The 56,540-nt window shown below is 63.8% G+C and carries 55 protein-coding genes, 1 tRNA gene and 1 riboswitch (1 of these 57 running past the window's edge); of the genes, 40 read left to right on the top strand and 16 right to left on the bottom strand.

Annotation, left to right across the window (positions count from 1 at the left end; all coding sequences use genetic code 11):
* The 4 genes from cobN to YU3_RS0126310 form a co-directional block, all read right to left on the bottom strand.
* Positions 1-1,643 carry the beginning of a cobaltochelatase subunit CobN gene (cobN, locus tag YU3_RS0126325; protein ID WP_027169006.1) on the bottom strand. Its footprint begins 1,810 nt before the window's first position, so only the first 1,643 of its 3,453 coding nucleotides appear in the window; it begins with the start codon at positions 1,641-1,643; its stop codon lies off the left edge, out of view.
* A gap of 17 nt (positions 1,644-1,660) precedes the next feature.
* On the bottom strand, positions 1,661-2,707 hold the full coding sequence (gene cobW / locus YU3_RS0126320) for a cobalamin biosynthesis protein CobW (RefSeq protein WP_027169005.1): 1,047 nt from the start codon (positions 2,705-2,707) through the stop codon (positions 1,661-1,663).
* A gap of 2 nt (positions 2,708-2,709) precedes the next feature.
* Positions 2,710-3,138 (bottom strand): DUF1636 family protein, encoded by a 429-nt coding sequence (locus YU3_RS0126315; RefSeq protein ID WP_027169004.1) that lies wholly within the window; start codon positions 3,136-3,138, stop codon positions 2,710-2,712.
* 39 nt (positions 3,139-3,177) lie between these two features.
* Positions 3,178-3,383, bottom strand: a riboswitch (cobalamin riboswitch).
* Positions 3,384-3,412: 29 nt separating this feature from the next.
* On the bottom strand, positions 3,413-4,612 hold the full coding sequence (locus tag YU3_RS0126310) for a winged helix-turn-helix domain-containing protein (RefSeq protein ID WP_027169003.1): 1,200 nt from the start codon (positions 4,610-4,612) through the stop codon (positions 3,413-3,415).
* Between YU3_RS0126310 and YU3_RS40825 the strand changes: the two genes are divergently transcribed.
* The 24 genes from YU3_RS40825 (at position 4,587) to YU3_RS0126190 (ending at position 30,099) form a co-directional block, all read left to right on the top strand.
* Positions 4,587-4,799, top strand: coding sequence for a hypothetical protein (locus YU3_RS40825; RefSeq protein WP_156913609.1), 213 nt, complete (start codon positions 4,587-4,589; stop codon positions 4,797-4,799). The two genes, YU3_RS0126310 and YU3_RS40825, sit on opposite strands and share 26 nt — an antisense overlap.
* A gap of 147 nt (positions 4,800-4,946) precedes the next feature.
* A complete protein-coding gene (locus YU3_RS0126305) occupies positions 4,947-5,312 on the top strand; it encodes an NADH-quinone oxidoreductase subunit A (protein WP_027169002.1) in 366 nt (121 codons plus the stop codon).
* Positions 5,303-5,884 (top strand): NADH-quinone oxidoreductase subunit B, encoded by a 582-nt coding sequence (locus YU3_RS0126300; protein ID WP_015317338.1) that lies wholly within the window; start codon positions 5,303-5,305, stop codon positions 5,882-5,884. Before YU3_RS0126305 ends, YU3_RS0126300 begins: the two co-directional genes overlap by 10 nt.
* A gap of 4 nt (positions 5,885-5,888) precedes the next feature.
* The gene (locus tag YU3_RS0126295) at positions 5,889-6,491 is read left to right on the top strand and encodes an NADH-quinone oxidoreductase subunit C (protein WP_027169001.1); all 603 of its coding nucleotides are present in this window, start codon (positions 5,889-5,891) and stop codon (positions 6,489-6,491) included.
* Positions 6,492-7,682 carry an NADH-quinone oxidoreductase subunit D gene (locus YU3_RS0126290; protein WP_027169000.1) on the top strand — a complete coding sequence of 397 codons (1,191 nt, stop codon included), beginning with the start codon at positions 6,492-6,494 and terminating at the stop codon, positions 7,680-7,682. It abuts the gene before it with no gap.
* Positions 7,682-9,007, top strand: a complete 1,326-nt coding sequence (locus YU3_RS0126285; protein ID WP_027168999.1) for an NADH-quinone oxidoreductase subunit E — start codon at positions 7,682-7,684, stop codon at positions 9,005-9,007. Before YU3_RS0126290 ends, YU3_RS0126285 begins: the two co-directional genes overlap by 1 nt.
* Before the next feature lie 10 nt (positions 9,008-9,017).
* Positions 9,018-10,322: an NADH-quinone oxidoreductase subunit NuoF gene (gene nuoF / locus YU3_RS0126280; RefSeq protein ID WP_027168998.1), complete on the top strand. Its 1,305-nt coding sequence runs from the start codon at positions 9,018-9,020 to the stop codon at positions 10,320-10,322.
* Positions 10,323-10,396: 74 nt separating this feature from the next.
* On the top strand, positions 10,397-11,071 hold the full coding sequence (locus YU3_RS0126275; RefSeq protein WP_027168997.1) for an NADH-ubiquinone dehydrogenase: 675 nt from the start codon (positions 10,397-10,399) through the stop codon (positions 11,069-11,071).
* Positions 11,072-11,144: 73 nt separating this feature from the next.
* Complete coding sequence (gene nuoG / locus YU3_RS0126270; RefSeq protein ID WP_027168996.1) at positions 11,145-13,226, top strand: NADH-quinone oxidoreductase subunit NuoG; 2,082 nt, start codon at positions 11,145-11,147, stop codon at positions 13,224-13,226.
* 2 nt (positions 13,227-13,228) lie between these two features.
* Positions 13,229-14,272 carry an NADH-quinone oxidoreductase subunit NuoH gene (gene nuoH / locus YU3_RS0126265; RefSeq protein WP_027168995.1) on the top strand — a complete coding sequence of 348 codons (1,044 nt, stop codon included), beginning with the start codon at positions 13,229-13,231 and terminating at the stop codon, positions 14,270-14,272.
* Complete coding sequence (nuoI, locus tag YU3_RS0126260) at positions 14,272-14,763, top strand: NADH-quinone oxidoreductase subunit NuoI (RefSeq protein WP_027168994.1); 492 nt, start codon at positions 14,272-14,274, stop codon at positions 14,761-14,763. Before nuoH ends, nuoI begins: the two co-directional genes overlap by 1 nt.
* Before the next feature lie 237 nt (positions 14,764-15,000).
* A complete protein-coding gene (locus YU3_RS0126255) occupies positions 15,001-15,621 on the top strand; it encodes an NADH-quinone oxidoreductase subunit J (RefSeq protein WP_027168993.1) in 621 nt (206 codons plus the stop codon).
* Between the two features lies 1 nt (position 15,622).
* Entirely contained in the window at positions 15,623-15,931 is a 309-nt protein-coding gene (gene nuoK / locus YU3_RS0126250; RefSeq protein WP_027168992.1) for an NADH-quinone oxidoreductase subunit NuoK, read from the top strand.
* Between the two features lie 11 nt (positions 15,932-15,942).
* On the top strand, positions 15,943-17,916 hold the full coding sequence (gene nuoL, locus YU3_RS0126245) for an NADH-quinone oxidoreductase subunit L (protein ID WP_027168991.1): 1,974 nt from the start codon (positions 15,943-15,945) through the stop codon (positions 17,914-17,916).
* Entirely contained in the window at positions 17,916-19,421 is a 1,506-nt protein-coding gene (locus tag YU3_RS0126240; protein ID WP_027168990.1) for an NADH-quinone oxidoreductase subunit M, read from the top strand. Before nuoL ends, YU3_RS0126240 begins: the two co-directional genes overlap by 1 nt.
* A 13-nt stretch (positions 19,422-19,434) precedes the next feature.
* Positions 19,435-20,871, top strand: coding sequence for an NADH-quinone oxidoreductase subunit NuoN (nuoN, locus tag YU3_RS0126235; protein WP_027168989.1), 1,437 nt, complete (start codon positions 19,435-19,437; stop codon positions 20,869-20,871).
* Between the two features lie 4 nt (positions 20,872-20,875).
* A complete protein-coding gene (locus YU3_RS0126230) occupies positions 20,876-21,697 on the top strand; it encodes a biotin--[acetyl-CoA-carboxylase] ligase (protein ID WP_027168988.1) in 822 nt (273 codons plus the stop codon).
* 36 nt (positions 21,698-21,733) lie between these two features.
* Positions 21,734-23,404: a ribonuclease J gene (locus YU3_RS0126225; RefSeq protein ID WP_027168987.1), complete on the top strand. Its 1,671-nt coding sequence runs from the start codon at positions 21,734-21,736 to the stop codon at positions 23,402-23,404.
* Between the two features lie 126 nt (positions 23,405-23,530).
* Positions 23,531-23,935 carry a methylmalonyl-CoA epimerase gene (gene mce, locus YU3_RS0126220; protein WP_027168986.1) on the top strand — a complete coding sequence of 135 codons (405 nt, stop codon included), beginning with the start codon at positions 23,531-23,533 and terminating at the stop codon, positions 23,933-23,935.
* Positions 23,932-24,216 (top strand): DUF1467 family protein, encoded by a 285-nt coding sequence (locus YU3_RS0126215; protein ID WP_027168985.1) that lies wholly within the window; start codon positions 23,932-23,934, stop codon positions 24,214-24,216. The genes mce and YU3_RS0126215 overlap by 4 nt, the downstream gene beginning before the upstream one ends.
* 696 nt (positions 24,217-24,912) lie before the next feature.
* Positions 24,913-26,241 carry a proline--tRNA ligase gene (gene proS, locus YU3_RS0126210; protein WP_027168984.1) on the top strand — a complete coding sequence of 443 codons (1,329 nt, stop codon included), beginning with the start codon at positions 24,913-24,915 and terminating at the stop codon, positions 26,239-26,241.
* Complete coding sequence (locus YU3_RS0126205; protein ID WP_027168983.1) at positions 26,238-27,524, top strand: lipoprotein-releasing ABC transporter permease subunit; 1,287 nt, start codon at positions 26,238-26,240, stop codon at positions 27,522-27,524. Before proS ends, YU3_RS0126205 begins: the two co-directional genes overlap by 4 nt.
* Entirely contained in the window at positions 27,524-28,204 is a 681-nt protein-coding gene (locus tag YU3_RS0126200; RefSeq protein WP_036259641.1) for an ABC transporter ATP-binding protein, read from the top strand. Before YU3_RS0126205 ends, YU3_RS0126200 begins: the two co-directional genes overlap by 1 nt.
* Positions 28,205-28,848: 644 nt before the next feature.
* Positions 28,849-30,099: a peptidase M50 gene (locus YU3_RS0126190; RefSeq protein ID WP_027168981.1), complete on the top strand. Its 1,251-nt coding sequence runs from the start codon at positions 28,849-28,851 to the stop codon at positions 30,097-30,099.
* A gap of 223 nt (positions 30,100-30,322) precedes the next feature.
* On the opposite strand, the gene lipB is transcribed toward YU3_RS0126190, so the two are convergent.
* Positions 30,323-31,066, bottom strand: a complete 744-nt coding sequence (gene lipB / locus YU3_RS0126185; RefSeq protein WP_027168980.1) for a lipoyl(octanoyl) transferase LipB — start codon at positions 31,064-31,066, stop codon at positions 30,323-30,325.
* 239 nt (positions 31,067-31,305) lie between these two features.
* Between lipB and YU3_RS0126180 the strand changes: the two genes are divergently transcribed.
* Positions 31,306-31,390: transfer RNA gene (locus tag YU3_RS0126180), tRNA-Leu, on the top strand.
* A gap of 158 nt (positions 31,391-31,548) precedes the next feature.
* On the opposite strand, the gene sucD is transcribed toward YU3_RS0126180, so the two are convergent.
* The 5 genes from sucD to YU3_RS0126155 all read right to left on the bottom strand — a co-directional run bounded on the left by sucD (position 31,549) and on the right by YU3_RS0126155 (position 36,615).
* On the bottom strand, positions 31,549-32,448 hold the full coding sequence (sucD, locus tag YU3_RS0126175; protein ID WP_027168979.1) for a succinate--CoA ligase subunit alpha: 900 nt from the start codon (positions 32,446-32,448) through the stop codon (positions 31,549-31,551).
* Positions 32,449-32,460: 12 nt separating this feature from the next.
* The gene (locus YU3_RS0126170; RefSeq protein WP_027168978.1) at positions 32,461-33,645 is read right to left on the bottom strand and encodes a malate--CoA ligase subunit beta; all 1,185 of its coding nucleotides are present in this window, start codon (positions 33,643-33,645) and stop codon (positions 32,461-32,463) included.
* 19 nt (positions 33,646-33,664) lie between these two features.
* Positions 33,665-34,621 carry a CoA ester lyase gene (locus YU3_RS0126165; RefSeq protein WP_027168977.1) on the bottom strand — a complete coding sequence of 319 codons (957 nt, stop codon included), beginning with the start codon at positions 34,619-34,621 and terminating at the stop codon, positions 33,665-33,667.
* A gap of 10 nt (positions 34,622-34,631) precedes the next feature.
* Entirely contained in the window at positions 34,632-35,822 is a 1,191-nt protein-coding gene (locus tag YU3_RS0126160) for an aminotransferase class V-fold PLP-dependent enzyme (protein ID WP_027168976.1), read from the bottom strand.
* Between the two features lie 121 nt (positions 35,823-35,943).
* Positions 35,944-36,615, bottom strand: a complete 672-nt coding sequence (locus YU3_RS0126155) for a response regulator transcription factor (RefSeq protein WP_027168975.1) — start codon at positions 36,613-36,615, stop codon at positions 35,944-35,946.
* Between the two features lie 461 nt (positions 36,616-37,076).
* Between YU3_RS0126155 and mgtE the strand changes: the two genes are divergently transcribed.
* Complete coding sequence (gene mgtE / locus YU3_RS0126150; protein WP_027168974.1) at positions 37,077-38,495, top strand: magnesium transporter; 1,419 nt, start codon at positions 37,077-37,079, stop codon at positions 38,493-38,495.
* Positions 38,496-38,633: 138 nt separating this feature from the next.
* Complete coding sequence (locus tag YU3_RS0126145; RefSeq protein ID WP_027168973.1) at positions 38,634-39,020, top strand: MerR family DNA-binding transcriptional regulator; 387 nt, start codon at positions 38,634-38,636, stop codon at positions 39,018-39,020.
* A 12-nt stretch (positions 39,021-39,032) separates the two neighbouring features.
* Here YU3_RS0126145 and YU3_RS0126140 read toward each other — a convergent pair whose 3' ends face one another.
* A complete protein-coding gene (locus YU3_RS0126140) occupies positions 39,033-39,512 on the bottom strand; it encodes an isoprenylcysteine carboxylmethyltransferase family protein (RefSeq protein ID WP_027168972.1) in 480 nt (159 codons plus the stop codon).
* The gene (locus YU3_RS0126135) at positions 39,509-40,510 is read right to left on the bottom strand and encodes a DUF1624 domain-containing protein (RefSeq protein ID WP_027168971.1); all 1,002 of its coding nucleotides are present in this window, start codon (positions 40,508-40,510) and stop codon (positions 39,509-39,511) included. The genes YU3_RS0126140 and YU3_RS0126135 overlap by 4 nt, the downstream gene beginning before the upstream one ends.
* Before the next feature lie 229 nt (positions 40,511-40,739).
* Between YU3_RS0126135 and YU3_RS0126125 the strand changes: the two genes are divergently transcribed.
* The gene (locus YU3_RS0126125; RefSeq protein WP_027168970.1) at positions 40,740-41,939 is read left to right on the top strand and encodes an MFS transporter; all 1,200 of its coding nucleotides are present in this window, start codon (positions 40,740-40,742) and stop codon (positions 41,937-41,939) included.
* Here YU3_RS0126125 and YU3_RS0126120 read toward each other — a convergent pair.
* Positions 41,931-43,109: an aromatic ring-hydroxylating dioxygenase subunit alpha gene (locus tag YU3_RS0126120; RefSeq protein ID WP_027168969.1), complete on the bottom strand. Its 1,179-nt coding sequence runs from the start codon at positions 43,107-43,109 to the stop codon at positions 41,931-41,933. The genes YU3_RS0126125 and YU3_RS0126120 overlap by 9 nt on opposite strands.
* 103 nt (positions 43,110-43,212) lie before the next feature.
* On the opposite strand from YU3_RS0126120, the gene YU3_RS0126115 reads away from it, so the two are divergent.
* The 3 genes from YU3_RS0126115 (at position 43,213) to cobO (ending at position 45,185) form a co-directional block, all read left to right on the top strand.
* A complete protein-coding gene (locus YU3_RS0126115) occupies positions 43,213-43,899 on the top strand; it encodes a gamma-glutamylcyclotransferase (protein WP_027168968.1) in 687 nt (228 codons plus the stop codon).
* A gap of 124 nt (positions 43,900-44,023) precedes the next feature.
* Positions 44,024-44,569, top strand: a complete 546-nt coding sequence (cobU, locus tag YU3_RS0126110; protein WP_051334097.1) for a bifunctional adenosylcobinamide kinase/adenosylcobinamide-phosphate guanylyltransferase — start codon at positions 44,024-44,026, stop codon at positions 44,567-44,569.
* 1 nt (position 44,570) lies between these two features.
* On the top strand, positions 44,571-45,185 hold the full coding sequence (gene cobO, locus YU3_RS0126105) for a cob(I)yrinic acid a,c-diamide adenosyltransferase (RefSeq protein ID WP_027168966.1): 615 nt from the start codon (positions 44,571-44,573) through the stop codon (positions 45,183-45,185).
* Positions 45,186-45,191: 6 nt separating this feature from the next.
* Here cobO and cbiB read toward each other — a convergent pair whose 3' ends face one another.
* The gene (gene cbiB, locus YU3_RS0126100) at positions 45,192-46,181 is read right to left on the bottom strand and encodes an adenosylcobinamide-phosphate synthase CbiB (RefSeq protein WP_027168965.1); all 990 of its coding nucleotides are present in this window, start codon (positions 46,179-46,181) and stop codon (positions 45,192-45,194) included.
* Between cbiB and cobD the strand changes: the two genes are divergently transcribed.
* The gene (cobD, locus tag YU3_RS0126095; RefSeq protein WP_027168964.1) at positions 46,180-47,235 is read left to right on the top strand and encodes a threonine-phosphate decarboxylase CobD; all 1,056 of its coding nucleotides are present in this window, start codon (positions 46,180-46,182) and stop codon (positions 47,233-47,235) included. The two genes, cbiB and cobD, sit on opposite strands and share 2 nt — an antisense overlap.
* Entirely contained in the window at positions 47,232-47,741 is a 510-nt protein-coding gene (locus YU3_RS0126090) for a tyrosine phosphatase family protein (protein WP_027168963.1), read from the top strand. Before cobD ends, YU3_RS0126090 begins: the two co-directional genes overlap by 4 nt.
* A gap of 7 nt (positions 47,742-47,748) precedes the next feature.
* Here the strand turns inward: YU3_RS0126090 and YU3_RS0126085 are convergent, their stop codons facing one another.
* Together YU3_RS0126085 and YU3_RS0126080 are read right to left on the bottom strand one after the other, a co-directional pair.
* Positions 47,749-48,546: a creatininase family protein gene (locus YU3_RS0126085; RefSeq protein WP_027168962.1), complete on the bottom strand. Its 798-nt coding sequence runs from the start codon at positions 48,544-48,546 to the stop codon at positions 47,749-47,751.
* Between the two features lie 67 nt (positions 48,547-48,613).
* Positions 48,614-48,997, bottom strand: coding sequence for a RidA family protein (locus tag YU3_RS0126080; protein ID WP_027168961.1), 384 nt, complete (start codon positions 48,995-48,997; stop codon positions 48,614-48,616).
* A 253-nt stretch (positions 48,998-49,250) separates the two neighbouring features.
* Between YU3_RS0126080 and YU3_RS0126075 the strand changes: the two genes are divergently transcribed.
* The 7 genes from YU3_RS0126075 (at position 49,251) to YU3_RS0126045 (ending at position 56,293) form a co-directional block, all read left to right on the top strand.
* Complete coding sequence (locus YU3_RS0126075) at positions 49,251-50,255, top strand: ABC transporter substrate-binding protein (protein ID WP_027168960.1); 1,005 nt, start codon at positions 49,251-49,253, stop codon at positions 50,253-50,255.
* A gap of 15 nt (positions 50,256-50,270) precedes the next feature.
* On the top strand, positions 50,271-51,092 hold the full coding sequence (locus YU3_RS0126070) for an ABC transporter ATP-binding protein (RefSeq protein ID WP_027168959.1): 822 nt from the start codon (positions 50,271-50,273) through the stop codon (positions 51,090-51,092).
* Entirely contained in the window at positions 51,079-51,930 is an 852-nt protein-coding gene (locus tag YU3_RS0126065; protein WP_027168958.1) for an ABC transporter permease, read from the top strand. Before YU3_RS0126070 ends, YU3_RS0126065 begins: the two co-directional genes overlap by 14 nt.
* Before the next feature lie 450 nt (positions 51,931-52,380).
* On the top strand, positions 52,381-53,679 hold the full coding sequence (locus YU3_RS0126060) for a cytosine deaminase (RefSeq protein WP_027168957.1): 1,299 nt from the start codon (positions 52,381-52,383) through the stop codon (positions 53,677-53,679).
* Between the two features lie 2 nt (positions 53,680-53,681).
* Complete coding sequence (locus YU3_RS0126055) at positions 53,682-55,079, top strand: FAD-binding oxidoreductase (protein WP_027168956.1); 1,398 nt, start codon at positions 53,682-53,684, stop codon at positions 55,077-55,079.
* Between the two features lie 45 nt (positions 55,080-55,124).
* Complete coding sequence (locus YU3_RS0126050) at positions 55,125-55,706, top strand: NAD(P)H-dependent oxidoreductase (protein ID WP_027168955.1); 582 nt, start codon at positions 55,125-55,127, stop codon at positions 55,704-55,706.
* Complete coding sequence (locus YU3_RS0126045; RefSeq protein ID WP_027168954.1) at positions 55,706-56,293, top strand: NAD(P)H-dependent oxidoreductase; 588 nt, start codon at positions 55,706-55,708, stop codon at positions 56,291-56,293. The genes YU3_RS0126050 and YU3_RS0126045 overlap by 1 nt, the downstream gene beginning before the upstream one ends.
* Positions 56,294-56,540 lie beyond the last annotated feature (247 nt).

Raw genomic sequence — 56,540 nt, 5'->3', positions numbered from 1 at the left:
AGTTCGTGGCGCGGGGGGAGGGTCGGGTCGTGATAATCGGCGCGGCGATCGGCGGAGCGGCCACGGTCGGGGGCGAGCGCCACGGTGACATTGCCGAAGGTTGCGGCGCGGAAGGGGAAGCTAGCGGGGTTCGTTTGTGAAGGTTGGCGCGAGGCCTCGCGCAGACCTGTCCCTTCTGCCTTTCCCCACGCTGCTTCGATGGCAGCCATCGCCTCAACCGGCAGACCCTTGGAGAAGTCGAGATAATCCTCCAGCCCCATCCCGCCGCCGCTGCGCTCCAGCACATCCAGCAACGCGCGCGGCGATTGCGGAATCCCGTCAACCGCATAGCCCTGTTCTTTCAGGTCCTGCAGCATGGCGAGCACGCTCGACGGCACATCAAGCCCGACAGCGTAGCCGGTCCGTCCGGGCGCGCTCGGATAGTCGGGGATCAGGATTGCCAGCTTGCGCTTTGCCCGCTCCGTCCGCTGCAGGCGAACGAACGCCGCGATGCGCCGGGCAACTTGCGCAACCCGGTCTGCTTCCGGCCGATTGGCGAAGGCGCGGAAGGCCAGCGCCGGATCGGTCTCGACCTCGCCCTTGAAGGAGATCGCACCGGCAAGGATGCGGCCGTCGAGCTCGGGCAGGACGACATGCATGGCGAGATCGGCGGGCGCCAGGCCGCGCTGGTTCTTTTCCCAGACCTCGCGCCTTGTCGTGGCGACGATCACCTGGAAGACCGGCACGCCGGCGCGGTCGAACAGGGTTTCGGCGCCGGGTTCCGCTCCGGAGGCGAAGGCGGTGGCGGCGATGATGGCGGATGGGTTCAGTGAGGCGAGGGCGTTTTCGACGAAGGCCAGGGATGCCGGGTCTTTGAGGCTCGAAACGAAGATCGGGACCGGGGCCAGGCCTTCCGAGCGCAGCGCCTCCACCAGCGCGTCGATGGGCGCGACGTCGGCAGCAAGCAGCATCGAGCGATAGAAGAGGATGGGGATGACCGGGGTGCTGAGGTTGCCAGCGTCGAGTTCCGTCGCCCCCCTCTTTGTCCGGCAGGACAGAGAGGGGGGCGACGGATCGCCAACGCTCGATAGGACTGGTTTTTCCACAACTCCCAGACCCGGCTCATAAAACCCGGCTTTCGGCACACCGACCGGCTCGGCCACGGCCGCATCCGACCCCGCAAGCCTCGCCAATCTCCATACCAGCGCGCTCATATTGGCCGGGCCGCCTTCGCGGAAATAGCCAAGCAGGGCGTCCAACTCGGCGCGCGGCAGGGTCGAGCCTTCGATCAGCCGCTGGTCCTCGTCATGGCTTTCGCCGGGCAGCAGCGCGAGCTTGATGCCGCGCTCGCGCGCCACTGCCGAGAGTTGGTCACAGCCATAGCGCCACCAATCATAGCCACCGAGGATGCGGACCAGGATGACCCTGGCGCGGCGGGCGACGCTGTCGATCCACAGGTCGACCGACATCGGATGGCGGAGATCGCCCAGTGCTGCCAGCCGCATCGAGGGCAGCCGGTCCGCGTCCGCTTTCCATGCGGCGGCCAGGCCGGCGAGATCGCTGTCGGTGAAAGACAGCGCCACGACATCCGCAGGCGTCTGCCTGAGATCGATCGGCTCGGCGAGATCGTCGAGCGAAGCGGATGTCGTGGTGAGGATATGCATCGTTGTTCGTGTTGGGCTCAGCCGGCGAGAATACGTTCGATCGCCGGGCGGTTCAGCCCCTTGAGGCCGATGACGACGAGCCGCGAGCGGCGGTCGTCCTCAGCCGTCCAGGCGCGGTCGTAATAGTGGTTGACGCGGGGGCCGACGGCCTGCAGCAGAAGACGCATCGGCTTGCCGCCGACTTCGACGAAGCCTTTGACGCGCAGCACGTTTTCCTGCTCGGCCGCGGTGGCGACGCGCTTTGCCAGTTCGTCCGGATTCGAGATCGACGGGATGTCGATGACGAAGGAATCGAAATCGTCATGCTCGTGGTCGAGCTCGTTGTCGTGATGGGTCTTGCGGTTCTCGATGTCATCCTCGACGGCGAGGCCGAGGCCGAGCAGCACGGACGGATCGACCTTTCCCTGGGCGGTCGGCACCACCTTGACCGCGCGCGCCACATGCTTGCCGATGACGGCGTTGGCGCGAGCCGAGCCCGCCGCGTCCATCAGGTCGCTTTTCGACAGGATGATCAGGTCGGCGCAGGCGATCTGGTCCTCGAACACCTCCTCGACCGGATCGTCATGGTCGAGCGAGCCGTCCGCGGCGCGCTGGGCCTGCAGCGCATCCATGTCGGAGGCGACGCGGCCGTCGGCCAACGCCGGGCCGTCGACCACGGCGATGACCCCGTCGACCGTGACGCGGCTCTTCACCGTCGGCCACTGGAAAGCCTGGACGAGCGGCTTCGGCAGAGCGAGACCCGAGGTCTCGATCAGGATGTGGTCGACCCTCGGCGTGCGCGAGAGGATCTGGTCGAGCGCCGGAACGAAGTCGTCGGCGACGGTGCAGCAGATGCAGCCATTGGCGAGCTCGACGATGTTTTCCTCCGGGCAGGCATCGACGCCGCAGCCTTTCAGGATCTCGCCGTCGATGCCGACATCGCCGAACTCGTTGACGATGATGGCCAGCCGCTTGCCCTTGGCGTTTTCGACCAGGTTACGGATCAGCGTCGTCTTGCCGGCGCCGAGGAAGCCGGTGACGACGGTGCAGGGAACACGGGAGAGGTTGGCGGCTGGGGCGTTCATGGTCAGTCCTTCAGCATGTCGAGGGGAGGGATGCGGGCAACGAGGCCGCGCTTGAGGGAGTCGGGCCGGCCGCGCCAGGGAATGAGGCCATCGGTCGAGGTGGCGAAGAGTTTTGCGCCGGCGATGAGGTCTGGGCCGCTGGTCGTCTCCAGATCGCCGAAGACATAGCTCCAGCAGCCGTCGCGCAGGAGTGCGGCGCTCAGGCGGCGCTTGCAATTGCCGAGACATTCGACGGTACGGATGCGCATGTTTTCGCCCGAAGCGGCGCGGCGCGTATCTTCTGCAAGAATGGCGCCAGCCCGCGGATGTGCGTCCGAGCCAGTCTCATCGCGACACGAGGAGCAGACGATGATGGTGACGTCCGCCGGCGCGTCGTCGCGCTCGGACGAAATGTCCGCTGTTCTAGCCGGAAAACTGCCGTTGCTGTCCAAACCAGGGCTCCTTGCCCGGAAAACCCGCCGGGCATTCGGATACTTTAAGTCTCAGACGGCAGGTCTCCTGGCTCGCGAGTCGTCGCCTTGAATGCCGCCTTCCCGGGAACATCCCAGTGGTTTTCGGCCGAGGCTCGTCGCTTACAGTTGCGGGGACAGCCGCGGATTTGGGCATTCTTGCCCGCACCGCATTCCCTCTTGGCTCCTCCCTTTGCCGGGAGAAGACCGTCTGCTGCGGATTTAGGCTTACGGCTGGGTGCCTGTCAACGCGCGGCTACGACATCTCGATGTCGGCCAGCGCTGGACCAAGGTCGCCGGCCGGCGTGACTTCGATCGCCTCCAGGCCGAGCCATGCCTGCATCTGCTTCAACTCGTCGAAGAGTTGGGCGGCTGTCTCAGGCGGCGCGCCGCCCTCGGCGTAAGCGGCATGGACGCGCAGCACACTCGCCGGCCGATCGGCCCGGAGATCGACGCGCGCGACGATCCGGTCGCCGAGCAGGAACGGCAGCACATAATAGCCATATTGGCGCTTTTCGGCCGGCGTGTAGATCTCTATGCGATAGCGGAAGTCGAAGAGTTTCTCCGTTCGGGTGCGTGCGAAGACGACCGGATCGAAGGGCGCGAGCAGGGCGCGGGCCTCGATACGGCGCGGAATGCGCGCGTCCTTGTGGAGATAGGCGGTCTTGTCCCAGCCTTGGACGCGTATCGGCAGCAATTCGCCAGTTTCGACCAATTCCTCGATGCGGTCCTTCGTGTCGCCCGGCGCCAGGCGGAAATAGTCGCGCAGATCGCCATAAGTCGCGATGCCATGGGCGCGGGCGGAAATGCGCAGCAATTCGCGATGCGCGTCCTCGACCGAGGGCACGGGCAGATCGAGCACCGCCTGCGGCAAAACGCGCTCGGGCAGGTCGTAATAGCGTTCGAAGCCGCGCCGGTAGGCGGTGGTGATGCGGCCGGCCCAGAATAGCCATTCAAAGGCGTGCTTGGCCTCGCTCCAGCCCCACCAGCCGCCATTGCCTTTGTGGCCTTCGATGTCGGAGGCGGCGATCGGCCCGCGTTCGGCGACTTGCGCGTAGATCTCGTAGATCATCTCCTTGCGTTCACGGCCCCATTTCGCCAGACCGAGATACATCTCGTCGCCCTGCTCGGCGCGCTGCATGCGCCAGCGCATCAGGGGATAGGTCTGGACGGGCAGGAAAGACGCCTCATGCGCCCAATATTCAAAGACGGTGCGCTTGCGCGTCACCGCGGCGTTATCGAGCAGCGCAAGCGGGTAGGGGCCGAGGCGCGAATAGAGCGGCATATAATGAGCGCGCACCACGGCGCTTACGGAGTCGATCTGCAATAGGCCGGTTCGCGAAAGCACGCGCGCAAGGTGGCGGCGATCCGGAACTCCACCGGGCCGGGGGTCGTTAAACCCCTGGGCGCCGAGCGCGATGCGCCTGGCCATGGCGAGCGAGATTTTCTCCTTCATCAAGGTGCCTTTGCCCCGATCATTTGTTGGCTTTTTAGCCGGTGATTCCGGCGATGCTAGCAGGCAAATGGCGGGAGATGTGTCAGGAGAGAAAAGTGGAGTAAAAAATGAAGGAAATCAAACAGGAGCGGATGAGACCAGTTTCTTCCGATATGGCGTCCAGGGCCGGATTTTGAACAAGGTTTGACTTGCGTCACCGAAACCGCTGCGCTAACCCTCGCCGCGTTGCAGCATAGGCCCCCTAAAACGGTTCAGCGGTTAAACTGTCACGCTTCCGCATTAGAGTTCGTTGCTGTAATCAAAGTGAACTGCCCCGCCGAAGGAAAGTCGCCGCATGAGCGCACTCCTGAGTTCCTATCTGCCCATCGTCCTGTTCATCGCCGTGGCGATGGTCGTTGGTCTGGCGCTTATCGTCGCCCCCTTCCTGGTGGCGTACCGCAATCCCGACCCGGAAAAGCTTTCCGCTTACGAATGCGGGTTCAACTCGTTCGACGACGCCCGCATGAAATTCGACATCCGCTTCTATCTGGTGTCGATCCTGTTCATCATCTTCGATCTCGAGGTCGCCTTCCTGTTTCCATGGGCGGTGTCCTTCTCCAAGCTCGGCATGCTCGGCTTCTGGTCGATGATGGTGTTCCTGGCGGTGCTGACCATCGGCTTTGCCTATGAATGGAAAAAAGGAGCGCTGGAATGGGATTGAACGACAGTTCAGGCACCCTCGTCGCGCCGAAGCCCAAGGGCATCATCGACCCCAACACCGGCAGGCCGGTGGGGGAGGACGATCCCTTCTTCCTCGAAATCAACAATGAATTGGCCGACAAGGGTTTCCTTGTCACCTCGACCGAAGCGCTCATCACCTGGGCGCGCAGCGGCTCGCTGATGTTCATGACCTTCGGCCTCGCCTGCTGCGCGGTCGAGATGATCCACACCTCGATGCCGCGTTACGACTCGGAGCGATTCGGCGTCGCGCCGCGCGCGTCCCCTCGCCAGTCCGACATCATGATCGTGGCCGGCACGCTGACCAACAAGATGGCGCCGGCGCTGCGCAAGGTCTACGACCAGATGCCCGAGCCGCGCTACGTCATCTCGATGGGCTCGTGCGCCAATGGCGGCGGCTACTACCACTATTCCTATTCGGTGGTGCGCGGCTGCGACCGCGTCGTGCCGGTCGATATCTATGTGCCCGGCTGCCCGCCGAGCGCTGAAGCGCTGCTCTACGGCATTCTCCTTCTGCAGAAGAAGATCCGCCGCACCGGCACGATCGAACGGTGAGCCGATGACCCAGGCGTTGAACGAACTCTCCACCTATCTCGGCGAGAAGCTCTCCGGCCGCATCGGCGAAGCCGTGCTTGCCTATGGCGAGCTGACGGTGTCCGTCGATCCGGGCAATCTGATCGAGGTGGCGACCTTCCTGCGCGACGATCCGCGCTGTCAGTTCATCTCGATCATCGACGTTTGCGGCGCCGACTATCCGTCGCGGGCCAGGCGCTTCGACGTCGTCTATCACCTTCTGTCGCCGAAGCAGAATGTCCGCATTCGTCTCAAGGTCCAGGCCGACGAGGAGACGCTGGTGCCGTCGCTGACCGCCGTCTATCCGGGTGCCGACTGGTTCGAGCGAGAAACCTACGATCTCTACGGCGTGCTGTTCTCGGGTCATCCTGATCTGCGCCGCATCCTCACCGACTACGGTTTCGAGGGGCATCCGCTGCGCAAGGATTTCCCGCTGACCGGCTTCGTCGAGGTTCGCTACGACGACGAGGCCAAGCGCGTGATCTACGAGCCTGTGGAATTGAAGCAGGAATTTCGCAATTTCGATTTTTTGTCGCCGTGGGAAGGGACGGACTATGTCCTGCCGGGCGACGAGAAGGCAAAGCAGTAAATGGCTGAAACCTCCGTCCGCAACTTCAATATCAACTTCGGTCCGCAGCATCCTGCGGCGCATGGCGTTTTACGCCTGGTGCTGGAGCTAGACGGCGAAGTGGTCGACCGCGTCGATCCGCATATCGGGCTCCTGCATCGCGGCACCGAGAAGCTGATCGAGCACAAGACCTATCTGCAGGCGGTGCCTTATCTCGACCGACTGGACTATTGCGCGCCGATGAACCAGGAGCACGCCTTCGCGCTCGCGGCCGAACGGCTCCTCGGTATCGAGGTGCCGAAGCGAGGCCAGCTGATCCGCGTGCTCTATGCCGAGCTCGGCCGCATCATGTCGCACATCCTCAATGTGACGACGCAGGCGCTGGACATTGGCGCGCTGACGCCGCCGCTGTGGGGGTTCGTCGAACGCGAAAAGCTGATGGTGTTCTATGAGCGCGCCTCAGGTTCGCGCATGCATGCGGCCTATTTCCGTCCGGGCGGCGTGCACCAGGACCTGCCGCAGAAGCTGGTCGAGGACATCGGCAAATGGATCGACCCGTTCCTGAAGTCGATCGACGATCTCGACGCGCTTTTGACCGGCAACCGCATCTTCAAACAGCGCAATGTCGATATCGGCACAGTGTCGCTGGCGGATGCCTGGGCCTGGGGCTTTTCGGGCGTGATGGTGCGCGGTTCGGGCGCCGCCTGGGACCTGCGCAAATCGCAGCCTTATGAGTGCTATTCCGAGATGGATTTCGACATCCCGATCGGCAAGAACGGCGACTGCTACGACCGTTATCTGGTGCGCATGGAAGAGATGCGCCAGTCGGCCAGGATCATGCGTCAGTGCGTCGATCTGCTGCTCGGCAAGGAAAGTGCCGGCCCGGTGTCGAACCTCGACGGCAAGGTGGTGCCGCCGAAGCGCCAGGCGATGAAGCGCTCGATGGAAGCGCTGATCCACCACTTCAAGCTCTATACCGAGGGCTATCGCGTGCCGGCGGGCGAGGTCTATGCGGCCGTCGAGGCGCCGAAGGGCGAGTTCGGCGTCTATCTGGTCTCCGACGGCACCAACAAGCCCTACCGTTGCAAGCTGCGCGCGCCCGGTTTCGCGCATCTGCAGGCCATGGATTTTCTGTGCCGCGGCCACATGCTGGCCGACGTTACGGCCGTGCTGGGCTCCCTCGACATCGTGTTTGGTGAGGTCGATCGCTAATGTCAGTCCGCCGTCTCGCAGATGCCAGCGTCCAGCCAGCCTCCTTCGCCTTCAACAAGGCGAATGCGGCGGCGGCTGAGCAGTGGATCGCCAAATATCCGAAGGGACGCGAGCAGTCGGCCATCATCCCGCTGCTGATGATAGCGCAGGAGCAGGAAGGCTGGGTCACCAAGGCGGCGATCGAGACGATCTGCGACATGCTTGGCATGCCGCGCATCCGCGGCCTCGAGGTTGCGACCTTCTACACGCAATACCAGCTCAATCCGGTCGGCACCCGGGCGCATATCCAGGTCTGCGGCACCACGCCCTGCATGCTACGCGGCTCGGAAGCGCTGATGGATGTGTGCCGGTCGAAAATCCACCACGACCAGTTCCACACCAACGACAAGGGCACGCTGTCGTGGGAGGAGGTCGAATGCCTCGGTGCCTGCGTCAACGCGCCGATGGTGATGATCTTCAAGGACACTTTCGAGGACCTGACGCCTGAGCGGCTGGCCGAGATCATCGATCTCTACGACGCAGGCAAGGGCGCAGAGGTCAAGCCTGGGCCGCAGAACGGCCGTACCGGTTCCGAGCCGGCTACCGGCCTCACGACCCTGACCAGCGAAAAGGCGATCCTGAAGTCGACCCGCGACAAGGAAGCCAAGGCTGCCGCAAAGGCAGCCAAGGAAGCTGCTACCGCAGCACCGGCTGCCGCGACAGCGGCCGTGGTCTCGCAGGCACCCGCCGGCGCTCCGGCACCCGCTACGCCGCCGGCCTCGGGCCCGGTCGCGCCGTCCAAATCCAGCAAGCCGAAGACCGATGCGCCCGAGACCAGCCCGGCACTGACGACGCCTTCGCCGGTCAAGGTCGCCCCGGCCACCGAGAAGGCGGCCAGCGTCAGGGCGCCGCGCCATTCGGCCGCCAACGCCAACCAGGCTTCTCCGGAAGTCGAGGCGGTTTCCAAGCCGCGCAGTGGGCCGAAGACGAAAGCCGAACCGGCCACTGCCTTCAAGGCGCCGGAAACCAAGCAACCCGTGGCCAAAACGGCGAAGCCTTCGCTAGAGGACAAGAACCGTCCGGCGCGCATCGAGCGCCCGGCAAATGTCGACGACCTCAAGCTGATCTCCGGTGTCGGGCCGAAGATCGAAGGCATCCTGCATTCGCTGGGCATCTACACTTTCGCGCAGGTCGCTTCGTGGAAGAAGGCCGAGCGCGAATGGGTCGACGGCTATCTCAACTTCCGCGGCCGCATCGAGCGCGACGACTGGGTGAAGCAGGCCAAGGCGCTCGCCAAGGGTGGCGTCGCCGAATACATCCGCGTCTTCGGCAAGAAGCCGGTCTGAGGGACGAAAAATGCTTCAGGACAAAGACCGCATCTTCACCAACATCTACGGCCTGTTCGACAAGTCGCTGGCCGGCGCGCAATCGCGCGGTATCTGGGACGACACGCCCGGCCTGGTTGCCAAGGGGCGCGACTGGATCATCAACGAGATGAAGGCATCGGGCCTGCGCGGCCGCGGCGGCGCCGGCTTCCCGACCGGCTTGAAATGGTCGTTCATGCCCAAGCAGAGCGACGGCCGTCCCAGCTATCTGGTCATCAATGCCGACGAATCCGAGCCCGGCACCTGCAAGGACCGCGACATCCTGCGCAACGACCCGCACACGCTGGTCGAGGGCGCGCTGGTCGCCGGTTTCGCCATGGGCGCGATCGCCGCCTACATCTACGTGCGCGGTGAGTTCATCCGCGAGCGCGAGGCGCTGCAGCGCGCCATCGACGAGGCCTATGCGGCCAAGCTGATCGGCAAGGGAAACACGTCAGGCTACGACTTCGACGTCTATATGCACCATGGCGCCGGCGCCTATATCTGCGGCGAGGAGACCGCGCTGCTCGAAAGCCTGGAAGGCAAGAAGGGCCAGCCGCGGCTGAAGCCGCCTTTCCCGGCCAATGTCGGCCTCTATGGCTGCCCGACCACAGTCAACAACGTCGAGTCGATCGCGGTGGCGCCGACCATCCTGCGCCGGGGCGCGGCCTGGTTCTCGTCCTTCGGCCGGCCGAACAATGCCGGCACCAAGCTGTTTTGCGTCTCCGGTCACGTCAACAACCCGTGCACCTTCGAAGAAGCGATGTCGATCCCGTTCCGCGAGCTGATCGAGACGCATTGCGGCGGCATCCGCGGCGGCTGGGACAATCTGCTGGCGGTCATCCCGGGCGGCGCTTCGGTGCCGCTGGTGCCGGCCGAGCAGATCATCGACGCGCCGATGGATTTCGACGCGCTGCGCGACCTCAAGTCCGGCCTCGGCACGGCGGCGGTCATCGTCATGGACAAGTCGACGGACATCGTGAAGGCGATCGCCAGGCTTTCCTATTTCTATAAACATGAGAGCTGCGGCCAGTGCACGCCGTGCCGCGAAGGCACCGGCTGGATGTGGCGGGTGATGGAGCGGCTGGTGCGCGGCGAGGCGCAGAAGCGCGAGATCGACATGCTGCTCGACGTCACCAAGCAAGTCGAGGGTCACACGATCTGCGCGCTGGGCGACGCGGCGGCCTGGCCGATCCAGGGCCTGATGCGGCATTTCCGCGGCGAGGTGGAACGCCGCATCGACGAGTTTTCGCGCAACGCGCACCGGGTCGAGCCGGTGATGGCGGCGGCGGAATAAGACTTCGAAATACGGGCTTGGCCCGAAGACTGAAGCAGGGGCGGGGCATACGAAGAAACGACCAGGAGATCTCTATGGCGCCGTATTCGATACCCTATCCGTTCATGCCTGATTTGGACCAGCTCGAGAAGATGAACCAGGATCTGACCAAGATGATGCCGAAGGAGATGGCCAGCGCCGTCAACCTTCTGGCGCATCCGGTCGCGGGTGCTGCCGCGATGTCGGCGCTCAGCATCGGTCTTGCCAACCATGCCGTCGGCATGTGGATGGGCGCGTTCACCGGCGCGCTGGAAGCTTCGCAGCGCATGTTCCAGCCTTTCCTCGACGACATCGAGGCACAGAGCGAGGCGGCAGCAAATTCGTCAAAGGCGCGCAAGGCGACCGAGACGCTGATCGCCAGGGCGCAGACCTTCGCCCGCGACGTGACCGATATCGCGGCGACCGCGACCGAGAAGGCGCTCGGCGCCGACGCAGTCGATGAGCCGGCCCCGGCCGCACTGATGCCCGAAGATTTCCGCCAGCCGAAGGTCGTCGACAAGCCGGCGAAGCCATCGGATCTGAAGGCGATTTCGGGTATCGGACCGAAGCTGGAGAAGGTGCTCAACGGTCTCGGCATCTGGACCTATGGCCAGATCGCCGCCTGGACGTCGGAAGAGATCGCCTGGGTGGAAGATTATCTGTCGCTCGCCGGCCGCATCGGCCGCGACGACTGGACTGCCCAGGCAGCGGCGCTCGCCGCGGCTAAGTGAATTGAATGTCGGGCGCGGCGTCGGTCGCACCCGGAGATAGAGATTGCGGGACATCCGCAGGGGTTTGAGGCGAATGGCAAAGCTCAAGGTCGACGGGAAAGAGATTACGGTACCCGACCACTACACGCTGCTGCAGGCGGCCGAGGACGCCGGCGCGGAAGTGCCGCGCTTCTGCTTCCACGAGCGGCTGTCGATCGCCGGCAATTGCCGCATGTGCCTGATCGAGGTGAAGGGCGGTCCGCCCAAGCCGCAAGCGTCCTGCGCGATGGGCGTGCGCGACCTGCGCCCGGGCCCGAATGGCGAGCCGCCGGAAATCTTCACCAACACGCCGATGGTCAAGAAGGCCCGCGAAGGCGTGATGGAATTCCTGCTGATCAACCACCCGCTCGACTGCCCGATCTGCGACCAGGGCGGCGAATGCGACCTGCAGGACCAGGCCATGGCCTTCGGTGTCGATTCCTCGCGCTATCACGAGAACAAGCGCGCGGTCGAAGACAAATATATCGGCCCGCTGGTCAAGACGGTGATGAACCGCTGCATCCACTGCACGCGCTGCGTCCGCTTCACCACCGAGGTCGCCGGCATTTCCGAGCTCGGCCTGATCGGCCGCGGCGAGGACGCCGAGATCACCACCTATCTCGAACAGGCGATGACGTCGGAGCTGCAGGGCAATGTCATCGACCTTTGCCCGGTCGGCGCGCTGACCTCCAAGCCGTTCGCCTTCCAGGCGCGGCCGTGGGAACTGACCAAGACGGAATCGATCGACGTCATGGACGCGGTCGGCTCGGCGATCCGCGTCGACAGCCGCGGCCGTGAAGTGATGCGCATCCTGCCGCGCGTCAACGAAGCGGTGAACGAGGAGTGGATATCCGACAAGACCCGTTTCATCTGGGACGGCCTGCGCACGCAGCGCCTCGACCGTCCGTATGTGCGCAAAAACGGCAAGCTCGCGCCGGCAAGCTGGGCGGAAGCCTTTGCGGCCGTCAAGGACGAGGTGGCGAAGGCTGCGCCCGAGCGGATCGGGGCGATCGCCGGCGATCTCGCGGCGGTCGAGGAAATCTACGCGCTCAAGCTTCTGATGGCGGCGCTCGGCTCCAAAAATATCGACTGCCGCCAGGATGGCGCAGCGCTCGATCCGTCGCTCGGCCGCGCCAGCTATATCTTCAACCCGACCATCGAAGGCATCGAGCAGGCCGACGCGGTGCTGATCATCGGCGCCAATCCGCGCTTCGAGGCTTCGATGCTCAACGCCCGCATCCGCAAGCGCTGGCGCGTCGGCAATCTGCCGGTCGGCGTCATCGGCGAAATCGGCGATACCCGCTACGATTATGAGCTGATCGGCGCCGGCCCGGAATCGCTGAAGAACCTTGCCGAGGGCAATGGCACGTTCTTCGAGGTGCTGAGCAAGGCTGCGCATCCCCTTATCATCGTCGGCCAGGGTGCTTTGGCGCGCGCCGATGGCGCCGCGGTGCTCGGCCAGGCTGCCAGGCTTGCAGCCGCCGTCAATGCGGTCACCGCCGACTGGAACGGCTTCGCGGTACTGCACAATGCCGCGGCCAGGGTCGGCGGCCTCGATGTCGGCTTCGTGCCGGGTGAGGGCGGCAAGAACGTTGCCGGCATGCTGGGCGATACCGACGTGCTGTTCCTGCTCGGGGCGGACGAGATCGACATGGCCAGGACCGGCGGCGCCTTCGTCGTCTATATCGGCACGCATGGCGATGCCGGCGCGCACCGCGCCAATGTCATCCTGCCGGCCGCGGCCTATACCGAAAAGTCGGGCACCTATGTCAACACGGAAGGCCGTGTGCAGCAGACCAACCGCGCCGGTTTCGCTCCGGGCGAAGCGCGCGAGGACTGGGCGATCCTGCGGGCGCTCTCGGACGTGCTCGGCAAGAAGCTGCCCTTCGATTCGCTGGCGCAGCTGCGCGCCAAGCTCTATGGCGAATTCCCGCATCTCGCCCGCATCGACCAGGTGCAGGCCGGCAGCGGAGACGATATCGCCAAGGCGGCGAAGCTCGGCGGCCGGCTGAACAAGGGCACCTTCACCTCCCCGGTGAAGGACTTCTATCTGACCAACCCGATCGCGCGGGCGTCGGCCGTGATGGCTGAGTGCTCGGCGCTGGCCAAGAGCGGCTTCAAGCAGGCGGCGGAATAAGCATGGACACCTTCTTCTCCTTCTACGTGCTGCCGGCGCTGCTGATCCTTCTGAAGTCGGTCGTGCTGATCGTCGTACTTCTGATCTTCGTGGCTTACGTGCTCTATGCCGACCGCAAGATCTGGGCGGCGGTGCAATTGCGCCGCGGCCCGAACGTCGTCGGTCCGTGGGGCACGCTGCAGGCCTTCGCCGATCTGTTGAAGTTCGTCTTCAAGGAGCCGGTGATTCCGTCCGGCGCCAACAAGGGCGTCTTCCTGCTGGCGCCGCTGGTGTCGGCGGTGCTGGCGATCTCGGCCTGGGCGGTCATTCCGGTCAGCCAGGGTTGGGCGATCGCCAACATCAATGTCGGCATCCTCTATGTCTTCGCCATCTCCTCGCTCGAGGTCTACGGCGTGATCATGGGCGGTTGGGCGTCGAATTCGAAATACCCGTTCCTCGGCGCACTGCGCTCGGCGGCGCAGATGGTGTCCTATGAAGTTTCGATCGGCTTCGTCATCGTGACGGTGCTGCTCTGCGTCGGTTCGCTCAACCTCTCCGACATCGTGCTGTCGCAGCAGGATGGCCTGGGCACCCGGCTCGGCCTGCCCAACACCTTCCTCGACTGGCACTGGCTGTCGCTGTTCCCGATGTTCATCGTGTTCTTCATCTCGGCGCTGGCCGAGACGAACCGTCCGCCTTTCGACCTTGTGGAAGCCGAATCGGAACTCGTCGCCGGCCACATGGTCGAATATTCGTCGACGCCGTTCCTGCTCTTCTTCCTCGGCGAATATGTCGCCGTCGTGCTGATGTGCGCGCTGGCGACCATCCTGTTCCTCGGCGGCTGGCTGCCACCGTTCAATTTCGCGCCCTTCACCTGGGTGCCGGGGCTGATCTGGTTCGTGCTCAAGGTCTGCCTGGTCTTCTTCATGTTCTCCATGGTGAAGGCCTTCGTGCCGCGCTACCGGTACGACCAGCTGATGCGGCTGGGCTGGAAAGTCTTCCTGCCGATCTCGCTGTTCATGGTCGTCGCCACCGCGGCCTTCCTCAAGATCACGGGGTTTGCGTGATGTCCGCTCTAGCCCAGGCCGCAAAGTCGCTGCTGCTGAAGGATTTCGTCAGCGCTTTCTTCCTGTCGATGCGCCAGTTCTTCGCGCCGAAGGAGACGATCAACTATCCGCATGAGAAGGGGCCGGTGAGTCCGCGCTTCCGCGGCGAGCACGCGCTGCGCCGTTATCCGAACGGCGAGGAACGCTGCATCGCCTGCAAGCTCTGCGAAGCGATCTGCCCGGCGCAGGCGATCACCATCGAGGCCGGTCCGCGGCGCAATGACGGTACCCGCCGCACCGTGCGCTACGACATCGACATGGTGAAGTGCATCTATTGCGGCTTCTGCCAGGAAGCCTGCCCGGTCGACGCCATCGTCGAGGGGCCGAATTTCGAATTCGCGACCGAGACGCGCGAGGAGCTTTACTACAACAAGGAAAAGCTGCTCGCGAACGGCGATCGCTGGGAGAGGGAGCTGGCGCGCAACATCGCGCTGGACTCGCCCTATCGCTGACATTTGACGCATGGACGGGGCGAGGGGCCTCGTCCAGAGGATGATCCCGAAAAGTTGCAGGCTTTTCGGACGAGATCATCCTCCGGAGTGAAGAGAGTGGCGCATGTTTCTTTCGATCGGGTCTTTCAACCCGATCGGAACATGCGCTAGGAACACGCAACTTTGCCAGCCGGAGGCGGCGGCGAACATCGCACGGGGGCTCCGAGCCCTTGTTCGGACAGGAACCCGGGGGAACCCATGCTGACTGGATTAGAGGCGGCTTTTTTCTACCTCTTCGCCTTTATCGCCGTGGCGTCGGCCTTCATGGTCATTTCGTCGCGCAACCCCGTGCATTCCGTGCTGTTCCTGATCCTCACCTTCTTCAATGCCGCGGGCCTGTTCATGCTGACCGGCGCCGAGTTCCTGGCGATGATCCTGCTCGTCGTCTATGTCGGCGCGGTGATGGTGCTGTTCCTGTTCGTCGTCATGATGCTCGATGTCGACTTCGCCGAGATGAAGCAGGGCGCGCTGCAATACGCGCCGATCGGCGCGATGGTCGGCCTGATCCTTGCGGCGGAGCTGATTGTCGTGCTCGGCGGCTACACATTCGCGCCGCAGCTTGCCTCGACGGTCGCGAAGGCGACGCCGGATCTCGCCACGCGCTCCAACACGGCTGCGCTCGGCGACATCCTCTACACGGACTACCTCTATTACTTCCAGATTTCCGGCCTGGTGCTGCTGGTCGCCATGATCGGCGCCATCGTGCTGACGCTGCGCCACAAGCCGGGCGTCAAGCGGCAGTCGATCGCCGCCCAGGTCGGTCGCACGCCGGCGACGGGCATGGAAATCCGCAAGGTCAAATCGGGCGAGGGTATCTGAGATGGTCGTCGGCATTGCACATTATCTGACCGTATCGGCGATCCTGTTCACGCTTGGCGTGTTCGGCATCTTTCTGAACCGCCGCAACATCATCGTCATCCTGATGTCGATCGAGCTCATCCTGCTTGCGGTCAACATCAACTTCGTCGCCTTCTCGGCGGCGCTGCACGACCTCGTCGGACAGGTCTTCGCCCTGTTCGTGCTGACGGTCGCAGCCGCGGAAGCCGCGATCGGTCTTGCCATTCTTGTCGTCTTCTTCCGCAACCGCGGTTCGATCGCGGTCGAAGACGTGAGCGCGATGAAGGGTTGACGGGAACCACCATGTATCAGGCTATCGTCTTCCTTCCGCTGCTTGGCTTCCTGATTGTCGGCCTGTTCGGCAATTCGCTCGGCGCCAAGGCTTCCGAATACATCACCTCCGGCTTCCTGGTGATCGCGGCGGTGCTGTCGTGGATTGCCTTCTTCACCATCGGTTTCGGCCATGGCGAGGTGTTCACCGTGCCGGTGCTGCGCTGGATCCAGTCTGGCGGCATCGACGCCTCCTGGGCGCTGAGGATCGACACGCTGACGGTGGTGATGCTGGTCGTCGTCAACACCGTGTCGGCGCTGGTCCACATCTATTCGATCGGCTACATGCATCACGATCCGAACCGGCCGCGCTTCTTCGCCTATCTGTCGCTGTTCACCTTCGCGATGCTGATGCTTGTGACCGCCGACAACCTGATCCAGATGTTCTTCGGCTGGGAAGGCGTCGGTCTCGCCTCCTATCTGCTGATCGGTTTCTGGTACAAGAAGCCCTCGGCCAATGCCGCGGCGATCAAGGCTTTCGTCGTCAACCGCGTCGGCGATTTCGGCTTCGCGCTCGGCATTTTCGGCGTGTTCGTGCTGTTCGGCTCGGTCAGTCTCGGCACAATCTTTGCCAATGCGGCCTCGTTCCTTCCGGCCGAAGGCGCGCCGGCGGGTGCTGCCGTGCTCACTTTCCTCGGCCATGCGCTGGACAAGCAGTCGGCGCTGACGGTGGTCTGCCTGCTGCTGTTCATGGGCGCCATGGGCAAGTCGGCGCAGGTGCCGCTGCACACCTGGCTGCCGGATGCCATGGAAGGCCCGACACCCGTCTCAGCGCTTATCCACGCGGCGACCATGGTGACCGCCGGCGTGTTCATGCTGGCGAGGCTTTCGCCGCTGTTCGAGCTGTCGCACTCGGCGCTGACCGTCGTCATCTTCGTCGGCGCCTTCACCGCCTTCTTCGCGGCGACCGTCGGCCTCGTACAGAACGACATCAAGCGCGTCATCGCCTATTCGACCTGCTCGCAGCTCGGCTACATGTTCGTGGCGCTCGGCGTCGGCGCTTACGGCGCGGCGATCTTCCACCTGTTCACGCACGCCTTCTTCAAGGCGCTGCTGTTCCTCGGCTCCGGCTCGGTCATCCATGCCGTGTCCGACGAGCAGGACATGCGCAGGATGGGCGGCCTTCGCAAGCTGATCCCGGCGACCTACTGGATGATGATCGTCGGCACGCTGGCGCTGACCGGTGTCGGCATCCCGGCAACGGTGATCGGCACCGCCGGCTTCTTCTCCAAGGATGCCATCATCGCGACCTCGTTCGCCAGCCACAACGCGGTCGCGGTCTTCGCCTTCGTGCTGCTCGTGATCGCCGCCTGCTTCACCAGCTTCTACTCCTGGCGGCTGATCTTCATGACCTTCCACGGCGAGCCGCGTGCCAGCCACGAGGTCATGCATCACGTCCATGAATCGCCGCCGGTGATGCTGGTGCCGCTTTATGTGCTGGCCGCAGGCGCGCTGTTCGCGGGCATCATCTTCCACGGCGCCTTCATTGGCGAAGGTTATGCCGAGTTCTGGAAGACGTCGCTGTTCACGCTGCCGGACAACCACATCCTGCACGAGATCCACGAACTGCCGCTTTGGGTGGAACTGGCGCCGTTCGTCGCCATGCTGATCGGCCTGGCGGTCGCCTGGAAGTTCTACATCCGCTCGCCGGAACTGCCGCGAAGCGTCGCCGCCAACCACCGCCTGCTCTACGGCTTCCTGCTCAACAAGTGGTATTTCGACGAGCTCTACGACTTCCTGTTCGTGCAGCCGGCCAAACGCCTTGGCAGGTTCCTGTGGAAGACGGGTGACGGCACGATCATCGACGGGCTTGGTCCCGACGGCATCTCGGCGCGCGTCGTCGACGTCACCAACCGTGTCGTCAAGCTGCAGACCGGTTATCTCTACCACTATGCCTTCGCCATGCTGATCGGCGTGGCCGCTCTCGTCACCTGGATGATGCTCTGATGACCGACTGGCCAATCCTCTCGCTGGTCACCTTCCTGCCGCTGGTTGGTGTTCTGCTCATCCTGTTCATCAACGACGACAGCGAAAACGCGCGCCGCAACATCCGCGCCATCGCCTTCATCACGACGGCGTTCACCTTCGTCGTCTCGCTGTTCATCTGGACGGGCTTCGACAATTCGCAGGCCGGCTTCCAGTTCGTCGAGAAGCACGCCTGGCTGGATTCGGGCATTTCCTATCACATGGGCGTCGACGGCATCTCGATGCTGTTCGTCATCCTGACCACCTTCCTGATGCCGTTCTGCATCCTCGCCTCCTGGGAAGCGATCGAGAAGCGGGTCAAGGCCTATATGATCGCCTTCCTGATCCTCGAGACGCTGATGATCGGCGTGTTCTGCGCGCTCGATATCGTGCTGTTCTACGTCTTCTTCGAGGCGGGCCTGATCCCGATGTTCATCATCATCGGCGTGTGGGGCGGCAAGCGGCGCGTCTATGCCTCGTTCAAGTTCTTCCTCTATACGCTCGCCGGCTCGGTGCTGATGCTGCTCGCCATCATGGCGATGTTCTTCCAGTCGGGCACGACCGATATCCCGACGCTTCTGACGCATCATTTCCCGGCCAGCATGCAGACCTGGCTGTGGCTCGCCTTCTTTGCCTCGTTCGCGGTGAAGATGCCGATGTGGCCGGTGCACACCTGGCTGCCCGACGCGCATGTCGAGGCGCCGACCGCGGGCTCGGTCATCCTGGCCGCCATCCTGCTGAAGATGGGCGGATACGGCTTCCTGCGCTTCTCGCTGCCGATGTTTCCGGAAGCGTCGGCGATGTTCGCGCCGCTGGTGTTCACGCTCTCCGTCGTCGCCATCATCTACACCTCGCTGGTGGCGCTGATGCAGGAGGACATGAAGAAGCTGATCGCCTATTCGTCGGTCGCGCATATGGGCTTCGTCACCATGGGTATCTTCGCGATGAACCAGGAGGGCGTGCAGGGCGCGATCTTCCAGATGCTCAGCCACGGCCTCGTCTCCGGCGCGCTGTTCCTGTGCGTCGGCGTCATCTACGACCGCATGCATACGCGCGAGATCGACGCCTATGGCGGGCTGGTCAACAACATGCCGAAATACGCGACCGCGTTCATGATCTTCACCATGGCCAATGTCGGCCTGCCGGGCACCAGCGGCTTCGTCGGCGAATTCCTGACCATGCTCGGCGTGTTCAGGGTCAACACCTGGGTGGCGTTCTTCGCCGCGACCGGCGTCATCCTGTCGGCTGCTTACGCGCTGTGGCTGTATCGCCGGGTGATCTTCGGCGCGTTGACCAAGGACAGCCTGAAGAACCTGCTCGACCTCTCGACCCGCGAGAAGGCGATCATCTACCCGCTGGTGGTGCTGGTCATCTTCTTCGGCGTCTATCCGGCGCCGGTGTTCGACGCGACGGCCGCTTCGGTCAAGACGCTCGTCACCAACGTCACCGCATCCATCAATTCCGCGCAGACCGCGGCGGCGAACTGACTGGGGATAAACCATGACGCCGGACCTTCTCTCCAGCCTTTCGCTCTCGACGCCGGAACTGATCCTGGCCATCGGCGCGCTCGCACTGCTGATGGTGGGCGCGTACTCGCGCTCCGACAACACGATGACGGTGACCGGCCTCGCGGTGGCCGTATTGGTGATCGCCGGCCTGTGGCTCGCTTCCTCCAGTGGCGAGGGGGCCGCCTATGGCGGCGCTTATGTCCAGGATTCCTTCAGCCGCTTCATGAAGATGCTGGCGCTGATCGGCTCCGCGGTGACGCTCGTGATGTCGATGCGCTTCGCCAGGCAGGAGCATTTCGACAAGTTCGAATATCCAGTGCTGATCCTGCTCTGCACGCTCGGCATGCTGCTGATGATTTCGGCCAACGGCATGATCGGCCTCTATCTCGGCCTCGAGCTGCAGTCGCTGGCGATCTATGTGCTGGCGGCGATCAACCGCGACAATCTGCGCTCGACCGAGGCGGGCCTGAAGTATTTCGTCCTCGGCGCGCTGTCGTCGGGCATGCTGCTCTATGGCATCAGCCTCGTCTACGGCTACACCGGCAACACCGGTTTCCAGGAGATTGCGACGGCGCTGGGCAGCGGCGAGCGCCAGCTTGGCCTCGTCTTCGGCCTGGTGTTCGTTCTCGCCGGCCTGGCCTTCAAGATCTCGGCCGTGCCGTTCCACATGTGGACGCCGGACGTCTATGAGGGCGCGCCGACACCGATCACCGCCTTCCTGGCGGCTGCCCCGAAGATGGCGGCGATGGCGCTGATCGTGCGCGTCACCATGGGCGCCTTCAAGCCGATCGCCGCCGACTGGCAGCAGATCATCGTCTTCATCTCGATCGCCTCGATGGCGCTCGGCGCTTTCGCGGCCATCGGCCAGACCAACATCAAGCGCCTGATGGCCTATTCCTCGATCGGCCATATGGGCTACGCGCTGGTCGGCCTCGCCGCCAACAGCCAGGCCGGCGTGCGCGGCGTGGCCATCTACATGCTGATCTATCTGGTGATGACGCTGGGCACCTTCGCCTTCATCCTCGCCATGCGGCGTAAGGAAGGCAATGTCGAGCAGATCGGCGATCTCTCGGGTCTCGCCTCGACCAATCCGATCATGGCGACCATCCTCACCATCCTGATGTTCTCGCTGGCCGGCATTCCGCCGCTCGCCGGCTTCTGGGGGAAGTGGTACGTGTTCCTCGCAGCCATCAACGCGCATCTCTACGCGCTGGCGATCATCGGCGTGCTGGCCTCGGTGGTGGGCGCCTACTACTACCTGCGCATCATCAAGATCATGTGGTTCGACGAGCCGGTCGGCGGCTTCGTGCCGATGGCCAGCGAGCTGCGCCTCGTGCTCGGCGTCAGCGGCGCCTTCGTGCTGTTCTATGTGCTGATCGGCGGGCCTATCGGCAGCTATGCCGAAGCCGCCGCCAAGACCTTCTTCTGACGGGATGGCGTTTCGACTGGCTCCAACCGCGGCGTCGCAGGGGTTCCGGCTCGAAGCGCATGACAGCGTCGGCTCGACCAACGCGCTGGCGCTGGAGCATGCCCGGGCCGGAGATCCAGGAAAACTCTGGGTCGTGTCGAAGAAGCAGGAGAGCGGCCGCGGACGCCGCGGGCGCGCCTGGGTGACGCCGGAAGGCAATCTCGCGGCGACGCTGCTCCTGCTCCCCGGCGGCGAGCTTCGGCTTGCCGCGACGCTCGGTTTCGTCGCGGGCCTCGCGCTGGCCGACGCACTCGACGCCGTCGTACCGAAAGGCCGGATCGCCGTCGCCCTCGACGGCGCGAGCCAGGGCCGCAACCGCTTCGAATTGAAATGGCCGAACGATGTGTTGGCTTCGGGCGCCAAGCTTGCCGGCATACTGCTCGAATCGGCCATGCTGGAAGGCGGCCGTTTCGCGGTTGCCGTCGGCATCGGCGTCAATGTGGTGGCCTATCCGCAAGATTTGCCCTATCCGGCGACATCGCTGCAGGCGCTGGGTGCCGAGTGCGACGCTGAAATGCTGTTCCTGGCGCTCTCGGATGCCTGGAGCGAAAATGCGCGGATGTGGGATGACGGGCGCGGGCTCTCTGCGATCAGGAAGCGGTGGCTTGCCCGCGCAGCGGGCCTCGGCGGCGAGGTTGCTGTCAGAATTGACGGCAATGTGGTGCGCGGCGTCTTCGAAACCATTGACGAGGACTGCCGTTTCGTGATCCGCGACGATGAGGGATCGGTTCTGACGATCGCGGCAGGCGACGTGCATTTCGGCGCTGTCGCTTCCGCGCGCATTTGATTGACTTGGCCGAAGCGGCCTGGAAGGAAAGAATTCATGGCGAACAAGGAAAACGCCGAACTCGTTTTCGCGCCGCTGGGCGGCGTCGGCGAGATCGGCATGAATTTCGCCCTCTACGGCTATGGGCCCGCCGACGCGCGCGAATGGATCATCGTCGATGTCGGCGTCACCTTTCCGGACGCGGCGCATCCGGGCGTTGATCTCATCCTGCCCGACACGCGCTTCATCGAGGAGAACCTCGACGGCCTGCGCGGCATCGTCATCACCCATGCGCATGAGGATCATTACGGCGCGCTGCTCGATATCTGGCCGAAGCTCAAGGCGCCGGTCTGGATGACGCCGTTCACCGCCGGCCTGCTCGAGGCCAAGCGTCAGGGTGAACAGAATGCGCCGAAGATTCCGGCGTCGATCTATCGGGCCGGCGAGAAGTTCACCATCGGGCCCTTCGAGATCGAGGCGATCCCGGTTGCGCATTCGATCCCCGAGCCGATGTCGCTGGCGATCACCACGCCCGCCGGTACGGTGATCCACACCGGCGACTGGAAGATCGACCCGGCGCCGACGGTCGGTCCGATGACCGACGAGGCGCGCTTCCGCGCCTATGGTGACAAGGGTGTGCTGGCGCTGATCTGCGATTCCACCAATGCGCTGAGGGAAGGGGAGTCGCCGTCGGAAGTGGCGGTCGGCGAAGGGCTCAAGGGCGTCATCGAGAAGGCCAGCGGCCGCGTCGCGGTCACCACCTTCTCCTCCAATGTCGGGCGCATCGTCTCGATCGCCAGGGCGGCGCGCGATGCCGGCCGGCAATGTCTGGTGCTGGGACGTTCGCTTAGGCGTGTCATCGATGTGGCTGGCGAGCTTGGCTATATGGATGGGTTGCCGGAATTCATCTCGGAAGAGGACTATGGTTTCATTCCGCGCGAGAACCTGGTGATCATCTGCACCGGCAGCCAGGGCGAACCGCTGGCCGCTCTCGCAAAGCTTTCCCGCGACGAGATGAAGTCGGTGGCGCTGACGGCCGGCGATACTGTGGTGTTTTCCTCGCGCACCATTCCCGGCAACGAGAAGGGCATCCTTGAGATCAAGAACCGGCTGATCGACCTCGGCATGAAGATCATCGAGGACGGCGACGCGCTGGTGCACGTCTCCGGCCATCCGCGCCGAAGCGAATTGCGCAAGATGTATGAATGGGTGCGGCCGCAGATCGGCGTTCCCGTGCATGGCGAGGCGGCGCATCTCGTGGCGCAGGGCTCGCTGATGTCGATGTCGGGCGTCGGCCAGGTGGCGCAGGTTCGCGACGGCGACATGCTGAGGCTCTGGCCCGGCCCGGCGACCATCATCGACCAGGTGCCGTTCGGCCGGCTCTACAAGGATGGCTCGTTGATCGGCACCGACCAGGCGATGGGCATACGCGATCGGCGCAAGCTTTCCTTCGCTGGCCATGTCGCGGTCAACGTCGTGCTCGACGACAAATATGAGCTTGCCGGTGATCCTGACCTGGTGGCGATCGGCGTCGCCGAGGCCGACGCCAAGGGCGAGACGCTGGAAGACCTGATGCTCGATGCGGCAATCGGCGCGGTGGACTCCATCCCGCGCCAGCGCCGAAAAGACCTCGATCTGGTGCAGGAAGCGGTGCGGCGTGCCGTTCGCGGCGCCGCCAACGAAGCCTGGGGCAAGAAGCCGCTGGTGACTGTGTTCGTCACGCGGTGACGAACAAGGGAGTAGGGGAGTAAGGCAGCAGGGGAGTAGGGAAGAACGAGCAGTTGCTTGTTTTCTTGTTTTTCCCCTATTCCCTTACTGCCCTACTCCCTTACTCCCCCAAAAGCGGAGCGCTTTATGCTTGGACGCTTGAACCATGTCGCGCTTGCCGTGCCGGATCTGGCAGCGGCAATAGCCGCCTATCGCGATACGCTGGGCGCGCGATTGGGTGAGCCGCAAGCGCTGCCAGAGCACGGTGTGACGGTGGTGTTCGTCGATGTCGGCAACACCAAGATCGAGCTGCTGGAGCCGCTGGGCGATGGCTCGCCGATCGCGGCGTTCCTCGAGAAGAACCCTTCGGGCGGCATGCACCATGTCTGCTACGAGGTCGACGATATCCTGGCTGCTCGCGATCGTTTGAAGGCAAGCGGCGCGCGCGTGCTGGGGGACGGCAACCCGAAGCTAGGCGCGCATGGCAAGCCGGTGCTGTTCCTGCATCCCAAGGATTTCTTCGGCACGCTTGTCGAACTGGAGCAGGCATGAACTGGATTCTGTTCGGTGCGTTGTTCTTCGTCACCTGGTGGCTGGTGCTGTTCGTCGTTCTGCCGTTCAGCCTGCGCACGCAGGACGACGATCAGGATGTGACGCTGGGCACCGTCTCCAGCGCACCGCGCGGGCCGCATATGCTGCGCGCTTTCATCCGCGCGACGATCGTGACGGTGGTCGTGATGGGCATTCTCTATGGTCTGACGATGGGCCTGGGGTACAGCTTCGACGATGTCATGCGGATCATGCCCGACTTCACGCCGGACGCCAGTCACTGACATTTAGGGCGGTTCGCGTTTCACGGAATGGCAGCCCGCGTATCTCTCTGTTTGACGCAATTCCGGGCGGAAGACTACGGCGAACTTGCCGAGCCTAACCGCTTGTCACTTTTCCTGGAATTGCTCTGAGCTACAGTTTCCGCAAGTATTGAGCAGTAAACGCGCGCGAAGGTTGAAATCGGAAGCCGGCTTCCAATTTCGACGGCCAATCATGCCTGATGCTGTTTGGCAGATGATCGTGCTAAGCAGATGATTGCACAAAAAAAATGCAAGGCACAAGGCCTTGCAATTTAAACGCGTCCGATCTGTTTCCGGTGTCCGGCGGCAGCGAGTTACCGCGCCTAGATCGCATCCTCCCAAGACTTTGACCGCGTAGGAGAGCAGATTTTTCTCCGCCCTCTCGGTTATCGGCGCACACTAGACCAAGGCAGGTGAAAATGTCACGAAGAATTTTGCCTCGAAACGGGCAATATCGTGCTGCACTGCACAATAGTACGGCAGGGCTTGCTTGTGAATCGATCAAATTGCGATTTGCGGCACTTTGCAGCCAAAATCGCCTTTTTGGTAAGGTGCAGAAGGCCTCGATACTTTGGGGCACTCGGGTTTCCATTCGGCCTTGAAATGGCTATGAAGCCCGGGCAAGCAGCCTCGGTTGCGCCGATTCCCGCGCCGCCATCTTCATTCACGGACCAGTCCATGCGTTTGTCGCGCTATTTCCTGCCCATTCTCAAAGAAAATCCCCGCGAGGCCGAAATCGTCTCGCATCGGCTGATGCTGCGCGCCGGCATGATCCGCCAGCAGGGGCAGGGCAGCTTTTCGTGGCTGCCATTGGGCAAGCGGGTGCTCGATAAGGTCTGCCAGATCATCCGCGAGGAGCAGAACCGCGCCGGGGCGCTGGAAATCCTGATGCCGACCATCCAGTCGGCGGATCTGTGGCGCGAAAGCGGCCGTTACAACGACTACGGCAAGGAGATGCTGCGCATCAAGGACCGCCAGGATCGCGACATGCTCTACGGTCCGACCAACGAAGAGATGGTCACCGAGATTTTTCGCGCCTACGTCAAGTCCTACAAGGATTTGCCGCTCAATCTCTACCACATCCAGTGGAAGTTCCGCGATGAGGTGCGCCCGCGCTTCGGCGTCATGCGTTCGCGGGAATTCCTGATGAAGGACGCCTATTCCTTCGACCTCGATTTCGAGGGCGCCAGGGCCGCCTACAACCGCATGTTCGTCTCCTATCTCAGGACGTTCACGCGCATGGGCCTGCAGGCCATCCCGATGCGCGCCGACACCGGTCCGATCGGAGGCGACCTCAGCCACGAGTTCATCATCCTGGCCGATACCGGCGAGAGCCAGGTGTTCTGCGACCGCGCCTACCTGTCGCTCGACGTGCCGGGCGCCGGCACCAACTTCTCCGACGATGCCGAGATCGGCGATATCGTGAAGACCTGGACGACGCCTTATGCGGCCACCGACGAGATGCACGATGAAGCGGCCTGGGCGGAGGTTCCCGAAGCCGAACGGCTCTCGGCGCGCGGCATCGAGGTCGGCCATATCTTCCATTTCGGCGAGAAGTATTCCAAGCCGATGAACGCCAAGGTGACCGGGCCCGACGGCAAGGATCACTACGCCTCGGGCGGCTCCTACGGCATCGGTCCGTCGCGCCTGGTCGCGGCGATCATCGAGGCGAGCCACGACGAGAACGGCATCGTCTGGCCGGAAGCGGTGGCGCCTTTCGACATCGGCCTGATCAACATGAAGGTTGGCGACGCCGAATGCGACCGCGTCTGCGATGAGCTTTATGCGGCGCTGGGTTCAGCCGGCAAGGACGTGCTCTACGACGACACCGACCAGCGGCCGGGCGGCAAGTTTGCCACCGCCGACCTGATCGGCCTGCCATGGCAGGTGATCGTCGGCCCGCGCGGCGTAGCGGCCGGCGAGGTCGAGATCAAGAACCGCAAGTCGGGCGAGCGCGAGACGCTGCCGCTCGCCGAGGCCAAGAAGCGCCTGGGTATCGCCGCATGAGCGAGCCGACGGCAGCGGCCAGATCAGGGGCGGGCGCCTTTTCTGGCTTCGAGCGCATGGTGGCGTGGCGCTACCTGCGCTCGCGCCGCAAGGAGACGGTGATCTCAGTCATCGCCTCGATCTCCTTCCTCGGCATCATGCTGGGCGTCGCGACGCTGATCGTCGTCATGGCCGTGATGAACGGTTTCCGCGCCGAATTGCTGACCCGCATCCTCGGCGTCAACGGCCATCTCATCGTGCAGCCGCTCGATTCGCCGCTGGAGGATTACGCCCAGGTGGCGAGCCGCATCAACGGTGTCGCGGGCGTCAAATACGCCATCCCGCTGATCGACGGCCAGGTGCTGGCGCAAGGCAATGTCGGCGGCGGCACGGGCGCCCTGGTGCGCGGCATCCGCGGCGAGGACCTCGGCAAGATTTCGATCGTCGCCAGCAACATCAAGCAAGGCACGCTCGACGGTTTCGACACCGGCGACGGCGTGGCGATCGGCAAGCGGATGGCGGAAAGCCTGGGGCTGGTGCTTGGCGACACCATCACCCTGATCTCTCCCGACGGCGACGTGACGCCGCTCGGCACGACGCCGCGCATGAAGGGCTACAAGGTCGCGGCGATCTTCGAGGTCGGCATGTCGGAATATGACAACTCGATCGTATACATGCCGTTTTCCGAAGCGCAGCTCTATTTCAATATGGACGGGCGCGCGCAGACCATCGAGATCTATGTCGACAATCCCGACAATGTCGACGCGCTGAAGCCGCTGGTCGAGCAGGCGGCGCAGCGGCCGGTCGACCTCGTCGACTGGCGCCAACGCAACGAGACCTTCTTCTCGGCGCTGCAGGTCGAGCGCAACGTCATGTTCATGATCCTGACGCTGATCGTGCTGGTGGCGGCGCTCAACATCATTTCGGGCCTCATCATGCTGGTGAAGGACAAGGGCCACGACATCGCCATCCTGCGCACGATGGGCGCCACGCGCGGCGCGATCCTGCGCATCTTCCTGATGACGGGGGCGGCGATCGGCGTCACCGGCACGATCGCCGGCGTGCTGCTCGGCGTCGTCATCTGCCTCAACATCGAATCGATCCGCCAGTTCTTCTCGTGGATGACCGGCAAGATCCTGTTCAATCCGGAGCTCTATTTCCTCAGCCAGTTGCCGGCGAAAATGGATCCGCGCGAGACCACCTATGTCGTCATCATGGCGCTCGGCCTGTCGTTCCTGGCGACGGTGTTCCCGGCCTGGCGGGCCGCCCGGCTCGATCCCGTCGAAGCCTTGAGGTACGAATGATGGCCGAGGCCATTATCGAGCTGAAGGGCGTCGAGCGGCACTATGTCCAGGGACCGCGCAAGCTCACCATTTTGAACGGTGCCGACTTTTCGCTGCGGCGCGGCGAGATGGTGGCGCTGGTGGCGCCGTCGGGCACCGGCAAATCCACCCTGCTGCACACGGCGGGGCTGCTGGAGCGGCCAGATGCGGGCGACGTGATCCTCGCCGGCCGTGCCTGTGGCCGGTTGTCGGACGAGGAACGCACCGCGATCCGCCGCAACGATGTCGGCTTCGTCTACCAGTTCCACCACCTGTTGCCGGAGTTCTCGGCGCTCGAGAACATCATGATGCCGCAGCTGATCAAGGGGCTTCCCCCCAAGGACGCCTCGGAACGCGCGGCGCAGCTTCTCGACTACATGCAGATCGGCAAGCGTGCGCAGCACCGGCCGGCCGAGCTTTCCGGCGGCGAGCAGCAGCGCGTGGCGATCGCGCGCGCGGTCGCCAACGCGCCGCTGGTGTTGCTGGCCGACGAGCCGACCGGCAATCTCGACCCGGTCACCGCTTCCTACGTGTTCGATGCGCTGGAGGCACTGGTCCGGCAATCGGGACTGGCGGCGCTGATCGCCACCCACAACCACGAGCTGGCATCGCGCATGGACCGGCGGGTGACGCTGGCCGAGGGCAAGGTCGTGCCGCTTTAGGGCAACCGATATTCGGATGAGGCTGGGCTGCGGATGGCAGTTTCCTGCCCTTCCGGCCTTCGCCGGCCGAAGCACTCACGAGTGGCGTGGCGGTTAAATTAGGGCTACGGCCGGCGAAGGCCGGTACTCACGTACTTTAAGTACGCTCCGTTCCGGTTCTCGGAATCTGCCATCCGCAGCCCAGCCTCATCCGAATATCGGTTCGCCCTGGCTGTGCTCAGACGAGCCCAAGTCCCGCTAACCTTTCCTTAACCTTGCCCCAACAGCCCGCCCGGATTCGTTCTGGCGCTCTCTTGGTGGTCGTTGACATTCGAACAAAATTAGAACAAAATACGAACATACTAACAACGGAGAGAGTTATGTCTGATCTGGTTCAGGATGTCGTCTCGCTGGTTTGCATGAGCACCTTCCTTGTTTCCATGGCGATCTGGATCGGCGCCATGTGATCAGGCGGCTTGGCCGCTGAGCGGGCGGGCAAGGGCCCGCCTTTGTTCGGGCGGGCGGAGGCCCGCCCCAGGGACGGGCAAGAGCCCGCCCTTTGTGCAAGAGCCCTGCCGGGACGGGCAAGAGCCCGCCCTTTTTTGTTAAGTCTTTCTTGGCCGTACCGCCGCTAGGCTGCTCCTTCAAGACAGGGAGCGAAGGCAGTGTCGGTCATCGTCACGGTCACCCTCGTGGCCGGCAATCTCGGACTGATCTTTCTTTTGATGACCGTGCCGCTCGGATTGCGCACGGTGACGGCCAGCCGCGTGATCAAGGCCGACGGCAACCGCCTCTGGCAGGCGTTGTGGCCGTTCGGCAGCGATGCCGGCTGGTCCGGCGAAATTCTTTCCGCCGAGCCTCTGGAGAGTGAAGGCACGGCGCTTATCGAACTGTCCTGGGAAGGGCGGGACGGCCGGCCGATCGAACGGAAGGCGCGGTTCGAGGATGTGAGGGAGGGAAGCTACTTCTCGATGATGGTCGTCGAGGACACGGCGCTCGACCCGTCGTTCTGGGCGAACTATCGCGAGACCGCGGAGCTTGCATCCGAGGGCGATGGCACGCGGGTCACCCTGACCCAGACCGACCGCTATCGCGGCGTCGCGTTCCTGATTTTCCGCTTCTTCGCCATGCGCCGCGAGCTCAGCAAGCTGGACGTATGGGCGGCGACCGGCACGTATCGCAAGGGCGGCTGGTTCGAGCATCCGCTGAGCCAGATCGGCTTTGCCGTGCTTTCGGCCTGCATCCTTTGGCCGTTCTTCGGCCTCAACCTCGGCGGCCTGGCCCTGGCCGCGATCCTGACCTCGGTGGTGGCTTTGCACGAGCTCGGCCACATGGCGGCCTTCCGGCTGACAGGGCACCGCAGGGCGCGGATGATCTTCATTCCGCTGCTGGGCGGCATCGCCATCGGCGGCAGGCCTTATGACAGCCGCTTCGAAGTGGCGTTCGTGGCGTTGATGGGCGCCGGCTTCTCTGCCTTCCTGGTGCCGGTGCTGATCGCAGCCAGCGGCTTGGCCAATGGCGAAGGACATCGCCTGGCCGCCATGCTTTTGGCCACGCTTGCGGGCTGCGCGTCGCTGTTCAACATCGCCAATCTCGTGCCGGTGTGGAAATTCGACGGCGGCCAGGTGCTGCGCCAGATCTGCCCGGGTCCGACGGCACTCGCGCTTGCCTCCTTCTTGCTGTTGTCGGCGCTGCTTGCGCTCGGCTGGCGGGTCGGTTTCTCGCCAAGCTTCCTGCTGGTCGCGGGCGCGGTGTTCTCGGCCCTCAGCCTGATCACCATGGGAAGCGGCGTGAAGCCGCGGCACGAGCTGAAGCCGATCCAGCCCTTCGACCGGCTGGCCATGGCCGGCGCGCTGCTCGCCGTCTTCGCCATCCATGGCTACGGCATGCTGTGGGCCTCTGCGCAGCTGATGTAGACTGTGCTGAGATTCAGGTGAGGCCGGCCTGCAAGCGGCGGCTTCCTGCGCTTCCGGCCTTCGCCGGCCGAAGCACTCATGGTGGCGTGGCGGTTAAATTAAGGCTACGGCCGGCGTAGGCCGGTCCTCACATACTTTAAGTACGCTCCGCTCCGGTTCTCGGAAACCACAGTTTTCGACTCGGCCTGACCTGAATCTCAACATACTCCAAGCGGACGGACGTTCAGCCGGCCTTGCGGGCAAGCTCGGCGGCCGGGCTGTTAGCAGGTCCAAAGACATCCTCGAACGCTGATTTCAGAGCGAGGTCGAGGTCGGCCATGGTGACGGGAAGGCCGAGATCGACAAGGCTGGTCACGCCATGGTCCGAGACGCCGCAGGGCACGATGCCGCTGAAATGGCCAAGCTCCGGTTCGACATTGATGGCGATGCCGTGGAAGCTCACCCAGCGCCGCAGCCGGATGCCTATTGCCGCGATTTTGTCCTCGGCCGGCATGCCATCGGGTAGCGAGGGGCGGTCCGGCCGCACCACCCAGACGCCGACGCGGTCCTCGCGACGTTCGCCGCGCACATTGAAGGCGGCGAGCGTGCCGATGATCCATTGCTCGAGCGCGGCGACGAAGGCGCGCACATCCTCGCGCCGGCGCTTGAGGTCGAGCATCACATAGGCCACGCGCTGCCCCGGGCCGTGATAGGTGTATTCGCCGCCGCGGCCCGCGGCAAAAACCGGAAACCGGTCGGGCTCGATCAGGTCCTCGATGCGGGCGCTGGTGCCGGCGGTATAGAGCGGCGGATGCTCGACCAGCCAGACCATCTCGCCTGCCGCACCGCTGCGGATCGCTTCGGCTCGCGCCTCCATGAAGGCCAGCGCGTCCGGATAAGAGGTGAGGCCGGCCTCGATCACCCATTCGACCGGCGTCGAACCGGGAAGAGGCAGGAACGACGTGGCGATCTGGCTGCGTTCTGTCATGGAACTTTCTCGATGTCCCATTCATATGGCGGCAATTGGCCAAAACGTCCAGTTCGGCCGGCTTGACGCGGGTCTGTGGAGCATTGTGCCAGCAGCTTTGTCTGACGCATGCCGTTCTCCCAAAACCGCTACGCACTTTTGGGCGACATGCATTGGCGATTATTCCGCCCGGCACCCTTGTTTCGCCGGAAACGATTTGCTACAGGCCCCGAGCCGGACCGTTCCGGCTCCTACCACGTGCGGTCGTGGCGGAATTGGTAGACGCGCAGCGTTGAGGTCGCTGTGGGGCAACCCGTGGAAGTTCGAGTCTTCTCGACCGCACCAATCTCTCCCCAAAAAGCCGATAGAATTTGGCGCTTGCACGCGACTGTCGTCGCTGTACGCGCAATTCTTGTGCGTCAAAATGAAAGCGGCGGCGGGCCATGAAGACCGCGCCGCCGCCTCAATTTCCAAGTTTGTCCGAAGCCGTCAGGCCAAACCGGTCAAGCCGCCTTCTTCGTGCGCGCCAGCGTATCGGCCACCACTTCGCCGAAGGAAGCAGGCGTCGGCACGATGACGACGCCGGCTTCCTTCAAGATCTCGACCTTCTCCTGCGCCGATTCGCCGAAGGCGGAGATGATGGCGCCGGCGTGACCCATGCGACGGCCTTTCGGGGCGGAAAGGCCGGCGATGTAGGCGATCAGCGGCTTCCGCATATTGTCGCGCGCCCAGATCGCGGCTTCGGCTTCCTGCGGGCCGCCGATCTCGCCGATCATCACCACGACGTCGGTGTCGTCGTCGCGCTCGAAGAGCTGCAGGATGTCCTTGAAAGATGAGCCGTTGATCGGATCGCCGCCGATGCCGACGCTGGTCGACACGCCGATGCCCAGCGCTTTCATCTGCGAGGCGGCCTCGTAGCCCAGCGTGCCGGACCGACCGACGATGCCGACGCGTCCGGGCAGATAGATGCTGCCCGGCATGATGCCCATCAGCGCCTGCCCGGGCGTGATGACGCCGGCGCAGTTCGGTCCGACCAGCCGCATGCGGTCCTCGAAACGGTAGCGGCGCATGTAGCGCTTGACCTGCATCATATCCTGCGAGGGGATGCCGTCGGTGATGCAGACGCAGAGCTTGATGCCGGCATCCGCCGCCTCCATGATCGAGTCGGCGGCGAAGGGCGGTGGCACGAAGACGATGCTGGCTTCGGCGCGGGTCTCGCGCACGGCGCCCTTGACGGTGTTGAAGACGGGCAGGCCGAGATGCGTCTGGCCGCCCTTGCCGGGGGTGACGCCGCCGACCAGCTTGGTGCCGTAGCGCTTCATGTCGTCGGCATGGAAGCTGCCGATCTTGCCGGTGAAGCCCTGAACGATGACGCGTGTGCTGCGGTTGAGCAGGATTGCCATTTTCTCGACCTCTCAGGCTGCTTTTTTCTTGGCGGCCGCACGCCAGGCGGCGACGGCCTTTTCGGCGGCTTCCGCCAGCGTGTCGGCGACGATCACCTTCTCGCCGGAATCGGCCAGGATCTTGCGTCCTTCCTCGACCTTGGTGCCGGAGAGGCGCACCACCAGCGGCACGTCGACGCCGACCTCGCGGATCGCCTTGATGACGCCTTCGGCCACCCAGTCGCAGCGGTTGATGCCGGCGAAGATGTTGACCAGGATGGTCTCGACTTGTCTGTCGCCAAGCACGGCGCGGAAGGATTTCGCCACCCGCTCGGGCGAGGCGCCGCCGCCGATATCGAGGAAGTTGGCTGGCTCGCCGCCGGCGATCTTGATCATGTCCATCGTCGCCATGGCGAGGCCTGCGCCGTTGATGATGCAGCCGATATTGCCTTCCAGGCCGACATAGGAAAGGCCGCGGTCGCTGGCGAAGGTCTCGCGCGGGTCTTCCTGGCTCTTGTCGCGCAGCTCGGAGATTTCCGGCCGCCGGAACAGCGCGTTCTCGTCGAACGACATTTTCGCGTCGAGCGCGACGAGGCTGCCGTCGCGCGTCACCACCAGCGGATTGATCTCCAGCATCGAGGCGTCGTAGTCGCGGAACACCTGGTAGCAGCCGAGGATGGTTTCGGTCGCCTTGCCGATCAGGTTGCTTTCAAGGCCGAGGCCGAAGGCGATCTCGCGCGCCTGGAAGCCCTGCATGCCGACGCCGGGATCGACCACGGCGCGGATGATGGAATCAGGCTGTTTTTCGGAGATCTCCTCGATCTCCATGCCGCCGGCGGCCGACGCCACGATCATGACGCGCTCTTCCTTACGGTCGAGCACGAAGCCGAGATAGAGCTCCTGCGCGATATCGACGGCTTCCTCGAGATAAAGACGCGAGATCAGCTTGCCGCGCGGGCCGGTCTGGTTGGTCACCAGCTTGCGCCCGAGCATGGCTTCGGCGGCGTTGGAGATCTCCTCGTCATTGGAGCAGAGTTTTATGCCGCCGGCCTTGCCGCGCGCGCCGGAGTGCACCTGCGCCTTCAGCACCCATTTCGAGCCGCCGACCTCCCTGGCACGGTAGGTCGCCTGCTCGGGGCTGTAGGCGAGGCCGCCGCGCGGCACATGCACGCCGTGGCGGGCAAGCAGTTCCTTGGCCTGGTATTCGTGAATGTCCATTTTGTCCTCCCGGTAATTGTCAGTGCGTGGCAGCCTGGCCGGCGCGCTCGATCGCTTCGCTCACCACCAGCACGTTGCGCGCCATGCGCTCCGACGCCGCGTCGATCATCTTGCCGTCGAGGGCAGCCGCGCCCTTGCCGAGCGCCTCTGCTTCCTTCAGCACCTCGATGATGCGGCGGGCACGCGTGACCTCCTTCTCCGGCGGCGAGAACACATCGTTGGCCAAAGCGATCTGCGACGGGTGGATCGCCCATTTGCCTTCGATGCCGAGCGCTGCGGCACGCCTTGCGGCTGCCTTGTAGCCTTCCGGATCGGAGAAATCGCCGAACGGTCCGTCGATGGCGCGCAGGCCATAGGCGCGGCAGGCGACCGTCATGCGCGACAGGGCGAAATGCCACTGGTCGCCGGGATAGTCCGGGTTGAGGCCGCCGATATTGACGGTGCGCGCCTTGTTGCTGGCGGCGTAGTCGGCGACGCCGAAATGCATGGCTTCCAGGCGGCCGGGCGTGGCGGCGATCGCCTCGACATTGGCCATGCCCAGCGCCGTCTCGATCAGCGCTTCAAGGCCGACACGGGTCTTGAAACCCTTGGCCATCTCGATCTGGTTGACCATGGCCTCGACCATATAGAGGTCGGCCGGCACGCCGACCTTCGGCACCAGGATGGTGTCCAGGCGGTCGCCGGCCTGTTCCATGACGTCGACCACGTCGCGGTACATGTAGTGGGTGTCGAGACCGTTGATGCGCACCGAGACGGTCTTGCCTTTGGCGCGCCAGTCGATGTCGTTGAGGGCCTGGATGATGTTCTTGCGGGCGCGCTCCTTGTCGGGCGGCGCGACGGCATCCTCGATGTCGAGGAAGACGAAGTCGGCGGCGCTGTTCGCCGCCTTGTCGATCATCTCCGGGCTTGAACCCGGAACGGCCAGCTCACTACGCTGAAGCCTCAGTTTCTTCAGATGGTTGATGGTGTGGCTCATGGTGCGTTCCTCACGCCGCCTTGGCGACCGGCACGTCGGCCGTGCGGCGGAAATGCTCGATGGCCGCGGCCACGCCGGAACCCGGCGCCAGTCGCACGCCGCAATCGAGAAGCGCCATTTCGGCGGCCGACAGTGAGGCGCAGACCATCACCTCGTTCAGCCAGCCGAGATGGCCGATGCGGAAGACTTTTCCGAACACCTTGTTGAGGCCGCCGCCCAGCGAGGTCTGGTAGGCCTGATAGGCGCGCATGACCACGTCGCCGCTTTCAATGCCTTCCGGCACCAGGATGGCGCTGACCGTGTCGGAATGCCATTTCGGCGCCTTGGCGCAAAGCTTCAGGCCCCAGGCATCGACAGCCTTGCGCACCGCTTCGCCAAGACGATGATGGCGGGCGAAGATGTTGCCCAGCCCTTCCTCCTCAATCAGGTCGAGCGAAGCGCGCAGGCCGCGTAGCAGCTGGGTCGCGGGCGTGTAGGGGAAATAGCCGGCGTCGTTGGCGCGGATCATGTCCTCGAAGGAGAAGAAGCAGCGCCGGTGGGTCGACACCCGGGAGGCGGTGAGCGCTTTCTTGCTGACCGACAGGAAGCCGAGGCCGGCCGGCAGCATGAAGCCTTTCTGCGAGCCGCTGACGGCGCAGTCGACGCCCCATTCCTCCTGGCGGAAGTCGATCGAGCCGATCGAGGAGACGCCGTCGACGAAGAGGAGCGCCGGGTGGTCCGCCGCATCGAGCGCGGCGCGGCAGCCGGCGACGTCGCTAGTGACGCCGGTCGCGGTCTCGTTCTGCGTGCAGAAGATCGCCTTGATGCGGTGCGCCTTGTCCGCTTTCAGCCGCTCCGCGTAGATTTCGAGCGGAACGCCGGTTCCCCATTCGCAGTCGACGACGTCGACCTCGAAGCCGAGGCGCTCGGCCATGTCGACCCACAGATGCGAGAACTGGCCGAAGCGCGACATCAGCACCCGGTCGCCGGGGCTGAGCACATTGGTCATCGCCGCTTCCCAGGCGCCGGTGCCGGAGGAGGGGTAGATGAAAACGCGGCCGGTTTCGTTCTTGAAGACCTTTTTGATGTCCTCGAACAGCGGCAGCGTCAGGTCCGGGAAGGAGGCGGCGCGCATATCCTCCATCGGCAGGTTCATGGCCTGCCGGACTTGTTCGGGAATGTTGGTGGGCCCCGGGATGAAAAGATGCGTGAACCCAGCCATGCGCGAACTCCTCCGGTCGTTTGGGATGGTGGAGGAAGTTTCGTCTCGGCGAGGCTCGCCAACAACACCTTGCCGGGTAAGTTGTTGGCCCTTGCGGGTGGGACCGTCCTACCCGATCGGCCTACCCGATTGGCGATTTGGAAGGGCGGCGTTTCTCGCTGGAATAGAGCGCGACGGCCATGGCGCGGTTGCGGACGTCCAGCTTGTCGTAGAGGTTCTTCAAGTGATACTTCACCGTGTTCTCGGAAATCCCGGTCCGCGTCGCGATCTGCAGATTGGTCCAGCCGTCGGAAAGCACCGCAAGCAACTCGCGCTCGCGCACGGTGAGCCGGGACAAAGGCGTGTCGTTGACCTTGTTGATGTCGATATAGGGAATGCAGATGCGGCCATGCGCGACAGCCAGGATCGTCTCGAAGATGATCGGCGGGTCGTCGAACTGGAAGCAATAGCCCTGCGCGCCGAGGCGCACGCATTGTTTCAGGATGCCGATGTCGTGGTCGTTGGAGAAGACCGTGATGCGCACGCCAAGCTGGCGGTTCTGAACTTCCGTGAGGACGTCGGCGCCATCCATGTCGGCGAGCTTCCAGCCGATGACGGCGACGTCGAATTTCGTGGTGGCGGCCAGTTCCAGGAATTGCGCGCCGCTGTGCACGGCGCCAAGCAAATCGAAGCGGCCGTCGCATTCCAGCATTTCACGGAGCGCCGAAACAACGAACGGATTGCGCTCGGCAACGACCACGCGAACGCGCCGCTCGGCATTTGCCTCGTTCGTCTTTCCGGACTTGATGTTCAAGGGCAGCGTTTGTCCTCGACCGGTTAGGGGATGCGCAGATCCTGCTGGATCATGCATCATGACAATTCTGCCTCAACCGTGACGGGGTGCTCTTTCCCCAGCGACATGCGCTGTCGCGTCGGCTGAAGCCATTGTCGCACCTGCGACGCGTAGTAGGTCAGAGACTCCGTAGGCAAGATCGCCGCGATATTTCCCCGGCTATTCCGGGCTCTAGAGTGACATCTTGCCAAGACGAATCGCATCGTCGCGCTATCTGCCGCACAGGTATGAGATTTCTCCGAAAGCGGTTTCCGGATTTCGGGCGCATGCGCTGGGGCGGGTCACCGTTTGACAGAAACGGCGAACCGCTCCAGCTCCTTGTTTTGACGCAATTCCGGACGGAAAACCGTTTCACACTTTTCCTGGAATTGCTCTAGACCAGTTTAACACCCTTTCCGGATTCCTGATGGCGGGAGGCGCTGGTGGAAGGCCACGACGAACAGACGATAGGCGCCAGGATCGCCGACGAGCACCACGCCGACATCTATGGCGAGGACGGCGTCGTTCTGTCGTCCTTCCTTGCCCGGATCGGCGCGGCGATCGCCGACCGCAACAGGATCGCGCTCAAGCGCGAAGTCGACGACCTGCACCAGTCCGAACTCGGCGACCTCATCGAGGCGCTGCATCCCGAACAGCGCCGCGCACTGGTCGAGTTGCTCGGCTCCGATTTCGACTTCTCCGCGCTGACCGAAGTCGACGAAGCGATCCGCATGGACATCGTCGACAATCTGCCGAACGCGCAGATCGCGCAGGCGGTGCAGGAGCTCGATTCCGACGACGCCGTCTACATTCTGGAAGATCTCGATCAGGAGGACCAGGACGAGATCCTGTCGCAACTGCCGTTTACCGAGCGTATCAGGCTCAGGCGCTCGCTCGACTATCCGGAAGAGACGGCCGGCCGGCGCATGCAGACCGAGTTCGTCGCCGTGCCGCCGTTCTGGACGATCGGCCAGACCATCGACTACATGCGCGAGGACAGGAACCTTCCCGACCGCTTCAGCCAGATCTTCGTCATCGATCCGAGTTTCAAGCTGCTGGGCGCGATCGACCTCGACCAGATCCTGCGCGCCAGGCGCGCGGTCAAGGTCGAGGACGTAATGCATGAGACCCGCCACGCCATTCCGGCCACGATGGACCAGGAAGAGGCGGCGCGAGAGTTCGAGCAATACGATCTGCTGTCGGCCGCCGTGGTCGACGAGAACGAGCGGTTGGTCGGCGTGCTCACCATCGACGACGTGGTCGACGTCATCCAGGAGGAGGCGGAGGAGGACCTGCTGCGCATGGGCGGCGTTGGCGACGAAGAGCTGTCCGACACGGTGCTCGCCACCTCGCGCTCGCGCGTGCCCTGGCTGCTGGTCAATCTTTTGACCGCCTTCCTTGCTGCTTCGGTCATCGGCCTTTTCGACCATACGATCGAGCATATCGTGGCGCTGGCGGTGCTGATGCCGATCGTCGCCGGCATGGGCGGCAATGCCGGTTCGCAGACCATGACTGTCACCGTGCGGGCGTTGGCAACCAGGGATCTCGACATCTACAATGCCGCCCGCATCATCCGCCGCGAGGTGGGGGTGGGCTTCATCAACGGCATTGTCTTTGCGGTGCTTATCGGCATGGTCGCCGGCTTCTGGTTCCGCGACCCCAATCTGGGCGGCATCATCGGTGCAGCGATGATCATCAACATGTTCGCCGCGGCACTTGCCGGGATCCTTATCCCGTTGCTGCTCGACCGATTGAGGATCGACCCGGCGGTGGCGTCGGCGGTCTTCGTGACCACCGTCACTGATGTCGTTGGCTTCTTTGCCTTTCTCGGCTTAGCTACCTGGTGGTTTGGCGTTCCCTAAGAGAATGCTACAATTGACTTTTACGTAAATGCCGTGCGAGGCTGCCGTTGGGGTCACGTGCCGATTCCGGCGCGGGATGGGTCTAATCGGAGGGAAGGGCGACGCTCCAAGCGGCGATGCCCGGGCTTGGGAGCGGGAATGCGGGAATACTATACGATCACCGAGCTGACACGCGAGTTCGACGTGTCAACGCGGACGTTGCGTTTTTACGAGGACGAAGGGCTGGTGCAGCCCGTGAGGCGCGGTCGAACGCGGCTGTTCCGCCCCTCCGACCGCCATCTCATTCGCCAGATCATGCGGGGAAAAAGGCTTGGCTTCTCGATCAACGAGATCCGCGAGATCATCCAGATGTACAAGGAGCCGCCCGGCGAGGTCGGCCAACTCAAGCTGATGATCAAGCGCATCGAGGAGAAGCGCGAGGACCTTCGCCAGAAGCGGCGCGACCTGGAAGAGACGCTGGCCGAGCTCGACCAGGCCGAAGAATCCTGCGTGGAGCGGCTGGCTGAGCTGGGCGTCAACACCTAAGCGCTGACCGGCTCAAATCCAGCGCCGCACCCTTTTTGCATAATCGCGGTACTTCTTGCCGAACTTCGCCGCCAGGATCTTTTCTTCCTTCTCGATCGCCAGTTTCTGCGTCGCGAAGGCGGCGAGGAAGGCGAAGAGCAGGAACCAGGCGATGCCGGTGATGAACGCGACGCCGATCAACAGCAGCGTGTTGGCAAGATACATCGGGTTGCGCGTGATGCCGAAGGGGCCGGACGTCACCAGATGATCGGGCTCGGCATTCGGATCGAATGTCGTCTTCGCCCGCATCATGACGCGAATGGCCGTGATCCACAGCATGGCGACGCCGAACAGCGCCACCCAGCCGACGCCGAACAGGAGATCGCCGAAGATGTCGCCGATCCAGGGCAGCGGGTAGAGCATGCCGAGCACGACGCTGAGCGCGATCGCCACGACATAGATCACCGGCGGCCAGGGGATGATCCCGTGCCTGGGTTTTGCGATGCCCGTCATTGCTGCCCTCCCTCCATCTGATCCTCCGTCGCGGCGGTGCAGGTGCTCGCCAGATCGGCCAGATGCGATTTCCAGACGCTGGACTGGTCGTTGCTGTAGAGCTTGTCGAGAGACCCTTCGCCCTTCAGCGTGTCCAGCATGCAGCCACAATAGCTGGAACAGAACTTGCTGTCCCGCTGCTGTTCGCACTGCGCCTGGCAAGCCGGCAGGAAGCTGGCTTCCTTGTCCTGGGGGGCGGCGGGCATGACCTGCGACAACAGCCATACCGAGCCGAACAGCAACGGCTGGTGGATGAGGTAGAAGGCAAGGCTATGCCGGCCGATGAAGGTCAGCGGGTTCGACCAGCGGCCGGGTGCCCATGCTCCCAGCCGGGCGAGCAAGCCTGACGAGGAAGCGAGCTTCACCGCGGCGATACCCAGCAGAACAGCGCCGAACCAGGGGAAGAGCGGCACGTAGTCGTTGGATCGCGGGTTGGTGGCGGGAAGGCCGACCCACCACAGCGCCGGATGGTCGAAGAACTCCGAGCGCAGATAGTAAGGCGCGGCGATGACCGCCGTAGCAATGATTGCCGTCAGCAGCGCCGGCAGCCTGAGAAAGGCGAGGCCGAGCAGGCTGGCCAGCGCAATCTCATGCAGGATGCCGAAGAAGATGAACCCGTCCGGCGTAACCAACCAGGTGATGGCGGAAATGGCGATCGCCGCTGCAGCGACCATGGCAAAGCGCTTCCAGAAGCCAGGCCAGCGGATCTGGCGGCCATGGGCGAGGAACAGGCTGACGCCGACCAGGAACAGGAAGGTCGAGGCAATGCAGCGCGCATAAAACTTCCACCAGCCGAAGGCGGTGAGGGCGGGCGCGGTGTAGCCGAAATTTTCGAGATCCCAGGTGAAATGGTAGCTCGCCATCGCAATCAGCGCGATGCCGCGCAGGATGTCGATGGCCTGGATGCGGCGGTGCTTTGCGGTGTCCTGAACGGGTTCGCCGGTCGTTTGAAAGCTCATTGATCTCGCAATCCGATTCAGTCGTGCCGAACGACTATCACGGTTCACGCCGACGACAGAAGCAGGTGGCCATCAATGCGTTTCATGGCAGCCATGAAATTTCGCTTTAGGCCAGCGGCGGAAAGCCTTTGGCAGGCTTCGCTTTTCGGCCCCTCGGGGTCGGTTTCCTGCTACTGGCCGGCAGCTGGTACGGCCAGATTTGACGGGTGATTCACGCCTCGGAGGGCCGATGTCCACCCATGTGCGCCATCCGATTTGGCTTCCGGCCTTGCGGCCGGCGGATGCGCGCACCTTCGCCTCGCTCTATGCGATGGAATCCTTCGCCCGCGCCACGATCTCCAGCGTGATCCCGATCCAGGCCTACGAGATCCTGCACAACGAGCGGATCGTCTCGATCCTCTATACCATCGTGTCGCTGATGGGCCTTTCGGTCACGCTGTTCATGCCGATGCTCATCCGCCGCTTCGCGCGGCGCTGGGTCTACACGGCCGGTTGCCTGCTGCTGGCGATCGGCTCCGCCTTCTTCGTGACCCACACACTGCCCGGGCAGATCGCCGGCATGCTTTGCCGCGTCATGGGGGCGAGCGCGCTGTCGATCACGCTCAACCTCTACATCATGGACCACATCCGCAAGACCGATTTCATGCAGGCGGAATCGCTGCGCATGGCCTGGTCGATGTTTGCCTGGACCGGCGGGCCGACACTCGGCATCTTCCTCTACACCCATTTCGGCATCTATGCCGCGCATGGCGCGGTCGTGGTTTTTGCGTTCGCGCTGCTTTGCCTGTTCTGGTTCTACCGGTTGACCGACAACCAATCTATCCGGCCCGGCAAGTCGCGTCCCGCCAATCCGCTCGCCAATATCGGCCGCTTCGTCGCGCAGCCGAGGCTGCGGCTTGCCTGGCTGATCGCCTTCGGCCGCTCCTGCTTCTGGACGACGTTCTTCGTCTACGGTCCGCTGTTCATGGTGATCACCGGCCAAGGTGAACTGGCCGGTGGATTGCTGGTTTCGGCAGGCAATGCGCTTTTGTTCGTGGCGATCTTCTGGGGCAGGGCGGGCAAGCGCTTCGGCGGGCGACGCGTCATGACCTTCGCTTACTTCTCCATGTCGGCAGCATTGTTTGCGGCGGGTGGCATCGGCGAGGCCGCGCCTTTGCTCACCGGTGCGCTGCTGCTTTGCGGCGCCTTGTTCACCATCGCGCTCGACGCGCTCGGCTCGACCGCCTTCATGCGCTCGGTGCGTTCCTACGAGAAGGCGCAGATGGCGGCGGTCTACCGCACCTATCTCGATTTCTCCGAGCTGACGCCGCCGCTCGTTTATTCGGTAGTGCTCGCTTTCTTCGGCCTGGGATCAGTGTTCGTCACGCTCGGTATCCTGGCCGCCTTCTGCGGCTTCGTCACCTGGCGCTATATGCCGAAGTCATTTTGATTTGGGCTGGAGCTCCGCGTGGCGTCCGCGCACCCAATCGTGAAAGCGGTGCAGGTCGTATTCTTCCGGCATCAGCACGCCGGCCTCGTGGCGCATCGAGCGCAGGCCCTTCTGGTTCACCTCGCAGATCGCTGCGTCTTCTTCGAGCACCTGCGTGCCGAAGGCGACGATGTTGTCGATATCGGTCTTTCCCAGCGCATCCGGCGCGAACAGCCACTCGGCGGTGAGCTCGGTCTGCTCGGGGCCAAGCGGGGTGAGCCGCACCGTGCGCATGTAGTCGACATGGCCAACAATGAACATCGAGGGCAGCGACGTGGCGTAGGTCTGGCCGGCGGCGCGCTCGGCCGGGGTCAAACCGGAAAAGACCGGGCCGTGGACGTGCCCGTCCTGCGACCAGGTTTCGGCGCCGGCGCGCAGGCGGCCGGAGAATTCCGGATCGTCGTTGTCAGCGTGGCGAGCCCATTCCGGATCGTCATGCCTTCCCATCAGGCCGCGGCCATAGATCGGCACCAGCCGCGACAAGTCCTTGTGCACGCCCGGGCAATGCAGGCATTCGTTGAAGTTCTCCCAGAAAATCTTCCAGTTGCAGTTCATCACCTTGGTGAACCGGTGGCCTGTGACGAGCGTTTCCAGCGGCCAGTTGGATAGATCGCCGGAGGCCCGATCGAAAGCGCTTTCCGCTTCGCCGCCGGGGTCCTCGGCGAGATTGATGAAGACGAGACCGCGCCAGACCGAGAGCGCCACGCGGTAGAGCGGATAATCCGCCTTGTCGAAGCCCTCGGGCAGTGATTTCGACGGCACGCGCACGAGATCGCCACGCAGCGAATAGGACCATGCGTGGTAGGGGCAGGTCAGCAGCCTGGCCTTCAAGCGCCCGGCACTTTCCTGGCAAAGCTGCGAGCCGCGGTGCCGGCAAGTGTTGTGGAAGGCGCGCAGGCTGCCGGTCTCGTCGCGCAGAACGACGATCTGCTGCGAACCGATGCGCATCGTGCGGTAGGCGAGGGGTTCGGCAAGATCGGCCGAGCGGCAGACCATCAGCCAGCTTCGGTACCAGATGGCGTCCAGATCGCGCCGGTAGGCATCGGCATCCCAATACGCCGCCGACGGCAGCGTCGGCGTGAGCTTTGTCAGACCGTTGTAGGAGTCGCGGTCGCTTGGATTGGGCTGCATCGGCTTCTCCAGGGCTGCCGACAGCCGACACCCGGGTAGAGCTGTTGTCAATTGCCGGCTCGGCACATTGTAGCGGCCGCGGGAGGACCTTAAGGTCGAACGCATGCTGCCAAGAACCATGTCGCTTACCGAGGAACTGGTCGCCCGTTGTTTCCGGGCGGTCGAGGATACGGGACCGGATCCCGATGCGGAGCATCTGGATGATAGCGACTATGAGGCGATGCTCGACGCGTTCGAGGCTGAGCTTCCCGCGACAGAGCCGCTTTGGCTGTTCGGTTATGGCTCGCTGATCTGGAAGCCGGAGATCGAGCATGTCGAGGAACGGGTCGCCGTGGCGCGCGGCTGGCATCGCTCGTTCTGCATGAAGATGACGCGCTGGCGCGGCACCAAGGAGAGGCCCGGCCTGATGATGGCGCTGGATCGCGGCGGCCAGTGCAAGGGCGTCGCCTTCCGGCTGGCCGACGGCAATCGGAGGCAAGCGCTGGACAAGCTCTTCCGGCGCGAGGTGACATTGAAGCCGACGAGCTATTGGCCGCGCCTGTTGCAGCTTTCAACCGACAACGGACCGCTGCGGGCGCTGGCCTTCGTCATCAACCGCCGGGGCACCACCTATGCCGGTCCGCTCAGCGAGGACGAAGTGGTCGACAGGCTTGCCACGTCCTGCGGCCATTGGGGTTCGGGCGCCGACTATCTCTACAACACGGTGAAGAACCTCGAGCAGCGCGGCATCCATGATGCGCATCTGTGGCGGTTGCAGCAGCTCGTCGCCGCCCGGATCGGCGCTTCGTAGGATCCTGCTGCAATCGCGCCGTGCGGTGGCGGAATTTGGTTTGCCGGTGATTGTGCTTCTGCCTAAAGTCGCGACCGTCGGCCTCGTGGCGACGACAAGATTCCTCCGTGGACAAGGGCAGGGAATGACCGGCGCGACAGCCGCGAGCGGCGACAAGGCATCCGATCGGAAACTGACCTTCATCCTGGGCGGCGCGCGCTCGGGCAAGAGCACGCATGCCGAGACCCTGACGACTGCCCTTCCATCGCCTTGGGCCTATATCGCGACGGCGCAGGCCTATGACGACGAGATGCGCGAGCGCATCGCGCTGCACCGGTCGCGGCGGAGCGAAGGCTGGGTGACCATTGATGCACCGCTCGATATGGTCGGCGCGATTGCGGCTTTGCCGGACCACCAGCCGGTGCTGATCGACTGCCTGACGCTGTGGCTTACCAACCAGATGCTGGCCGAACATGATGTCGAGGCCGAATGCCGGCGGCTGATGGATGTGCTGTCGCAGCCGCGCGGGCCTTGGTTCGTGGTGTCGAACGAGGTCGGTCTCGGCATCGTGCCCGATAATGCGCTGGCGCGCCGGTTCCGCGACGCAGCGGGACGGCTCAACCAGCAGGTCGCGGCGATAGCCGACAGCGTTCTCATGATGGTGGCGGGGCTGCCGCTCAAGGTGAAATGACATGGCTGAAATCGAGGAAAAAGACGCCGAGCGCCATCGCGCCAAGATGGCGAAGCGCAAGGCGGTGCAGGATGCCGAGGTGGCCGGCAAGACGATCGAGAAGGGGCTGCTGATCGTCAACACCGGGCCGGGCAAGGGCAAGACCACTGCCGCCTTCGGCCTGGCGCTGCGGATGCTGGGCTACGGCAAGCGTGTCGGCGTCGTGCAGTTCATCAAGGGCAAGTGGCATACCGGCGAAAAGGATGCTTTCGCCGCCTTCGGCGATCGTGTCGTCTGGCATGCGATGGGCGAGGGGTTCACTTGGGAGACGCAGGACCTCAAGCGCGACATCGCCGCCGCCGAAGCCGCCTGGGCCAAGGCGCTGGAGCTGATGGCCGATCCGTCGATCAGCCTGGTGGTGCTCGACGAGCTCAACATCGCGCTGCGCTATGATTATCTCGATCTGGAGAAAGTGGTCGCGGCGCTCAAGGCGCGCCGGGACGACCTGCATGTGATCGTCACCGGCCGCAATGCCAAGCCGCTGCTCGTCGAGGCCGCCGACCTCGTCACCGAAATGGGCCTGACCAAGCACCATTTCTCGGCTGGGGTAAAAGCACAGCAGGGGATCGAATTCTGAACCGCCTTAGCCGATGATCATAACGGTCAGGTAGATCATGATCGCCGAGACGATCGCGAACAGGCCGAGCAACAGCCAATCGGCGACACGGTAGAGCTTCAGCGCCTGGCGGATGTCGGTGCTTTCGGCCTCGCGGCGGCCGCCTTCGCCCATGAAGGCGTCCTCCACGACCTCGCCGCCATAGCTGCGTGGCCCGGCGAGCGAAAGCCCCAGCGCGCCGGCCATTGCGGCTTCCGGCCAGCCGGCGTTCGGCGAGCGGTGTTTCTTCGCGTCGCGCCGCATGACTTGCCAGGCGCTGCCCGGATCGGCGCCGGGGACAACAAAGGCCGCCAGGACGATGAGCAAGCCGGTCAGCCGCGACGCGGGCAGGTTGATCAGATCGTCGAAGCGGGCAGCTGCCCGGCCGAAGGCCTCGTATTGCGGCGTGCGGTGGCCGATCATCGAATCGGCGGTGTTGGCGGCCTTGTAGGCCGCACCTCCGCCCAAGCCGCCGATACCGGTCCAGAAGGCAGGCGCGACGATGCCGTCGGAGAAATTCTCGGCCAGGCTTTCAATCGCGGCGCGGGCGACACCCGCCTTGTCGAGCTTTTCGGGATCGCGGCCGACGATGCGCGAAACGGCGATGCGGCCGAGCGTCAGGCCGCCGGTCTCCAGCGCGTCGGCGACGTGCTCGACATGTTCGGCGAGGCTCTTCTGCGACAGCAGCGTAGAGCCCAGGATGGCAGCGATGACCAAGCCGGATGGAAAGACCAGCCAGAGCATGACATGCAGCGCCACACCGATGACGCCGGGCACCAGCAAAATAACGAGCAGAGCCTGGACGCCGCGGTGACGACGCAATTCGTCGGAATCGGTGGCGCGGTTGAGCCGGCGATCGAGAAAGGATATCAGCCTGCCGATCCAGGTTACCGGATGGCCAATGGCGTTGAACAGCCAGTCCGGATAACCGAGGGCACGTTCAACAGCGAGTGACAGGAAAGCGATCAGGACAGACATGAAGCTTCTAAGCGGAGCGATTGCAGCGGTTGATCATGGCGGCAGCCTTGGCCGGGCAAGCGCGCTTTTTCCTCATGCGCCACAACCTTTCGTGGATCTCTCGACAGGTATCAATCCGCACTCCTATCCGCTTTTCGACCTGCCCGCCACCGCCCTGTCACGATTGCCGGAGGCGGGACAACTGCGTGAATTGGCCGAAATTGCGGCCAGGGCCTATGGCGCACCGTCGGCGGCGCATGTGTCGGCGGCGCCCGGCACGCAGATTCTCCTGCCGCGCGTGGCTTCGCTGGTGCAGCCTGGCAAGGCGCTGGTGCTCGGCCCGACCTATGCCGAACACGCCCGGGCTGCTGCCATCGCCGGCCATGCCGTTGCGGAAGTGAGAGATTTCGACGGGCTGGCCGACGCCGACCTTGCGGTGCTGGTCAATCCCAACAATCCGGACGGGCGGGTGATCGAAAAGGCTCGCCTGCTCGACCTCGCCGCGCGGCTTCGCGCCAACGACGGCCTGCTTGTCGTCGACGAAGCTTTCATGGATGTCGGCCCGGTCGAGCAAAGCCTGGCTGGTGACGTCGGGGAGGGCGGCATCGTCGTGCTGCGCTCGTTCGGCAAGTTCTTCGGCCTCGCCGGTGTGAGGCTCGGTTTCGCGCTGGCGGATCCGCTGACGGCCGAGCGCCTGGATGCGCAGTTGGGTCCCTGGGCCGTGGCCGGCCCGGCGCTCGAATATGGCATCCGCGCCCTGGCCGATACGAAATGGCAAGCCGCCATGCGGCAACGCTTGGCACAGGAGACCGGGCGGCTTGACGCGCTGCTTGGCCAATTCGATGTTCCGGTCGCCGGCGGCACCAGCCTGTTCCGCTATTTGCCGTTTCCCGGGGCCCCAAGCTTGTTTTCGGCGCTTGGCTCGAGCGGCGTGCTGGTCCGCCATTTCGCCGAACGGCCTCAAGTTCTGCGCATCGGCCTACCGGGCAGCGAGGGGGAATGGCAGCGCCTTGAAGGCGCCCTTGCCGCCTGGGCCTTAGAGCGCGAAGATGCGGCCAGGGAGTTCGGAAAATGATCCATGTCTGTTCGCTGTCGAAGGTCGGCGAAACCGTGGCGCGAACCGGCGCCGAGCGGCTGCTTTCGCTGCTTGCCGCCGGCACGGAAGTAATCCGTCCGGCCTCGATCCTGGCGGAAAACCATCTGCACCTCGTCATGCATGACATTGCCGTGGCGCAGGAGGGCATGACCATGCCAGGCGAGGATCATGTCCGTGCCCTGCTCGATTTCGCCTATCGCTGGGACCGCGCGAAGCCGCTGGTGGTGCATTGCTATGCCGGCGTCAGCCGCTCGACCGCGTCGGCCTACATCATCGCGGCGGCGCTGGCGCCGAAGCGCGACGAGATGGAACTTGCCCGGACACTGCGTTTTCTCTCGCCGACGGCTACGCCCAACCCCCGGCTGGTCGCCGTCGCCGACATGCTGCTCGAGCGCGATGGCCGTATGATCGCGGCGATCGAAGCGATCGGGCGCGGTGCCGACGCTTTTGAAGGCACGCCTTTCGAGCTCGATATCGCAGGGTAGCGAGCGGCTACGACAGCCATTCCGCAAGCTTCGCCTTACGCACATCCTTGACCAGGCTGATAAAACCGTCGGCCTGCATTTCCGCCGTCAGGCGGCCTTTCTCGGCTGTGGCGATCGAGGCGTCGCCGACCACGCCGTTCGGGTTGAGGTCGCTGGCGATCCAGGCGAAGGCATGCGTGCCGGTGTGGCGCAGCAGGGTGAATTCCTTTTCGGCGCGGCCGACATTCGAGACGAAATTGTCGGCCTTGCTCATGTCGACGAGGTCGGGCCGGAAATGCAGCATCAGCGAGGTCTCGACATCGCCGCCATGGATGCCATGACGGTCCTCGAGCTCCGTATACATGCCCGCCGGGCGGCCGAAGCGTTGCCAGCTCGTCTTCACCGACAGCATTTTTGCGCGCACGCGCAATTCGCGCGAAATGATGCCCATGATCTCTTCATTGCCGCCGTGCGAATTGACGACGATCAGTTTCCTGACCCCGGCCCGGGCGACCGACAGGCCGAGTTCCGTCCAGGCGTCGACCAAAGTGGTGGCGGGCAGAGTGAGCGTTCCCGGCGCATGCAGGTGCTCGTTCGACTTGCCGACTGCCTGCACCGGCAGGATGCGGATGTCGAGGTCGTCGGGCAGGCGCGCGATCACTGTTTCCAGCATGCCCATCATGATCGAGGTGTCGGTCGAGACCGGCAGATGCGGGCCGTGCTGCTCAATCGCGGCCACCGGCAAAACGGCGATGGTCGCTTCGGCATCGATCGAGGCGTATTCCGTCGTCCGGTAGTCGCCCCACCATACACGTCTTGTCGTCACTTTATTCTCCCAGTGGTCTGCTACGCTGCAAGGGCGGTCTAGTGTGCTTGGCGGCTGCGAGCAACCGTCAGCCTGCCGCCAGCACCTCGACCTCGACCTTGAATTCCGGGCGGGCAAATCCCGAAACGATCATCAGCGTCGAGGCCGGCGCCGGATCGGAAAACAGGCGGTTGCGAACGTCCATATAGGCCTGCAAGTGTGCGCGATCGCTGACGAAGGCATTGATGCGCACGATGTCGTTCAGCGTCAGTCCGGCTTCGCCGAGAATCGCTGAAATGTTCTTGAAGCACAACTCCGCCTGCGCGCCGGGGTCTTCCGGCACGGCGTCATCCGGGCCGATGCCCAACTGGCCAGAGCACAGGATTATGCGCTTTCCCGCTGGAATTTCGACGCCGTGGCTGTAGCGGGCGAAGGGCGGCTTAATCGACTTGGGCGTCAGATATTTGAGCATTGCATTCTCCTGTCCGCCGGCAGACTAAGGCCCGATTCATGAAACCTTCAAGATGCGGTGCATGCCGCCAGGGCGATTATGGACAGGCGTCCAAAAAATAGGCACGATGCCTTGCGTACAGCATGACCCTTCCGGTCTTGGCAATGACTGCCGCGCAAGCAGGCGGCCCAGGCGGTGGCATGTGTCTTGCTTCTTGAATCAATGGTGTCGAGTCCAGCGCTTTGTGCGCCCGGGCCAAGAGAGGGTGATGTTTATGGTCGGAAAAGAAAAGATCCTGGCGGGCGCCGTCGTCCTGCTGGCGGCTGGCACGCTTGGCGCGGCCGCGAACGAGAAAGTGACGTTCGGCACCAACTGGCTGGCCGAACCAGAGCATGGCGGCTACTACCAGGCGATCGCGGACGGCACCTATGCCGCGTGCGGCCTCGATGTCACGATCATGCAGGGCGGCCCGCAGGTCAGCGGCCGGCCGATGCTGCTTGCCGGCAAGATCGATTTCTATATGGGCGGCAATTTGCTTTCGGCCTTCGACGCCGTGCAGCAGGGCATTCCGATGCGTGTCGTCGCGTCCGACTTCCAGAAGGATCCGCAGGTCATCATGTCCCAGCCAGGGCAGGGGCTGGACAAGTGGGAGGACCTGAAGAACGCCGATCAGTACATCATGGGCGACGAAGGTGCGCAGACCTTCTTCCAGTGGATGGTCACCGATCTCGGCTTCGATGCCGCCAAGCGCGTGCCCTATACCTTCAACCCGGCCCCCTTCATCGCCAACAAGAAGTCGATCCAGCAGGGCTATGTGACGTCCGAGCCCTTCGCGGTGCAGAAGCAAGGCGGCTTCACGCCCAACCAGTTCCTGCTCGCCGACTATGGCTGGGATACTTACGCGACGACCGTGGAGGTCATGCAGGACACGATCGACAAGCGGCCGGAGGTGGTGCAGTGCTTTGTCGATGGTTCGGCCAAGGGCTGGTACAATTATCTCTACGGCGACAACAAGGCCGCCAACGAGATGATCAAGAAGGACAATCCGGACATGACGGATGAGCAGATCGCCTTCTCGATCGAGCAGTTGAAGAAATTCGGCATTGTCGATTCCGGCGATTCGGAAAAGCTCGGTATCGGCGCCATGACCGATGCGCGCATCCAGAGCTTCTACGACAAGATGGTCAAGGCCAAGGTCGCGCAACCCGGCATCGACATCAAGAAGGCCTACACTCTGGCTTTCATCAACAAGGGTGTCGGGCTGGAGCTGAAGAAGTAAGGCGGCCTGCCTGACATGATCCAGGAGAAGGTGGCGAAGACGCGGGCGGCATCGGGCGAGGCCCCGATGCTGCTTTCGTTGCGCAATGTCGGCAAGGTCTTTTCCAACGGCGTGACGGCGCTGAGCCAGGTCGACCTGGCGATCCGCGAGGGCGATTTCCTCAGCCTGCTCGGCCCGTCGGGCTGCGGCAAGTCGACGGCGCTCCGCTTGATCGCCGGTCTGTCGACACCGACCTCCGGCCAGCTCGACTGGCGCGGCTCGATCGACCGTTCGAACATCGGCTTCGTCTTCCAGGAGCCGACGCTGCTGCCCTGGGCCAGCGTCTTCGACAATGTCTGGCTGCCGCTCAGGCTGAAAGGCGTGTCCCGCGCCAAGGCCGGACCCGCGGTGATGGAGATGCTGTCGCGGGTCCATCTCACCGGCTTCGAGAACGCTGTGCCGCGCGAGCTTTCCGGCGGCATGAAGATGCGCGTCTCGATCGCGCGGGCCATGGTGACCAAGCCGCGCATCCTTCTAATGGACGAGCCGTTCGCCGCGCTCGATGAAATCACCCGCTTCAAGCTCAACAACGACCTGCTGGAGCTTTGGCAGGACGAACGCTTCACCGTCGTCTTCGTCACCCACAGCGTCTTCGAAAGCGTATTTTTATCCAGCCGCGTCGTCGTCATGGCCGCACGTCCGGGTCGGGTGTTCGGCGAACTTCGCGTCGATGCGCCTTATCCGCGCGACGAAGCGTTCCGAACTTCCCCCGACTATGCCGCGCTTTGCCGGCAGGCCTCGGACGTGCTGGTCAATGCTATCAACTCAACCGCCGGATCGCATCATGACGGCCATTGAAGACACCACGCTGAAGCTCGATCCCGAAGAGGCGCGCCGCGTCCGCCAGGAGCGACTGGAGCGGATCGGCAAATGGGTGCTGCCGCTGGCGATCATGGTGCTGGCGATCTGGCTGTGGGACCGCATCTGCGTCTGGAACGAGATCCCGCAATATATCCTGCCGCGGCCGGGCGTGGTGCTGCAGACGCTGCACAATGATGCCGGCCTGTTGTTCTCTTCGCTGCTGGTGACACTCAGGATCACTTTCCTCAGCCTGCTGCTCGCCGTCTTCGGCGGCGTCGGACTGGCGGTGCTGTTCGCCCAGTCGAAATGGGTGGAGATGTCGTTCTTCCCCTTCGCCATCGTGCTGCAGGTGACACCGATCGTCGCCATCTTTCCGCTGATCAACATCTATGTGAACAACCAGACGGTCAAACTGCTGCTCTGCGCCTGGATCGTCGCCTTCTTCCCGATCCTCTCCAACACCACGCTCGGGCTGAATTCGGTCGACCGCAATCTGCGCGACCTGTTCAAGCTCAACGGCGCGACACGCTGGCAGCAATTGCGCTATCTGCGGCTGCCGGCGGCGATGCCCTATTTCCTCGGCGGACTGAAGATCGCCGGCGGCCTGTCGCTGATCGGCGCGGTTGTGGCGGAGTTCGTCGCCGGCGCGCAGGGACAGTCGTCGGGGCTTGCCTCGCGCATCATCGAGGCTGGCTACCGACTCAACGCGCCACGCCTGTTCGCGGCGCTGATCCTGATCTCGCTCACCGGCATCCTGATCTTCCTGGTGCTGTCGCTGGTGTCGCATCTCATCCTGCGCCGCTGGCACGAAAGCGCGCTGAAGCAGGAGCGGTAGGGTGTGTGACGTGATTGAGAACGGTAAGGGGCTGCTTGGGCCAGAGACACGGCGAACAGGCGTGCGGAGACATCGCGAACGGTTTTGCACCGCCGCATTCTTTGGCGACCGTAACGGCATGGATCCTCGGGTCTGCGCGTCCGCTTCGCTTCCGCTCCGCCCGTGGATGACGAAGGACAGGAAGGCATATGCAAATCGCCAATGCTGGAGGTTGGTAGGAACGCGGGTATCTGCGACGTCTGTGATTGGTGGCGGCATCCTTTCTCTTCGTCATCCTAGGGCGGAGCGGGAGCGAAGCGGACGCGCAGACCCGAGGATCCATGCCGTTCCCTTCGAGCTTAGCGGCGGTGCAGAACTGTTCGCGATGTCCCCGCACGGCCGTTCACCGTGTCTCCGATCCAAACGGCCCCTTGAGGAAACGGTGTTGCATAGGACAGAGGGGGGCAGGCCTTGATACCAACCTCTGGTTCTTATCGCCTGACTAACATCCGCCTTCATCGGTCGCTGACGCCCGGCCTTGCCGCAACCTTCAACAGCGACGGTTTCGCGCTTGTCGACATGTCCGTGGCCGACGGCAAGATTTCCAGCATCAGCGCGCATGGCAAGCCAAACGTCGCTGGCGATGCGATCGACCTTGCCGGCCGCATCGTGCTGCCGTGCTTCGTCGACTGCCACACCCATATCGACAAGGGCCATATCTGGCCGCGAAAGCCCAACCCCGACGGCACCTTCATGGGGGCGCTCAACGCCACCGGCGCCGACCGCACCGCGCGCTGGAGCGCGGAGGACGTCGCGCGGCGCATGGATTTCTCGCTGCGCTCGGCCTACGCGCATGGAACCAGGGCCGTGCGCACTCATCTCGACAGCGTGCCGCCGCAGGAGGAGATCTCCTGGCCGGTGTTCGAGGCGGTGCGGGAGAGATGGCGCGGGCGTATCGACCTGCAGGCCGCCTGCCTGCTCGGCATCGAAGGCGTGCGCGACAAGGCCTGGTTCGAGCGGCTGGCGAAGCGCGTCGCCGGGGCCAAGGGCGTGCTCGGCGTCGTCACCTATATGGTGCCCGACCTCGAGGAACTGCTCGACCAGGTTTTCGCGCAAGCGATCAAGCGCGGGCTCGACCTCGATTTCCATGCCGACGAGACCGACGATGTCGCGGCAATCTCCTTGAAAAAGATCGCCGAGGCTTCGCTGTGGAACGGTTTTGAAGGCAACATCCTGGTCGGCCATTGCTGCTCGCTGGCGCGTCAGCCGGACCTTGAGGTGTTCGACACGCTGGACAAGGTGGCGAAGGCAGGACTGGCTGTCGTGTCGCTGCCGATGTGCAATCTCTATTTGCAGGACCGGCGCAACAACAACACCACGCCGCGCTGGCGCGGCGTGACGCTGCTGCATGAGATGAAGGAGCGCGGCATCAAGGTGGCGGTCGCTTCCGACAACACGCGCGATCCGTTCTACGCCTATGGCGATCTGGATATGCTGGAAGTCTACCGCATGGCGACGCGGATCCTGCATTTCGACCACCCGGTCGGCGATTGGCCCAAAGCTGTGGCGGTGACTCCGGCCGAGGTGATGCGGCTCGATGGTGCCGGCACGCTCGCCGCCGGCGGCGGCGCCGATTTTATCGTTTTCAAGGGCCGCAGCTGGACCGAATTGCTGTCGCGGCCCGAATCGGATCGCATCGTGGTGCGCGATGGCAGGGCGATCGAACGCCAACTGCCCGACTATGCAGAACTCGACGAATTGATGGTGTGACGATGGATATTGGAGCGCTGAAGCGCGATCTCGACGGGATCAAGATCGACGACCATCCGGCCATCGTCCAGCAGAAGAGCCGCGACTTCTATTGGTACAGCCCGGTGCTGAAGGCGCAGCTCGACCATGTCAAAGGCGATCTCATTGTCACGCCGAAAAACGAGGATGAGGTGATCCGCGTGCTTGCCGCGTGCCACAAGCACGGCGTTCCGGTGACGCCGCGCGGCAGCGGCACCGGCAATTACGGGCAGGCCATGCCGCTGTCGGGCGGCGTGGTCCTCAACCTTGCGGAGATGAACGAGGTCAAGACGATCGCCCCCGGACGTGTGGTGACCGGGCCGGGCGCGGTGCTGGCCGACATCGACAAGGCGACGCGGGCGCATTCCGGTCAGGAACTGCGCATGTCGCCTTCGACCTACAACACGGCTTCGATCGGCGGCTTCGTCGCCGGCGGCTCCGGCGGCGTCGGGTCGATCCGCTGGGGCGGCTTGCGCGACCTCGGCAATGTCATCCGGCTCAGGACCGTGACCATGGAGGCCGAGCCGCGCGTCATGGACCTCATCGGCGAGGACGTGCTCAAGGTCATGCATGCCTATGGCACCAACGGTATCATCACCGAGGTCGAGATGCCGCTGACGGCCAGCTATGATTGGATCGACGTCATCGTCGGCTTCGACGATTTCATGGACGCTGCAGGCTTCGGCAACGACCTCGCCGTGCAGGACGGCATACTGGCTAAGCTGATCACGCCGATCGCAGCGCCTATTCCCTACGACTATTTCAAGCGGCACCAGAAGTTCTTCCGGCGCGAGCAGAGCATCGTGGTGTGCATGATCGCGCCGCATGCCATGGGCGCCTTCGACGCCTTCGTCCACAGCAGTCGGGGCGAGATCGTCTACCGGGCCGACCAGGAAGCCGATCTCAAAGGCCTGCCGCCGGCCTACGAACTGACATGGAACCATACGACGCTGCGCGCCATCAGGGTCGATCCGACGATCACCTATCTGCAGACGCGCTATCCGTCGCCGGATCATCTTGCCCATGTCAGGGCGATGGTGGATCGGTTTGGCGATGAGGTGCCGGCCCATCTCGAATTCATCCGCTTCGACGGCGCGATCGGCGCCGCAGGCCTGCCGCTGGTGCGCTACACCACCGAAGAGCGGCTTAACGAGATCATCCGCATCCACGAGGATAATGGCTGCTGGATCTTCAACCCGCACCGCTACACGCTGGAAGAGGGCGGCATGAAGCAGACCGACGCGGTGCAGCTTGCCTTCAAGCGCGAGACCGATCCGCAAGGGCTGCTCAATCCCGGCAAGATGATCGCCTGGGAAAATCCGGACTACGACTATCGCTCCGGCAGGACGTTCCTGTTCAAGGGGCTGCAAAAGGCGGGGTGAGTCGATGACGAGCGTGCCTCGCGCTGACCTACGGGATGTTGTCCAGTGAACGTCCTAGTCCTCTACGCTCATCCGGTGGAGACCAGCTTCAATTCCGGCCTGCACCGGACGATCATCGAGCGGCTGAGCGTGGCGGGCCATAGCGTCGACGATTGCGATCTCTACGCCGAGGATTTCGATCCGCGCCTGACGCGCGCCGAGCGGCTCGGCTACCACGACCCGCGCGGGCCTGATGATGCGGTCGCCGGCTACGTGGAAAGGCTTCAGAGAGCCGAGGCGCTGGTGCTGTCGTTTCCGGTCTGGAACTACGGCTATCCGGCCATCCTGAAAGGCTTCTTCGACCGCGTGTTCCTGCCCGGCGTGTCGTTCAAGCTGGTCGACGGCAAGGTGCGGCCGACACTGCACAACATCCGTAAGCTTGCAGCCGTCACCACCTATGGCGGCAGCCGTTTTCGCGCCATGCTGATGGGCGATCCGCCGCGCAAGGTCGTGAAGCGCATGCTGCGGGCCACCATAAAGCCCGGCGCTCCCGTCTCCTATCTCGCGCATTATTCGATGAATCTCTCGACCGATGGTTCGCGCAACGCCTTCATCGCGAAAGTCGCTGCGACAATGGACGCTTTCTGATGCGCGTGCTGGTGGTCTATTGCCATCCGATGCCGGCAAGCTATTGCGCCGCGATCCGCGACGCCGCCGTCGAGGTGCTGAAGGGACGAGGCTGGGAGGTGCGGCTGCTCGACCTCTATGCCGAGAATTTCGATCCGGTGATGAGCTGCGAGGAGCGGCGCTTCTACAACGACCGCGCGCCGGACGATCCAGCGCTCAAGCCGCATTTCGAGCATCTGGAATGGGCGCAGGCGATCCTCTTCATCTATCCGACCTGGTGGTATGGGCTGCCGGCAATGCTGAAGGGCTGGTTCGACCGCGTGTGGGCGACCGACATCGCCTTCAAGCTGCCGGCCGGCAAGGGGCGGATCACGTCGCTGATGCGGCATGTGACCAAGGTCGGTGTCATCACCACCTGCGGCGCCCCGACCTGGTGGAGCGTCATCGTCGGCCAGCCCGGCCGCAAGACCATCTTGCGCGGCATGCGGGCGCTGTGCGCCACGCGCTGCAAGACGCTCTTCCTGGCACACTACATGATGGATTCGTCCACGCCGAAGAGCCGGGCGGCGTTCCTGGCGAAGGTCAGGGCGAGGCTGGGGAAGTTTTGAGCATGGCTCTTCCCTTCTCCCACAAGATCCTATGAGGGCGTGGATGGCGGCGCGATGTTTCGCCAAGATTGGTTTTCCACCCACGCAACAAGGGAGAAGACCGATGTCGCATGACCAATCGAGTATCGCATCGAGCGCCGCCACCCGTGGCCATCATGGCGCAGTCACAGCCTCTTTGGAACTGAGCACAACGAAGTGGCTGGTGAGCGTGCAATCGCCGGGCAGCGAGCGGTTGTCGCGGCACGTG

Source organism: Mesorhizobium sp. WSM3224 (assembly GCF_000427725.1).
In the GTDB taxonomy this organism is placed as follows: Bacteria; Pseudomonadota; Alphaproteobacteria; order Rhizobiales; family Rhizobiaceae; genus Mesorhizobium.
The sequence above is the reverse complement of the archived record's forward strand: the minus strand, read 5'-3'. Positions and strand labels throughout refer to the sequence as shown.

Coding starts and splice junctions, on each gene's coding strand:
- cobW (WP_027169005.1), bottom strand. CDS start 2,707: ATGAACGCCCCAGCCGCCAACCTCTCCCGTGTTCCCTGCACCGTCGTC.
- YU3_RS40825 (WP_156913609.1), top strand. CDS start 4,587: ATGGCGAGCGAGATTTTCTCCTTCATCAAGGTGCCTTTGCCCCGATCA.
- YU3_RS0126310 (WP_027169003.1), bottom strand. CDS start 4,612: ATGAAGGAGAAAATCTCGCTCGCCATGGCCAGGCGCATCGCGCTCGGC.
- YU3_RS0126305 (WP_027169002.1), top strand. CDS start 4,947: ATGAGCGCACTCCTGAGTTCCTATCTGCCCATCGTCCTGTTCATCGCC.
- YU3_RS0126300 (WP_015317338.1), top strand. CDS start 5,303: ATGGGATTGAACGACAGTTCAGGCACCCTCGTCGCGCCGAAGCCCAAG.
- YU3_RS0126295 (WP_027169001.1), top strand. CDS start 5,889: ATGACCCAGGCGTTGAACGAACTCTCCACCTATCTCGGCGAGAAGCTC.
- YU3_RS0126290 (WP_027169000.1), top strand. CDS start 6,492: ATGGCTGAAACCTCCGTCCGCAACTTCAATATCAACTTCGGTCCGCAG.
- YU3_RS0126285 (WP_027168999.1), top strand. CDS start 7,682: ATGTCAGTCCGCCGTCTCGCAGATGCCAGCGTCCAGCCAGCCTCCTTC.
- nuoF (WP_027168998.1), top strand. CDS start 9,018: ATGCTTCAGGACAAAGACCGCATCTTCACCAACATCTACGGCCTGTTC.
- YU3_RS0126275 (WP_027168997.1), top strand. CDS start 10,397: ATGGCGCCGTATTCGATACCCTATCCGTTCATGCCTGATTTGGACCAG.
- nuoG (WP_027168996.1), top strand. CDS start 11,145: ATGGCAAAGCTCAAGGTCGACGGGAAAGAGATTACGGTACCCGACCAC.
- nuoH (WP_027168995.1), top strand. CDS start 13,229: ATGGACACCTTCTTCTCCTTCTACGTGCTGCCGGCGCTGCTGATCCTT.
- nuoI (WP_027168994.1), top strand. CDS start 14,272: ATGTCCGCTCTAGCCCAGGCCGCAAAGTCGCTGCTGCTGAAGGATTTC.
- YU3_RS0126255 (WP_027168993.1), top strand. CDS start 15,001: ATGCTGACTGGATTAGAGGCGGCTTTTTTCTACCTCTTCGCCTTTATC.
- nuoK (WP_027168992.1), top strand. CDS start 15,623: ATGGTCGTCGGCATTGCACATTATCTGACCGTATCGGCGATCCTGTTC.
- nuoL (WP_027168991.1), top strand. CDS start 15,943: ATGTATCAGGCTATCGTCTTCCTTCCGCTGCTTGGCTTCCTGATTGTC.
- YU3_RS0126240 (WP_027168990.1), top strand. CDS start 17,916: ATGACCGACTGGCCAATCCTCTCGCTGGTCACCTTCCTGCCGCTGGTT.
- nuoN (WP_027168989.1), top strand. CDS start 19,435: ATGACGCCGGACCTTCTCTCCAGCCTTTCGCTCTCGACGCCGGAACTG.
- YU3_RS0126230 (WP_027168988.1), top strand. CDS start 20,876: ATGGCGTTTCGACTGGCTCCAACCGCGGCGTCGCAGGGGTTCCGGCTC.
- YU3_RS0126225 (WP_027168987.1), top strand. CDS start 21,734: ATGGCGAACAAGGAAAACGCCGAACTCGTTTTCGCGCCGCTGGGCGGC.
- mce (WP_027168986.1), top strand. CDS start 23,531: ATGCTTGGACGCTTGAACCATGTCGCGCTTGCCGTGCCGGATCTGGCA.
- YU3_RS0126215 (WP_027168985.1), top strand. CDS start 23,932: ATGAACTGGATTCTGTTCGGTGCGTTGTTCTTCGTCACCTGGTGGCTG.
- proS (WP_027168984.1), top strand. CDS start 24,913: ATGCGTTTGTCGCGCTATTTCCTGCCCATTCTCAAAGAAAATCCCCGC.
- YU3_RS0126205 (WP_027168983.1), top strand. CDS start 26,238: ATGAGCGAGCCGACGGCAGCGGCCAGATCAGGGGCGGGCGCCTTTTCT.
- YU3_RS0126200 (WP_036259641.1), top strand. CDS start 27,524: ATGGCCGAGGCCATTATCGAGCTGAAGGGCGTCGAGCGGCACTATGTC.
- lipB (WP_027168980.1), bottom strand. CDS start 31,066: ATGACAGAACGCAGCCAGATCGCCACGTCGTTCCTGCCTCTTCCCGGT.
- sucD (WP_027168979.1), bottom strand. CDS start 32,448: ATGGCAATCCTGCTCAACCGCAGCACACGCGTCATCGTTCAGGGCTTC.
- YU3_RS0126170 (WP_027168978.1), bottom strand. CDS start 33,645: ATGGACATTCACGAATACCAGGCCAAGGAACTGCTTGCCCGCCACGGC.
- YU3_RS0126165 (WP_027168977.1), bottom strand. CDS start 34,621: ATGAGCCACACCATCAACCATCTGAAGAAACTGAGGCTTCAGCGTAGT.
- YU3_RS0126160 (WP_027168976.1), bottom strand. CDS start 35,822: ATGGCTGGGTTCACGCATCTTTTCATCCCGGGGCCCACCAACATTCCC.
- YU3_RS0126145 (WP_027168973.1), top strand. CDS start 38,634: ATGCGGGAATACTATACGATCACCGAGCTGACACGCGAGTTCGACGTG.
- YU3_RS0126140 (WP_027168972.1), bottom strand. CDS start 39,512: ATGACGGGCATCGCAAAACCCAGGCACGGGATCATCCCCTGGCCGCCG.
- YU3_RS0126135 (WP_027168971.1), bottom strand. CDS start 40,510: ATGAGCTTTCAAACGACCGGCGAACCCGTTCAGGACACCGCAAAGCAC.
- YU3_RS0126125 (WP_027168970.1), top strand. CDS start 40,740: ATGTCCACCCATGTGCGCCATCCGATTTGGCTTCCGGCCTTGCGGCCG.
- YU3_RS0126120 (WP_027168969.1), bottom strand. CDS start 43,109: ATGCAGCCCAATCCAAGCGACCGCGACTCCTACAACGGTCTGACAAAG.
- YU3_RS0126115 (WP_027168968.1), top strand. CDS start 43,213: ATGCTGCCAAGAACCATGTCGCTTACCGAGGAACTGGTCGCCCGTTGT.
- cobU (WP_051334097.1), top strand. CDS start 44,024: ATGACCGGCGCGACAGCCGCGAGCGGCGACAAGGCATCCGATCGGAAA.
- cobO (WP_027168966.1), top strand. CDS start 44,571: ATGGCTGAAATCGAGGAAAAAGACGCCGAGCGCCATCGCGCCAAGATG.
- cobD (WP_027168964.1), top strand. CDS start 46,180: ATGAAGCTTCTAAGCGGAGCGATTGCAGCGGTTGATCATGGCGGCAGC.
- cbiB (WP_027168965.1), bottom strand. CDS start 46,181: ATGTCTGTCCTGATCGCTTTCCTGTCACTCGCTGTTGAACGTGCCCTC.
- YU3_RS0126090 (WP_027168963.1), top strand. CDS start 47,232: ATGATCCATGTCTGTTCGCTGTCGAAGGTCGGCGAAACCGTGGCGCGA.
- YU3_RS0126080 (WP_027168961.1), bottom strand. CDS start 48,997: ATGCTCAAATATCTGACGCCCAAGTCGATTAAGCCGCCCTTCGCCCGC.
- YU3_RS0126075 (WP_027168960.1), top strand. CDS start 49,251: ATGGTCGGAAAAGAAAAGATCCTGGCGGGCGCCGTCGTCCTGCTGGCG.
- YU3_RS0126070 (WP_027168959.1), top strand. CDS start 50,271: ATGATCCAGGAGAAGGTGGCGAAGACGCGGGCGGCATCGGGCGAGGCC.
- YU3_RS0126065 (WP_027168958.1), top strand. CDS start 51,079: ATGACGGCCATTGAAGACACCACGCTGAAGCTCGATCCCGAAGAGGCG.
- YU3_RS0126055 (WP_027168956.1), top strand. CDS start 53,682: ATGGATATTGGAGCGCTGAAGCGCGATCTCGACGGGATCAAGATCGAC.
- YU3_RS0126045 (WP_027168954.1), top strand. CDS start 55,706: ATGCGCGTGCTGGTGGTCTATTGCCATCCGATGCCGGCAAGCTATTGC.